General features: G+C 53.3%; 29 protein-coding genes (2 of these 29 cut by a window edge). 5 read left to right on the top strand and 24 right to left on the bottom strand.

Going from position 1 to position 57,671, the window contains the following annotated elements; translation table 11 throughout:
* Positions 1 to 301: the 3' end of a DUF421 domain-containing protein gene (locus tag ACFSX3_RS15755; protein ID WP_209993133.1), read on the top strand. The gene continues 404 nt to the left of window position 1, outside the view; 301 of the gene's 705 nt are visible here — the last part of the coding sequence; its start codon lies off the left edge, out of view; its stop codon occupies positions 299 to 301.
* 758 nt (positions 302 to 1,059) lie between these two features.
* Here the strand turns inward: ACFSX3_RS15755 and ACFSX3_RS15750 are convergent.
* The 4 genes from ACFSX3_RS15750 to ACFSX3_RS15735 form a co-directional block, all read right to left on the bottom strand.
* Complete coding sequence (locus tag ACFSX3_RS15750) at positions 1,060 to 2,034, bottom strand: aldo/keto reductase (RefSeq protein WP_209993132.1); 975 nt, start codon at positions 2,032 to 2,034, stop codon at positions 1,060 to 1,062.
* A gap of 253 nt (positions 2,035 to 2,287) precedes the next feature.
* Positions 2,288 to 5,575, bottom strand: coding sequence for an ATP-binding protein (locus ACFSX3_RS15745; RefSeq protein ID WP_209993131.1), 3,288 nt, complete (start codon positions 5,573 to 5,575; stop codon positions 2,288 to 2,290).
* Complete coding sequence (locus tag ACFSX3_RS15740; RefSeq protein WP_209993147.1) at positions 5,562 to 5,933, bottom strand: response regulator transcription factor; 372 nt, start codon at positions 5,931 to 5,933, stop codon at positions 5,562 to 5,564. Before ACFSX3_RS15740 ends, ACFSX3_RS15745 begins: the two co-directional genes overlap by 14 nt.
* A 49-nt stretch (positions 5,934 to 5,982) precedes the next feature.
* Positions 5,983 to 7,617 (bottom strand): GGDEF domain-containing response regulator, encoded by a 1,635-nt coding sequence (locus tag ACFSX3_RS15735; protein ID WP_209993130.1) that lies wholly within the window; start codon positions 7,615 to 7,617, stop codon positions 5,983 to 5,985.
* A 233-nt stretch (positions 7,618 to 7,850) separates the two neighbouring features.
* On the opposite strand from ACFSX3_RS15735, the gene ACFSX3_RS15730 reads away from it, so the two are divergent.
* Complete coding sequence (locus tag ACFSX3_RS15730) at positions 7,851 to 8,120, top strand: ACT domain-containing protein (protein WP_036700808.1); 270 nt, start codon at positions 7,851 to 7,853, stop codon at positions 8,118 to 8,120.
* A gap of 25 nt (positions 8,121 to 8,145) precedes the next feature.
* Positions 8,146 to 9,504 carry a PFL family protein gene (locus tag ACFSX3_RS15725; protein WP_036700806.1) on the top strand — a complete coding sequence of 453 codons (1,359 nt, stop codon included), beginning with the start codon at positions 8,146 to 8,148 and terminating at the stop codon, positions 9,502 to 9,504.
* A gap of 113 nt (positions 9,505 to 9,617) precedes the next feature.
* On the opposite strand, the gene ACFSX3_RS15720 is transcribed toward ACFSX3_RS15725, so the two are convergent.
* The 3 genes from ACFSX3_RS15720 to ACFSX3_RS15710 form a co-directional block, all read right to left on the bottom strand.
* Positions 9,618 to 10,514: a sigma-70 family RNA polymerase sigma factor gene (locus ACFSX3_RS15720; RefSeq protein WP_209993146.1), complete on the bottom strand. Its 897-nt coding sequence runs from the start codon at positions 10,512 to 10,514 to the stop codon at positions 9,618 to 9,620.
* A 96-nt stretch (positions 10,515 to 10,610) separates the two neighbouring features.
* The gene (locus tag ACFSX3_RS15715; protein WP_209993129.1) at positions 10,611 to 11,057 is read right to left on the bottom strand and encodes a carboxymuconolactone decarboxylase family protein; all 447 of its coding nucleotides are present in this window, start codon (positions 11,055 to 11,057) and stop codon (positions 10,611 to 10,613) included.
* A 120-nt stretch (positions 11,058 to 11,177) separates the two neighbouring features.
* Positions 11,178 to 12,632, bottom strand: coding sequence for an MFS transporter (locus ACFSX3_RS15710; protein WP_209993128.1), 1,455 nt, complete (start codon positions 12,630 to 12,632; stop codon positions 11,178 to 11,180).
* Positions 12,633 to 12,800: 168 nt separating this feature from the next.
* Between ACFSX3_RS15710 and ACFSX3_RS15705 the strand changes: the two genes are divergently transcribed.
* On the top strand, positions 12,801 to 13,268 hold the full coding sequence (locus ACFSX3_RS15705; RefSeq protein ID WP_379256223.1) for a MarR family winged helix-turn-helix transcriptional regulator: 468 nt from the start codon (positions 12,801 to 12,803) through the stop codon (positions 13,266 to 13,268).
* 91 nt (positions 13,269 to 13,359) lie between these two features.
* Here the strand turns inward: ACFSX3_RS15705 and ACFSX3_RS15700 are convergent, their stop codons facing one another.
* Positions 13,360 to 14,778 carry a response regulator transcription factor gene (locus tag ACFSX3_RS15700; protein ID WP_209993127.1) on the bottom strand — a complete coding sequence of 473 codons (1,419 nt, stop codon included), beginning with the start codon at positions 14,776 to 14,778 and terminating at the stop codon, positions 13,360 to 13,362.
* Between the two features lie 268 nt (positions 14,779 to 15,046).
* Positions 15,047 to 15,925, bottom strand: coding sequence for an SMP-30/gluconolactonase/LRE family protein (locus tag ACFSX3_RS15695; protein WP_209993126.1), 879 nt, complete (start codon positions 15,923 to 15,925; stop codon positions 15,047 to 15,049).
* Between the two features lie 133 nt (positions 15,926 to 16,058).
* Here ACFSX3_RS15695 and ACFSX3_RS15690 point away from each other — a divergent pair, with 133 nt between their 5' ends.
* On the top strand, positions 16,059 to 16,685 hold the full coding sequence (locus tag ACFSX3_RS15690; protein ID WP_209993125.1) for a GyrI-like domain-containing protein: 627 nt from the start codon (positions 16,059 to 16,061) through the stop codon (positions 16,683 to 16,685).
* A gap of 2 nt (positions 16,686 to 16,687) precedes the next feature.
* Here the strand turns inward: ACFSX3_RS15690 and ACFSX3_RS15685 are convergent, their stop codons facing one another.
* The 15 genes from ACFSX3_RS15685 to ACFSX3_RS15615 all read right to left on the bottom strand — a co-directional run.
* Positions 16,688 to 17,353, bottom strand: coding sequence for a hypothetical protein (locus ACFSX3_RS15685; RefSeq protein WP_209993124.1), 666 nt, complete (start codon positions 17,351 to 17,353; stop codon positions 16,688 to 16,690).
* Complete coding sequence (locus tag ACFSX3_RS15680) at positions 17,346 to 18,032, bottom strand: hypothetical protein (RefSeq protein ID WP_209993123.1); 687 nt, start codon at positions 18,030 to 18,032, stop codon at positions 17,346 to 17,348. Before ACFSX3_RS15680 ends, ACFSX3_RS15685 begins: the two co-directional genes overlap by 8 nt.
* 33 nt (positions 18,033 to 18,065) lie before the next feature.
* The gene (locus ACFSX3_RS15675) at positions 18,066 to 18,707 is read right to left on the bottom strand and encodes a DUF4004 family protein (RefSeq protein ID WP_209993122.1); all 642 of its coding nucleotides are present in this window, start codon (positions 18,705 to 18,707) and stop codon (positions 18,066 to 18,068) included.
* A gap of 170 nt (positions 18,708 to 18,877) precedes the next feature.
* On the bottom strand, positions 18,878 to 20,209 hold the full coding sequence (locus ACFSX3_RS15670) for a vWA domain-containing protein (RefSeq protein WP_209993121.1): 1,332 nt from the start codon (positions 20,207 to 20,209) through the stop codon (positions 18,878 to 18,880).
* A 202-nt stretch (positions 20,210 to 20,411) separates the two neighbouring features.
* The gene (locus ACFSX3_RS15665; protein ID WP_209993120.1) at positions 20,412 to 21,017 is read right to left on the bottom strand and encodes a 50S ribosomal protein L25; all 606 of its coding nucleotides are present in this window, start codon (positions 21,015 to 21,017) and stop codon (positions 20,412 to 20,414) included.
* A 329-nt stretch (positions 21,018 to 21,346) separates the two neighbouring features.
* Positions 21,347 to 25,267 carry a non-ribosomal peptide synthetase gene (locus ACFSX3_RS15660; RefSeq protein ID WP_379256216.1) on the bottom strand — a complete coding sequence of 1,307 codons (3,921 nt, stop codon included), beginning with the start codon at positions 25,265 to 25,267 and terminating at the stop codon, positions 21,347 to 21,349.
* 1 nt (position 25,268) lies between these two features.
* On the bottom strand, positions 25,269 to 36,494 hold the full coding sequence (locus ACFSX3_RS15655) for a non-ribosomal peptide synthetase (protein ID WP_209993118.1): 11,226 nt from the start codon (positions 36,492 to 36,494) through the stop codon (positions 25,269 to 25,271).
* A 29-nt stretch (positions 36,495 to 36,523) separates the two neighbouring features.
* On the bottom strand, positions 36,524 to 37,780 hold the full coding sequence (fabD, locus tag ACFSX3_RS15650; RefSeq protein WP_379256208.1) for an ACP S-malonyltransferase: 1,257 nt from the start codon (positions 37,778 to 37,780) through the stop codon (positions 36,524 to 36,526).
* A 9-nt stretch (positions 37,781 to 37,789) separates the two neighbouring features.
* Entirely contained in the window at positions 37,790 to 44,857 is a 7,068-nt protein-coding gene (locus ACFSX3_RS15645; protein WP_209993114.1) for a non-ribosomal peptide synthetase, read from the bottom strand.
* Positions 44,858 to 44,879: 22 nt separating this feature from the next.
* Positions 44,880 to 46,511 carry a carbamoyltransferase N-terminal domain-containing protein gene (locus ACFSX3_RS15640; protein ID WP_209993113.1) on the bottom strand — a complete coding sequence of 544 codons (1,632 nt, stop codon included), beginning with the start codon at positions 46,509 to 46,511 and terminating at the stop codon, positions 44,880 to 44,882.
* A gap of 27 nt (positions 46,512 to 46,538) precedes the next feature.
* Complete coding sequence (locus ACFSX3_RS15635) at positions 46,539 to 50,564, bottom strand: type I polyketide synthase (RefSeq protein WP_379313014.1); 4,026 nt, start codon at positions 50,562 to 50,564, stop codon at positions 46,539 to 46,541.
* Entirely contained in the window at positions 50,561 to 52,600 is a 2,040-nt protein-coding gene (locus ACFSX3_RS15630) for a non-ribosomal peptide synthetase (RefSeq protein ID WP_379313012.1), read from the bottom strand. Before ACFSX3_RS15630 ends, ACFSX3_RS15635 begins: the two co-directional genes overlap by 4 nt.
* Before the next feature lie 9 nt (positions 52,601 to 52,609).
* Positions 52,610 to 54,193, bottom strand: coding sequence for a B12-binding domain-containing radical SAM protein (locus ACFSX3_RS15625; protein ID WP_209993109.1), 1,584 nt, complete (start codon positions 54,191 to 54,193; stop codon positions 52,610 to 52,612).
* Complete coding sequence (locus tag ACFSX3_RS15620; RefSeq protein ID WP_339218636.1) at positions 54,190 to 55,368, bottom strand: pyridoxal phosphate-dependent aminotransferase; 1,179 nt, start codon at positions 55,366 to 55,368, stop codon at positions 54,190 to 54,192. Before ACFSX3_RS15620 ends, ACFSX3_RS15625 begins: the two co-directional genes overlap by 4 nt.
* Before the next feature lie 3 nt (positions 55,369 to 55,371).
* On the bottom strand, positions 55,372 to 57,671 hold the 3' portion of the coding sequence (locus ACFSX3_RS15615; RefSeq protein ID WP_209993107.1) for a condensation domain-containing protein. It continues 2,620 nt past the right edge of the window; 2,300 of the gene's 4,920 nt are visible here — the last part of the coding sequence; its start codon lies beyond the right edge, outside the window; its stop codon occupies positions 55,372 to 55,374.

Below are 57,671 nucleotides of genomic sequence, written 5' to 3'. Positions count from 1 at the left end.
CATCTATGAAACGAACGGCTCCTTAAGCCTATTGAAGAAACCTTCGTATGAACCGGCCACCCGGGAGGAGCTTCAGATCCCCGCGCGGGAGGTACAGCTTCCGCAGAGCCTGATAGAATCGGGCGAAATCCGGTATACGGCACTGGAGAGCCTGGGCAAAAATAAAAGCTGGCTGATGCAGGAGCTGCGGAAGAGCGGCTATCCTGATCCGGCCTCTGTTGCTTATGCTGAGCTGAATGAGGAGGGCGAATTATGTGTGGTTGAATCGGTCCGGCAGCAGGCAAAGCCGGGTGAGGTCTGAGCTGAGAGGAGCGAAGCAGAACAAGTAGGACTACTACGGGCTGTCCCAAAAGCCATGAACAGCTGACTGGGACAGCTCTTTATTTTGGAGTAGAATCAACGTGCGCACTTGGGTGGACGCTCCGCGAATGGACCGTTGTTCCAATAACTGTGGTCTCCAGATTTTATTTAAATTTATTAAGTGGTAAAAATCTGGAGACCAAGGCGACCGCTGACGCTTTTACACGGGTCGTTCCGTCCTCTGCGCTGTTTAAGCGGGAAAAGTTGCTCATTTAACCACCGTCCCCTGAATTCAGGTGCACTAATGCTCCTCATTGGCTCACTTATCCCCCGTCCGCTCAATTCAGGTGCAATAGTGCTCTTCATTCGCTCACTTTCCCCCCGTCTGCTTAATTCAGGTGCACTAATGCTCCTCATCGGCTCATTTAACCACCGTCCGCTCAATTCAGGTGCACTAATACTCCTCATTGGCTCATTTAGTACAGCGTCAGATTTAAACTAGTAGATGGAGCTCTATAATGCCTGAAGGAGTACAGGAGTGGAGGTCCCCCCATCAAGTGGCATTCCCAGATGAAGAAGGGAGGTGTTCATTCGGGCGTTTGGCAAGGTGTAACGGACTGAGACGCGCTTATTTCGAAGGAGAGTCACAACTTGGGCAAGTTGCGGACACCATATCATCCTCTCCCAAATAACAAAACGGCCGGATGCTCCCCGCAGGGAACATCCGGCCGTTATTCATGTATGGGTGCAAAAACTAGCTTACCAGGCGTAAGCTTCCGGTGCCGGTTTGCCCGGTCCGGGGAAGATCTCGTCCAGCTTCTTCAGCGTTTCTTCATCCAGCGTGATCTCAGTTACCCGCAGCGAGTCCTCGAACTGCTCGATCGTACGCGGCCCGATAATCGGTGCAGTCACCGCCGGATTCGCCAGTACCCAGGCCAGAGCGACCTGATCCTCATGCTCGCCCAGCTCCTTGCAGAGCGCGGAGAACTGCTCCAGCTGGCTGCGGTGCTGCTCCAGCTTGGCCGAACGGGCGCTGCGAACTCCGGTCTTGGCGAGTGCATTGCGGCCCAGCAGGCCTCCGGCCAGCGGACTCCACGGAATGACACCCAGGCCCAGCTCCTGTGAGGCGGGCAGCACTTCGAGCTCCGGCGTCCGTTCCAGCAGATTGTAGAGATGCTGCTCGGAGACAAGGCCGAGGAAATGGCGCTCCTTAGCCTTCGCCTGGGCAGCAGCGATATGCCAGCCCGCGAAATTGCTGGAGCCGATATAATCGGCTTTGCCCTGGGACACCAGGATCTCGAACGCGCCCCACAGCTCGTCCCACGATACGTTCCGGTCGATATGATGCATCTGATATAGTTCAATATGATCCGTCTGCAGGCGCCGCAGCGAGCCTTCAAAATGCCGTCTGATCTTGTAAGCAGACAAGCCTGAGCCGGAGTTGGGACCGTCCTGCTCGTCCAACATGTCATTGTAGACCTTGGTGGCCAGCACTACCTTCTCGCGTCGTCCGCCGCCCTGCTGAAACCAGCGGCCGATAATTTCCTCCGTCCAGCCCCGCCGGTCCTGGCCGCCGTACACATTCGCCGTATCGAAGAAATTAATTCCCGCATCGAGGGCCGTATCCATAATTCTGAAGGCATCCTTCTCCTCCGTCTCCGGTCCGAAATTCATCGTCCCCAGACACAACTGGCTGACCTTCAACCCCGATTTACCCAAATAACTGTACTTCATCGCAATTCCTCCCTTTCACTCCTGCTAGATTGGCTGCTTCATATTCACTATAACCCTTAGAGCCCACTCTAAAGCAAGTTTTGCTGGGATTTCGCTCCCCCTCTTCCCCTTCCCCCACCCGAGAGAACCCCCAAATACACAAAAAAACAAGCCCCCCAAAAGAGACTTGTTCCACAATATCTATAATCCATCATATTATTGCATTACCAATGTACCCACTAAGCAGATACTCAGCACTCACTCGATACTCAATCTAACTCTCCTCAACCACCGCTCCATGCCCGGCCTCACCGTTATCCGGGAACAGTACCTCGCCTGTCTTCAGCTGAATGTCCACTATCTCCTGAAGCGTACCCGACAGCTCGCCGGGCGGATAGGGTTTGGTCAGATATTTCTGCACGTTATCCATCATGCTCTTATCGTCCTTATCCAGCGCCGAGGAGATTACAATCGGCACCTTCTCGGTCCGGGGATCGTTCTTGAGCATGCGGATCAAATCCCAGCCGTCCAGATCATCGCCCAGCATCAGATCCACAACGATCGCTACGAAGGGCGTTTTGACGGCCTGGTCAAAAGCTTTTTGCGGATGGTAGTGATGGGTGACCCGGAAGCCCTTGCCCTTCAGCTCCTCCGAGAGCAGCAGCGACAGGCTGTAATCATCCTCCACAATCATCACATCCGGCTTCTGCTCCTTGCCAGCGCTCCATCTAAGGGACGGTTCCTCCTCGGGGTGGCCGGTCTCTGCCTGCATCACCGGAAGACGGAACCATACCGTCGAGCCTTCGCCTTCAACGGATTCAATCCCGATTGTGCCGTTCTGCTTCTCAATAATCTCCTTGCAGATCGCCAGGCCGAGCCCCGTACCGCCAATCCGCTTGGAGGCACTATTGTCCACCCTGCGGAATTTCTGGAACAGCTGCCCGATCTGATTCTTCGGAATCCCGAGTCCGTTGTCCTGAATCCGTACAGTAATGATGCCCGGTTCGTTATGAAGCATAACCTTAATTTCACCTGCGCCCGGCGAGAACTTGATCGCATTGCTCAGCAGGTTGGTCAGCACCTGGATAATTTTATCCTTGTCTACCTCAACCTCGGGATTCAGCGCCTCATCCTCCAGCAGAATATGGTGGGTACCGCTCAGCTTATACTGATCGATGACACTCAGGACTGTCTCGCTAAGGTTGACTTTCTCCACATTGTACAGCTGTGTACCGGACTCCATCCGTTGCAGGTCCAGGAAGTCGTTGATCAGCTCCGTCAGACGCTTGGCTTCCTTATGAATGGTCTCCAGATATTTCAGCTGCTTCTCCGGCTTCATCGTTTTGGACAGCAGCAGCTCTGTGAAGCCCAGTACACTCGACAGCGGCGTCCGCAGCTCATGGCTGACGGTACTGACCAGCTCCGACTTCATCAGATCCAGCTCATACTCGCGGGTAATGTCACGGTGGACGAACAGTGTCCCCACCCGGACCTCCCGGCGGAAGACCGGTATGGCATAGGCATCCACATGCTTCATATCTTCCTTGCCGATAGAATACTTCATCGCACTGGAGTCAACAGTATGCCCGGACATCGCCTTTTGGTAAAAGCGTTCCAGCTCTTCTGATTCATTCACCCGGGAGGTGAAATGCTCCATCCAGCGCTCCTGGGGAATCAGCATGCCTTCCGTCCAGTCCTCATAGCTGAACAATTGGCTCAGCGCCTTGTTAATGTGCTGAATGACGCCGTCTGTACCGACGAACTGGATGCCCTCATTGACGTTGTTCACAATATCCTGATTCAGCTTGCGGCCATTCTCAATCTCCTCGTACATGAACAGGCGTTCAATGGCCAGGGCGACCCGGTTCATCATCCCCTGAATTTCGCTGGTCTCTTCCTCCGTGAACGGATGCCCGATGCGCGTTCCGCAGAAGACCGCCAGAATCTCATCCTCAGCATTCACCACGGTCGTATAGTAATCGTAACAATACACCTCATTAGCGGATATCCCCTGCTCTCTGACCGAGCCCACCCGCTTCACCATATACGACTTCTCCACGCTCAGGCGGTACAGAATCTCTTCGCTGCCCTCACCGATGTACCGCTCCACATTCTCCGGCGGAACCCCCTTGACCACCGCAATCTTATCCTTGACCAGCAGGAAAAGACTGGAGTCAAACGAGTACAGACGGTTCATGAATGTGTTGAACTTGTCAGCGAACTCCTGCTTGTCCAGCGTATAGGTGATTTCATGATTCAGCTGATTGTTAAGCTCCAGCATCATGGACGTCTGCTCCGTGCTTGTCAGCGTCTCCGCCAGCTCCTGCTGCACATTCTTCATCGAGGTAATGTTATTGGCAATCAGAATATACTGGTAAATCTGGCCTTCATCGTTCAGATACGGCATGATTGTCAGCTGCAGCCAGAGCGGCGAGCCTTCCTTCGTCGCAAGCTCCGTCTCCCCGCTCCACACTCCGCCGGTCGACAGCTTGCGGATCAACTGCTCTTCTTGTGATTCCGAAATATTATGCAGCTCAAACAGCCGGTAGGTGTACCCGATAACCTCGGAGCTCTTATACCCTGTGTAGACGCTCAGATTATCGTTCGCGTAAGTGAACACGCCTTTGTTCGACAGAATGCCGACGGCAGAGGTCTGATTCAGCGCCTTCATCATGCTCTCGATTTCACTGAGTGACCGCTCCAGCCTGTACTGCTGATCCTGCAGCTCGTCCTGCTGGGCGTGCAGCTCTTCATTCTGCATCATCAGCTCTTCCTCTTTGTCCTGAATGCTATGGGCCATATTCAGGAAGGCGTCATAGAGCCGCCCGATCTCATCCTGCTTATGCAGCTTACCGAGCAGAACCGCATCACCGGCCGCCAGCGAATTCGTTGCTTCCTCCAGCTTCACAATCGGATCGATGATAATTTTGAGCATCCGCCAGATCAGCAGCGTGAAGAACAGCAGCAGCAGGGTGCTAAGCAGAAAAGCAACAAAAGTGAACGTATCCGCCTGCCTGATGGAGCGGGAGTTCAGCTCATTCAGCAGCGCATCCGAATTGGCTTTGAATTGCTTCGTGTAGCTCAGGTATTCGTTCACAGCCCGGGTACTGCCGCTTTGGGACAAGTTCCGGATTCCCTCGTAATCATTATTCTTCACTAAGAGCATCACTTCAGGCAGGGTCTGGCTCTTGTACTGTTCATAGAACACCTTGAGGTCATCTCTGTACCGGACTTCTTCAGCCGACAGCTTCAGGGAGGAATACTGATCCAGAATGCCGTCAAGCCCCTTAAGCGCAGTGTTCAGCAGCGCAAGCTCATTCTCACTCTGGGTAGCCACATAACCTCTCGCCCGGAAAAAGACCTCGCTGAGCGTCACCGCCAGCTCGTTAATCGTCGCCGTCTTATATTGCAGCACATCACGTTTCTGATCCAGCTGTTCCTGCTGGGCATTGATATAGAAGACAAGCCCGATTCCTCCGGCCATAATGGCCACGAACAGCAGCAGAAGAATCCGGTAATATTTCGTTTTGATGCTCCGGTCTTTAAGCTTAAGGTTTCTCACTCAGAATGTCCTCCACGAGCTGCAGCAGCTCCATCGGGCTAAACGGCTTGGGCATGAAATAACGGGCTCCCGCCTCTCTGGCCCGGTTACGGTCCATCTCCTGTGCCTTCGCTGTCAGCATCATAATCGGCGTCCGGCTCTTCAGCTCCCCGTCCAGCTCGCTCAGCACTTCAATGCCGGTCATTACGGGCATCATGTAATCCAGAATCACCAGGTCGTAAGGGGCCTCCGCCAGCTTGGCAAGCGCCTCGCCCCCATTCTCGGCGGTATGAACCTCCACATTCTCCAAATCCTCCAGCGTATCCTCAATCAGCATGCGCAGAACCTCTTCATCATCTACAATCAGTACTTTTTGCACCATAGCTCACTCTCACCTTTCAGTCATCCCTGCTTGGGATGTATTGCATTTAGAACAGAAACCGGTGGGCCAGACGCTCAATGCGGGTCAGCAGCTCCGGCAGATGGAACGGCTTAATGACATAATCATCCGCCCCCATCTGCAGGGCATGGATAATATCCCGCTGATTATTGCGCCCGGTCAGCATAATCACGAGAATGTTCAGCTCAGGATAGCTGCTGCGGATCTTCTCCAGTACCTCCAGCCCGTCAAGCCCCGGCATGACGCCGTCCAGCAGAATAATATATTTCTCTTCAGGAGCATACCAGTCCGATTCCAGAAAAATTGCGCCGTCCGCATAACTGGCAACCTTCACCCTGGCGGTGGTCCCCGGCTGCCATGCAGCGAAGTGGGTCGTCACAATTCTGCGGATGAGCGGATCATCATCCACAATAATAACGTTAAGCAGCGTCTCGCGCTGGCCCAGCAGCAGCTCCTGGCTGTACAGGGTGCTCTGGTTCCGGCCGTTATGCTTGCTGGCATAGAGCGCCAGATCCGCTTCCTCTACAAGTGTATCGGCATCCGGCGCCTCTTGGGTGACCTCGGTCACCCCGCAGGAGAAGGTAACATGGAAGCTCTCGCGTTTGCCCTCGAATTCCCGGGCCGCGAAGACCTCCTGAATCCGCTCCATCACAAGCAGCGCTTGCGCCGCAGGGGTATTAGGCATGAACAAGGCAAACTCCTCACCGCCATAGCGGCAGAAGGTATCCTCCGTGCGGATGGACTGCTTCACCAGCTCCGAGAAGCTCTGCAGCACCTCGTCCCCCATCAGATGCCCGTAAGTATCGTTAATCTGCTTGAACAGATCGAGATCCAGCAGAGCGAGGGAGAAGGTCCGGCCTGTCCGTCTGAAATCGGCGATCAGCTGCTTCATCGTCTGGTTGAAATACTTGCGGTTGAACGCCCCGGTCAGCTCATCGACAATGATCGATTTCTGCCACTCCTTTTTCAGCTCAAAGCGGTTCTTGATCAGGACCAGGAACAAATCAATGTCCACCGGCTTCTGTATATAATCCATAACACCCAGCGAATAGGCATACTTCTGAACCTCTATGGAATGCTCGCCGCTGATAATAATGATTGGAATCCGCTCTTTTTTGGCTTTGCCGATAATCTGCTTCAGCACATCAATCCCGCTGCGGTCCGGCAGCAGAATATCAAGGAGAATCAAATCCGGCTTCGTCTCATAAAAAAGCTTCAGTCCGCGTCCTGCCGACAGCGCAATGCTGACATAATAAGACTCCCGCTCCAGCGATTCCCGCAAAAAAGCAACCAGCTCCACATCATCGTCCACGATCAGAATTTCGTACTGCTGGTGGACATTGCCGTGGGACAATGAAATCCCCGGAGTCAGAGGGGGCAGCGCACCCACAGGTTTCGGCTCCTCAAACAGCTCCAGCAGCGGATAGATATAATCGCCCCACTCTGCTTCCGTCCAGCTTCTATGATTGTCATCCGAGAAATAGAGCAGCGCATTGCCGGAGAACGCCTCTACAGCATCAAGACCCACAGTACCCGAGGTACCCTTCAAATTATGCAGGAAACGATAAATATCCTTCTCCTCGACTACTGACTGTTCCGACCATTTCTGCAGCGTTTCTCTCGTGCGCTCTTCAACTAGCTCTTTATATTTTCTCGTTGTCATAATAGCTCCTTATGTCCAGCTTATCATTCAAAAATCCAATAAATCATATTTTACATCAAGTGTCAACATTATTATACCCTCAGGAAAATGCAAGCTCAAATCTCTGATCAGCCCGACACAAAAGCTTTGGTTGATAACCTAACCTTGATTTGACATAATAATTAAAATCGTTCATTCCGTTAATGCGGCAATGAGCGAAGATTACAGACGATGGATAACGGGAGGCTTTTTAATTGAAGGGGATTATTACGGTACTCGGGAAAGACAAGGTAGGCATTATCGCCAAAGTGTGTACATACCTCGCAGAGCACAATCTGAACATTCTGGACATCTCCCAGACGATTGTGCAGGATTATTTCAACATGATGATGATTGTGGACATCTCTGCCCCCAGCAAGTCCTTCGAGGAGATTGTGGAGGAGCTTCAGCAGGTAGGGGAAGACATCGGTGTGGAAATCAAGCTGCAGCATGAGGATATCTTCAATATTATGCACCGGATTTAACCGGCGAAGAGAGGAGTGAGCACTAGTGATCTCGATTGTAGAAGTTCAGGAGACGAATAAAATGATCCGGGAAATGAACCTGGATGTCCGCACCATTACGATGGGCATCAGCCTGATGGACTGCGCCCATACCGACATGAAGGTGTTCAACCAGAAGGTGTATGACAAAATTACCCGCTCCGCCGAAAAGCTCGTGAAGACCGGTGAGGATCTGGAGCGCCAATTCGGGGTGCCGATTGTCAACAAACGGATCTCCGTAACGCCGATTTCGATTGCTGCGGGGGCTGTACATACCGATACCTACGTGCCTGTCGCCCAGATTCTGGACAAGGCGGCCAAGGAGGTAGGCGTCAACTTCATCGGCGGATATTCCGCGCTGGTGCAGAAGGGCTGTACCAAGGGCGACCGGATTCTGATTGACAGTATCCCGGAAGCGCTGGCGGTGACCGAGAGAGTCTGCTCTTCCGTTAACGTCGGCTCCTCGCGCAGCGGCATCAACATGGACGCCGTGAAGCTGATGGGTGACATCATTCTCCAGACGGCTGAGCGTACCAAAGACCGTGACTCCATCGGTTGTGCCAAGCTGGTCGTATTCTGCAATGCGGTGGAGGATAACCCGTTCATGGCCGGTGCCTTCCACGGGGTGGGCGAGCGGGAGTGTGTGATTAACGTTGGCGTAAGCGGCCCGGGTGTGATCAAGCGGGCACTGGAAGAGGTGAAAGGGCAGGACTTCGAGACCCTGTGCGAGACAATCAAGCGTACAGCCTTCAAGGTTACCCGTGTCGGCCAGCTGGTCGCCCAGGAAGCCTCCAAGCGCCTGAATGTGCCGTTCGGCATTATTGACCTGTCGCTGGCCCCCACTCCCGAGATCGGCGATTCCATCGCTGAGATCTTCCAGGTCATGGGCCTTGAAGAAGCAGGAGCCCCAGGTACCACCGCTGCACTCGCTATCCTGAACGACAATGTCAAAAAAGGCGGAGTCATGGCCTCCTCCTATGTCGGCGGCTTAAGCGGCGCCTTCATCCCGGTCAGCGAAGACCACGGCATGATCCAGGCTGTCCAGCGCGGGGCGCTGACTCTGGAGAAGCTCGAAGCTATGACTTGTGTCTGCTCGGTAGGCCTTGACATGATTGCCATTCCCGGCAGCACCAGCAAAGAGACCCTCGCAGGCATCATTGCCGATGAAGCCGCCATCGGGATGGTCAACAACAAGACCACGGCGGTCCGCGTCATTCCGGTCATCGGCAAGGACGTCGGTGAGATGGTCGAATTCGGCGGCTTGCTCGGATACGCTCCAGTCATGGCCGTCAACCCGTTCAGTTGTGCGGGCTTCGTCAACCGCGGCGGGCGGATTCCCGCGCCTATCCACAGCTTCAAGAATTAAGTGAGCGTGCAGGCTATCCGGCTGAATATGTTCCCACACCCCTAACAACCAATAAAGACACGTTGCCTTCCCGCTCAGGGAGAGTAACGTGTCTTATTGGTTGTTGCCGGACATCAGCTCTGCGGCGGCTCCGGCGGTACGGTAATATGGGACAGCTTGACAGGGTCCATTAAAAGATACAGGTTCTGAATCCGTTCCCCGCTGGAATCCGTACTCAGGCAGAGCACGCACTTCACGACTCCCTGATCGGTGAAGATCAGACCCGGCTCACCGTTCAGCAGCCCGCAGGAAGGCTTCCACTCCCGCAAATAGTGCATAACCCGCTTCGAGGTCAGCAGTGCAGTAACTCCCCGGCGGCCGGTCATCGGCCGGAGAATCGTATGCACCTCGCGGCCCCCGCCGTCGGCAACCAGGACCGGATGCTCGCCCAGCAGCTCCAGCATGCCGCCCACATCATAGGAGGTGAACGCGGCAGTGAAGCGCACCAGCAGATTCTCGGTGACTGCTCCATATCGGAGCGAGGGTAACCGGGAAGCCGGCTCTGTCTGCAGGATACGCTTGGCCCGGCTGAAGATCTGCCGGCAGTTGCTGCCCGACTTGCCTACCATTCCGGCAATGGCTTCATAGTCGTATTCAAAGGCTTCCCGCAGTATGAATACCGCACGCTCCGTGGGAGACAGACGCTCCAGCAGCACCAGAAAAGCATACGACAGATTATCCTTGCGTTCTGCCGCCGCTTCCGGGCCATCGTATCCCTCGCTTACCGGCTCCGGCAGCCACTCCCCGATATAAGTCTCTCTGCGGCTGCGTGCCGAGTTCAGCATATTAAGGCAGCGGTTGGTCACGCCTTTAGCCACATAGGCTTTGATATTCTGAATGCCGCTCCGGTCCCGGTGCTGCAGCTCAGCGAACATATCCTGCACCGCATCCTCCGCATCGGCAACCACGCCAAGCATCCGGTACGCAATGGAGAAGGCATAGCTTTTATAATTCTGGTACAGCTCCTCCATACCTGGATTTCCCTCTGCAGGCGTCTCGGCCTGAGCCTTTATTTTACCCCTGTCCACTTCACGCAGCTCTCCTTCCTTACACTCCTGTCCTAATCCTTAGCCGAAGCAGCCCGGGAACATCCCGGTCGTAATGGCAATCCGGTTCCAGCTGTTGATCGTATTGATCGCCATAATCCAGTCTACCAGTTCCTCTTCGCTAAAGTGCGTAAGCATCTTATCGTACAGCTCCAGCGGAACTCCAGCTTCGCTGATCAGCGTGACCTGCTCGGCGAATTCCAGCAGCACACGTTCCTTCGCACTGAACAACGGCGCTTCGCGCCACACACTCAGCAGCAGAATATGATCGGCATAGTTGCCCAGCTTCATCAGATCCTTGCCATGCATATCCAGACAGAACGCACAGCCGTTGATCTGGGAGACCCGTATTTTAACCAGTTCATACAGCACTTTATCCTTGCTGCGGCTTCCTGCATGCTGCTCCAGCGCCATCATTGCCCGGAACGCCGGGCCGTTAACCTCACGATAATTCATTCGTAGACTCAAATTAGGTCGCCTCCATTATGATTGTATTGCTCTTCATAACTGTAGACAAGATGGGGACGGATGTTGTGACAAAACAAAAGCAGGACAGCGAAGTTCCGCAGCCCTGCTCTTTTATACACTTTATGCGCTCAGGCTCTTAGCCCTCCGCGAGGAGAACAGCCGCCAACCGGTAAGCAGCGCCGATAACAGGCAGATCCCGGACGAAGTCAGGAAGACTACATGCATCCCTGAGAGGAACAGCTCAGGACGTCCTTCCACCAGCCCGGTTACCCGGTAGCCGGCTTTGCTGCTCATTACATTGAAGAGGATCGAGGTGGCTACGGTAATTCCGACGACCATCCCCACATTACGGACCAGCGAATTCACACTGCCTGCCGAGCCCAGCTGTGTTCGCGGCACTGTGGACATAATCAGCGAATTGTTCGGTGAGCCGAACATCCCGCTGCCGATGCCGAGCATGGCAATCCAGACGCCGACCAGCATAACCGGACTGCCCTCATGCAACCGGGCCAGCCCGAACTGGGCTATCACCATCACAATCAGCCCTGCGAAGGTGAGCAGCTCCGAACCGATTTTGTCGGACAACGCCCCGCTTAACGGAGCGACTATCACCATACAGATCGGGTAGAGCATAAGCAGGAAGCCTGCATCAAAGGGAGACATATTCAGCATATTCTGCGCATAGAACGGTGCGATAATATTGAAGCAGAAGTTCGAGACGAACACCAGAAAGGCACAGAATATGCTCAGTGAGAACAAGGGATTCTTGAACAGGGTCAGCTGAAGCAGCGGCCCAGCGCTGCGCTGCTCCACGATCAGGAAGACGATGAAGATAATAACCGCAGCAGTGAGAGCGGCAAGAATCCGGGTATCCCCGTAACCAAGCTGCTGGCCGAGCAGCAATCCGGCGAACAGAGAAACTATGAAGACGGCAAACAGCAGGCTGCCAGGAACATCAATCCCTGACTTCACACGGACCAGATCCTTCGGCAGCACCTTCCAGCCCAGCGCAATCGCCAGAATTCCAATCGGCACATTCACCCAGAAAATATACTCCCAGCCCATCGACGATACGATAATTCCGCCAAGGCTTGGCCCCGCTATACTGCCGAGGGACACGAAGGTTCCGATCAAGCCCAGAGCCTTGCCGCGTTCCGTTGACGGGAAAATATCCGTAACAATGCCCTGGCTGTTCGCCATGGTCATCGAAGCGCCGACCGCCTGCACTACTCGCGAAGCAATGAGCAGCGGCAAGCTGTGGCTTAATCCGCAGAGCAGAGAGCCGATGGTGAAGACGACCATGCCCAGCTTGAACATCTTGATTTTTCCGGCGATGTCACCCAGCTTCCCGAAGAACAGAATCACCGAACAGATCGCCATCAGATATCCGGTTGTTACCCACTCCACCTGGGCTACTGGCAGCCCCAGCTCCTTCACCAGCACTGGCAGCGCAATATTCACAATACTTCCGTCCAGTGTAGACATAAAAGTAAACAAATTAAGAACGATCAGAATCAGCCAGCGCTTCTTCTGTATCCCGGCATCCTCCTGATAGGTCGCCTCTAAGCTGCTCATCCGCTAACACCCTCTTGTATCCAATGTAATATAGTTGCACACGCAACAAACTAATCCTTCACAGTGTACTGCAAATTAGTTGCGTGCGCAACAAAATTACGGTAAGATCTGAGGCAGACGGTATTCCCTTGGTAGGCTGCCGTTATCATCCTCAGCGAGGTGTCCATTGTGACTATAAATAAAGAACCGGTTAGTGAACCAGTCAGAGAACCGATCGGGAAGCTGATCTCTCATCTTCACCGTCAGAACCAAAAAATACTGGCCAAGGAGCTGCTTCCCTACGGCATCGGCAGCGGAGGCCAGCATAGCTTCTTAAAGCTGGTGCTGAGTCATCCGGGAATCACCCAGGATCAGATGACCAGCCGGATTAAATGCGATAAAGCGACAACCACCCGCTCCGTCAAGCATTTGGAAGCCTCGGGATATATTGAGCGCCGGACTGATCCGACCGACCGCCGCTCCTTCCTCCTGTATCCAACCCCCCAGGCGCTCGACTTCGCCCCGGTCTTCCAGACGCTGCTGGACGATTTCAACCGCGAGCTGTCCATGGATCTCACCGAGCGCGAGCTGGATACGCTGATCGACCTGCTCCACAAGGTCACCCGCAACTCAGACCGGCTGAACGGACAGGGCTAACTGTATTGAATGGGGATGCCCGATGGCCGCGTATGACGGGTTACGGGACAGAGAGATCAGCAGCATGACAGGTAGCGCAGTTGCATGGCTCTCAGTCTGCGGCTAAACGCTCCGCCAGCCCTTCTGCGCGGTATTCACTCGGCAGCTTGCCGACATGCTCGCGGAACAGCTTGCTGAAATAACGGTCATCCCCGAAGCCGGACCGGCAGGCAATTTCACACACCGGGACGGGGGTATCCAGCAGAAGTGATTTCGCCAGCTCCAGCCGCATGCCCCGCAGGCACTCCCCGAAAGTCTCACCGGCGAACCGGGCGAAACACCGGCTGAAATAGCCCCGGCTCATGTGGATGGCGGCGGCAACGTCGCCCTGATTAATTTTTTCTCCGGCATGGCTCTTCATATAACGCACGGCGGTGATCAGGCAGAACATCACCTCTTGGCTCAGGTTCAGCTCAATCATCCGGCGCTGCACATGCCCCGTGAACTGGTGCAGCCAGACTTGCCAGTGCCGCCAGGTCCGGTTGCCCTCTGCTGCCAGCGCAAGCTGCTGCGCATCCTCCGCTGTAAGCAGCAGCCGGCTCCAGCTCCGCAGCAGCTCCAGGCCAAAGTCCGCCACCGCAGCCGGGCCCGGCTGCTGGGACACAACCCCGCTGGTGAACAGGTCCCATTCTCTCCGCTCCAGCGTCCAGCGGAGATTCTGTCCCTGCACCAGCGCCGAAGGAGCGCCCGCCTCCGGCTGTTGCTGCGCGGCCAGCGTCTGCAGTTCACCATAGTGCAGCCTCGGGACCGCCTGGCCGCCTGCCGCATAGAACAGCGCCTGCCGCGCCGACTGTTCCACAACCGCAGCGATTCTCTTCAGCGGCTGACCGCGCACCCCCTCCAGCAGCGCCGCTGTCCAGCTTGTCCCAAGCACCGCGCCCAGCTCTCCTCCGATCCGCGCTGCATCCACAGGATACGGCAGCGGAGACAACCACATCCCCTGCACAGCATGTAGTGTGGAATTTCTCACCATAGAGAGCGCATACAACTGCTCTTCCTTCAGTTCCGGCGTAAGCGGCACATAGAGCAGCGCTTTGTCCTCAGCGATCACCCTTTGCTCTGCCTTTGCAGGGGTGCTTTTATTCCCGTCCTCCCACCTGATCCGCTCCACCAGTCTGCGGATGATTTCATCGGCATTCTCCGGCTCCAGCAGCGTTTTGACAATGTAATCTACCGCTCCCAGCCGCAGCGCCTCCTGCACATCATCGAATTCATGATGGCAGGCCAGCACCACGCAGCGTAATGCGGGATAACGCAGCCTCACCTCTCGGATCAGCTCGAACCCGGTCATCCCCGGCATCGAAAGATCCACGAACAGCAAATCCGTCTCCTGCTCGCGCAGCAGCTCCAGTGCCCCATGCCCGTCTCTGGCCTCTCCGGTAATCACCACCCCGAAGGACGGCCAATCCAGCAGTGAGATGAAACCCTGGCGCACCAGACGCTCATCGTCTACGACAACAGCCTTAATCATCGAAGTCCTCCTTGCTTTTGATAGGAATAATGATTGATATTGGGTTCCGCCTTTGTCACCGCTCTTCGTGGAAGCGTTTCAATATATAGATACAATACCATATTTTGTTTATTCTGAAAATAAAAAGGCGGGTCAGTCACGCACACTCACACCAGCACATCATCTCCTGCACAACAAAAAAAAAGCTGCTCACAGGCAGAATATCCGCCGTATAAACAACTCCACTTCTGCTATTTGGTACTAGGGCAGGCACCCCGCCTTCCCTCTTCTAAAAAGCCGCCCGATTAGCCTCCCGGCCCCTCACCCCAGGCTTGAACCGAAACAATCCGCCCGCCTGCGGCCAGCGTTCCAGCTCTTCTGCACTCATGTATCCGCATGCCGTAGTGATGTACAGCTCGTCCAGATTCTCGCCGCCGAATGTACAGGAGGTTACATAATGCGCCGGAACCTCGATTTTCTCCATTTGCTCGCCTGTATGGGGATTCCACCGTGAGATACAGCCCCCGCGCCAATGGGCGACCCAAAGCATGCCTTCGCTGTCGATCGTCATTCCATCCGGCCAGCCCTCGTCTTCCGCCAACCGGATGACCGTCCGCCGCCCGCTTACCGAGCCGTCTGCCAGCGAATAATTCATTACATCGATCCCCTTGGTCAACGTGTCAATGTAATACATGAGTCCCAGGCTATCGTTCCAGGCCAAGCCGTTGGAGATGCCGATCCCGCTCAATACCTGCCGGACCTCACCAGCGGATTCCATTACATACAGGCTGCCGTCTCTTCCCGCAAACCTTCTGTTCATCGAGCCAAACCACAACCGTCCACGGCTGTCGCATTTGGCATCATTCAGCCGGTTACCGGGAATTCCGGTCTCCACCGCTGCCAGCAGCTCCACAGGCTGATGCTCCATATATCTGTAGATCCCGTCCTCCATCGTCAGAATCCAGCCGCCGCGCTCCGCCAGTACGACTGCACTTACTTTTCGCTCAAAGGAATGAATAACATCCGTCCCCTTACCGGGGTCATAGAGATGTAGTTCATTACTGTCAACATCCATCCAATACAATCTGCCGTTCCTGTGATCCCAATAAGGACCTTCTCCGAGTGCCGCCTTCGCAGCAACCACGCATTCCATTGTTCCGCTCAACATAAACCCTCCTCGAATAAATACTCTTTCTATGTACTATTGCCCCTCCAGCCTCCAGCCTCCAACCTGACATACACCTGTCCGGTTCGCATGTTATGCTGAATGCAGCACAATCCTATGAACTGAGGTGACCCGCATGAAGGTCGAATGGAGAAAACAAGACAAAGCCCTATACCTGCCCCCTAGCGAACCGGGTCTGATTCAGGTTCCCGCCTTCCCTTATTTCACCCTGCGGGGGGAAGGCAATCCCAACGGCAGCGCTTTCGCAGAAGCAGTCGCTGTATTGTATTCCTTGTCCTATGCAGTTAAGATGCTGCCGAGAAAGGGACCCGCGCCCGAAGGCTACTACGACTACACCGTCTTCCCGCTGGAAGGGATATGGGATCTCAGCGAAGCCGGACGCCGCTCTGCCGTTCTTGATAAGAACGAGCTAATATACACCTTAATGATCCGGCAGCCGGATTTCGTCACCCCGGCGCTGGCCGCTGAAGTACTGGAGCAGGTCAAGCGCAGCAAGCCGCACCCGCTGCTGGACAAGGCTGTCTTCGCCTGCTGCGAAGACGGCCTGAGTGTACAAATGCTGCATCTCGGCCCCTATGATGATGAACCGCACAGCTTCGCCAGAATGGAGCAATTCTGCTCTACTCAGGGCCTGCTGCGGGAGTCTCACCTGCACCGCGAAATCTATATCTCGGATGCCCGGCGTGCCCGCCCGGAGAAGCTGCGAACCGTGCTGCGGTTCAAGGCCGTCCGGCAGGATTAACGTTACATTTTCACCGTGTTCCGTACTATCGAGCTCTTATGAACCTCCAGCAGCTCCCGGTACTCCACAGTCTCAATCTCGCAGCTGGGCCCGATTACAACGCTGCCGCCCCGGACGGTCTGCGCCTGCGTATGCTGAAGCTCAATCTGATCCCCTTCGATCAGCCGGGCTGCGAAGCTCATCTTCTTCCCGGGTCTCAGCAACGCGCCGGAACGGCTGCGCTTGATGGAGATGTTGCCGCCGCCGACCGTATCCGCTCTACAAGGGCCGAATAACGTCAGGTCGAGCTTCTCCGCATTTAACAGTCCACTGACCTCCATAATTCCGGTAAGCTGCACCTGCTCTGCTTCACAGTCGCCGGTAACTATGATCCCGCCGGTGAGCTTGATATCCTCAATCCGCAGCCCGCCGCCTGCTGTAAGCTCTCCTTGTCCGCGCAGGCTGGCTGCGTCTACCCGGCCCTTCACCTTGCACTCCCCGGTGATTTTGATATCCTGTGCCCGAAGATTTCCTTCCACCGCCACCTCTCCGGTTTGTGCAAGCTTCACACAATCCACGTCCCCGCCAAAAGTACATTCTCCCGTCACCTTCACATCCTTAAAAACCCCGCCGACAGAGCTCGACGTCCCGAGTATCTTCAGGTCATGGCGTTCTAACGCTTCATTCACCGATCTTCTCCTCCTTTCCCACCTGAGCATCGGGATGTACAGTCAGTCCCGTTCTATATTCAACCCGGCCAATCGAGCAGCCCTGCCCGATAATGACCGTACCGCCCCTTACTACATCTGCACTCGTATATTCCAGATCTAGCATATCGCCCTCGATGAGCTTGGCACGCAGCCCGATTTTGAGCTTGGGAATCATACCGCCTAACAGTCTGCCCCAGGCCGCGTTGCCTTTTTTGCGGATCACCAGGCTCTCTACGCCAATCTCTACCGCTTCCGAGTGACCCTGTAGCCCGAACTCGATCCGCCCCGCACTGAGCAGGCCCCCCACCGTGAATACCCCTGCACCGGTCAGTTCCTCAAGCTCACAATTGCCCTTCAGCTTCAGCATACCGTCCATTTCACAGCGCTCTCCCCGCAGACTGCCTTCCCCGTTCACTACCCCATTCAGCTTCATTCCGCCCACCTGCAGATTGCCCTTCAGATTGAGTGTTCCGTTCATCTCCAGCTCTTCCGCCGAGAGGTCACCGTTCTGCTTCATCACGCCGTCACAGCTGTAGGTATGTGCGCTGAGCGCTCCGTTAATCTTACTTACGCCGTTGATACTCACGCTGTGATACCTGCCTCCGGCAGCCGTGTTGACTCCATCCATCACCAGATCCGGCAGTTCATTCTTCTCCATGGTCCAGCCTCCTGTGATTTACTGTTCCTTACTCTATAAGCCGCCTTCACTCAATCGCCCCTTCAGCAGTTCCGCCAGATCGGCAGAGCGAAGCCTGCTCACCAGCCTTACCCCGTCATCCAAGGCCAGCCCGGCTCCCGGCAGAGCCATAATGAAGAAGCTGACCCCCATCTTCCGCACAAAAAACAGCTCCCACCCCTTCTCCCCGTACCCCGGTGCATGGCTCTCCAGCGTCTGATAGAGCTGGTCCGCTTCCTCCCAGTTGAGTTCCCCTTTGCTGAGCAGCCAATCTGCTGCGAATACATGAAGGATCTGTTCGAAGGCAAGCGATATGCCTTCAATCTCCGGTTTCCCGAACCGCTCCAGACTGCTAACCGAAACAATGTTACGTTCTTTTAACTGGGATAATGTCAACCTTATCTTGTAGGAAGATGGCGGCTCTGACAGCTTTCCCGCCAATTCATCCAGGGAGAGATCATCCTTCTTCTGTAAAATATGCTGAACCCGCCCCAATATCCGCGCACGCGGAAAAAAGGTCTCTTGTCCCGTAAAGGTAGATTTGCGGATGAACCATTCCTCAGGAATCAGCTGCTTCCGCTTCCAGCGGTACAATTGCCCGTAAGAGATACCCGTCTCATCGAGTAGCTCCTTCTTGGAGATTAAATCCTCTTCCATATCACCACTCCTCGCGCTCATCGTAACATAACACTGTTACGTTGTAAACTGGTAAGCTACCTGAAGTGATCCCCTCCCGTTCACCATTGCCACCTCCTATCCACCCATGCATCAAAAAACGAGCAGACCCAGCCCTTCCCCGGCTTCAGATCTGCCCTCTATACTCCATTCTACGAACGCACAACGCCCTTCTGCCGGGCTTCACGCAGCCATTTCGGGTACTCGTTGAAGAGCCGGTCATACAGGTCCTCATCGCTGACCTCGTCCAGATCATCCAGCGCGAAGAAATCAGCATTATCCACATAACGGCCCCGCAGATCGTCAAGCTCACGGAGCACGCCATAATCTGCATTGCCCAGCCCCACAAACTGCCAGAAGATATTATGCTTCGAGCTCTGGATCAGCAGCTTCGATATTTTGGGCGTCTCATAGATGCCCCCGTCGCTGAAGAACACCACATAGACCGGCAGGTCGCCCGGCTCCTCCTTCGTATACTTCTTGATCAGATCCGCCATAACCACCGGCTCGTTGTTCCCGATGCCCAGTCCCCCGAACATCTTCGGTCCCGGATAGGTCCGCTTCACATAATCCTCATAGCCGTGTTCATTCACACTCGGCATTCTTTTGCTCTTGGTAGCGAAGAACCAGACATCCAGCATTCCGTCATCATCCATCTTGGCCGCCACAGCCAGCACCCGTTCAAAAGCCCGCTGCACGACTCCCTTCGCATATAATTGCGCCATGGAGCCAGATGCATCGAACACCACGGCCACCCTCGCCTTCTCCTGGTCGAGATTCTTCTTGCGCAGTGAAATTCCGACCTGCTGCTTCAGAAGGTCAATCTTCGTCAAGTTCAGTGCAGGCCGGGGAGCCTCCTGCTGGACTGTGTCCTTAGGCGGTCCGCTGTATGTAGCCGCTGCTTCCGTATGACCTGACAAAGGTTGAGCCTCTGCTCCGCTGCCGTTCTCCGGCGCTTCGTCTTCCACCTCGACCCCATGCGCTTCCGCCAGCGGCTTCAGTCCGCCATGGAAGCCCCGGCCGACCGCGCGCAGCTTGAAGCCCGCGCCGTGGCGGTACAGCTCTGCCAGCACGAGCGAGGTCTCGGCATTGCCTTCCACAATCTCATACACCAGCTCCGTATCCTTCCCTGCCGCGCTGATTCTGCAGCCTCTGACATCAGCGAAGGTTCCGGGACCGTCCAGCGTAGCCGCGAAGACGCATTTATCAATGCCCGAGGCGCTGAGTGCGCGCAGATCAATGGCGAACTCCCCGCTGTATTTATCGATAGGATTGAATACGACCGTATGCTTGGGGTCAGCCGGCTGATTATAAAAGATAAAGAAATCATCAGACGGCACCTTCCCGTTCTCGCCCACCATGAAGCAGCTAATATCCAGAATGGCCGGAGAACTGCTGCAGGATATTTTCACAGTTGCCTGGGTGGAGGCCTCGTCCAGCTTCGCATTGGAGCCGCTTACCAGCTTGATTATATTAGGATTCATGAATGCACTCTCCTACTCTCTCACATGTAATTCCAGGATGTACCAGATTCCCGTTTTGCAAAAAAGAGCAGACAATTCCCTGATAAGGATATGTCTGCTCCCGGTTAATCTAAACACTATGACTCTCAGAATAGCCGTTATACACAGGCAGCCTGCGGGGTTCTAAGCTTACATAGGATTATTGAATGCAGCTTGGAATATCTTACTCTTCAGACTTCTCAGCTTCGGCTGCTTCCGGTGCGGCAGTAGCTTCATCAGCCGATTCTTCCATTACGAGCGGAGGCGAGATCCGCACAATCAGTGTGTCTTCAGGGGTAAGGATCTCCCAGCCTTCATGCTTCGGCAGATCGGATACCAGCAATTGATCACCGATCTCCATACCGCTGATATCTACTTCAAAGTTCGCTTCCACCTTATCCGGCAGGGTACGGATGTCCAGTTCATACAGCTCTACCTGCTGCACGCCACCGCTCTTGACGCCGACAGGATCACCGATCAAGTGGAAGGCTACCTTAGTATCCAGCTCCGCCTTCATATCAATCTGCTGCAAATCTACATGAAGCAGCGTACGGGATAACGGCTGGCGCTGTACTTCCTGAATAACCGCATTCTTCGAGCCGGAGCCCGGGAATTCCACCTTCAGGATGGCACGCGGGTTTTTGCCGAGAATTTCATTAAGTGTTTTGGCCTCTGCTGAGAAGGACTGGGTATCTGAACCTGCACCGTAAACTACAACCGGTACAAAACCTTTGCTGCGCTGGGAAGAATTCGATCCGGATCTTTCAGTCAAGCGTACTGTGGTATTCATGATATTTCCTCCTAATAGTTTTTTGAGCACTACGCCCTTCGTTCAGAAGCCGGCAAACTGCCCGGGGCGGCGTACGCCAAGTAGTGTCAGCATAGCTGCATTAAAAAACAAGACCAATTAGCTCTTATGTCTAATCAGTCTCTTATTAACCATATTTGCCTGCTGTGGAATCAGTATAGCACCGGGAAATAGACAAGTCAAAATAGGGTATTATGCATTACATATCCATATTAACTGAAATTATACTTTAATCCCATCAAGACAGTCATAGGAATATTGAAGACATCGCCGGAATCCCGGTATTGGTAAGAATCAATTATTTTTTAAAATCATTCCGCAGGATGGGCATGCTTAACAGTCAATCTGGCATTCAGAGAATGTAGCAAAACAGAGGCGACAGCATCCGCATGCTCAGGGCCCATCATGGAGTAATGGTCGCCCTCTGTTCCAAACAGCTCTAATTCACCCTTGCAGTGTTGCTTCCAGCCCTTGCCTGATCCCTTCATAAACGGCTCAGGTACCAGCAGAATCACTGGAGATTTGACAGAACTATTCGGACGGTATGTCTGTTGCAGCATTATCCAATGCTGGATAACATGCAGTCTGTTCAGCCGCTGCCGCCGCGTCAACCATTCAAAATCAGTAATAAGCGGAATAGCTGCATCCGGGAATACCGTAATCCCTTCCTGGGCATCGGGCGCATGGCTCTCCAACTGGAGGATGTCCTCCTCAAAGCTATCATGGCCGTGAGTACCAGGAGGCAGTGTATCCACAAGGGCAAGCAAGGCTACCTTCCCATGCTGTTGCTCCCATTGCCGGACCATTTCGAACGCAATAGTGCCCCCCAGACTCCAGCCCGCCAAATAATATGGCCCATAGGGCTGTACCGCTTGCACCTGTGTCAGATATAGTCTGGCTGCCTCTTCAATTGTGCGGAGCTTACCAGCCAGGTCCGCTGACAGGTCCAGACTGATTCCCCGGCAAGTCCATCCGTCCAGCCGGTCTGCCAGTTCCCTGTAAGCACCGACTCCACCGCTGCCGTCATGGATAAAGAACAACTGCCGGTTCTCGTCTTCACCCTGCTTCAGCAGGATACATTTAGCTGGTGAAGCGGGCTGCTCCAGGCAGCTACCATATCCGTTGCCCAGTGCCAAAGTTGTCTCGCGGAGCAACAGGTGACTCTCCAATTCACTGATCCTCGCACCCAGTTCCCTGATCGTCGGATAATTGAAAATATCGGCTAACGAGGCTTTGACGTTTAGACGGGTATTGATCTCCCATACAAGGGAAGCCGCCAGCAAGGAGTGTCCGCCCACGGCAAAAAAATTATCATCCAGACCTACCTTGGCTGCTCCCAATAAACCCGACCAGATGACTTGTAACAGTTGTTCTAAGGGTGACAGTGTAGCTTGGACGTCCACTGAATTCCGTGACAGGGCAGTCTCCGGGGCAGGCAGCGCCTTTCGGTCCACCTTGCCGTTAGTATTCAGCGGCAGACTCTCCACCGGTATCAGATATGAGGGCATCATATATTCCGGCAGAGTCTTTGCTAGCTGCTTGCGGAGCAGTTCCACCGGGAGACTGCCCACGACATAGGCACACAGGCTTTTCGCCCCGGATGCATCCTTCTGGACGGTAACCACAGCTTCCCGGACGCCCTCTTGCTTCGTCATCTGTACGACGATTTCACCGAGCTCGACACGGTAGCCCCTGATTTTCACCTGGTGGTCGAAGCGTCCCAGATATTCCAGCATCCCTCCGGGCAGCCATCTGACCCTGTCTCCACTCCGGTACATTCTGCCGCCGGGGGTAAAAGGGTCACGGCCGAACTTCTCTGCCGTCAGCTCAGGCTGACCTAGATATCCGCGGGCCAAGCCGTCTCCGCCAATGCATAATTCGCCGGGAAGGCCGACAGGCTGAAGCATATCTTCCTTATCCAAAATATAAACACGGGTATTCGGTACAGGCTTACCGATAGAGATATTGTCGCCGTCAACCTCCGTAACCTTCTGGAACGAAGTATAAATAGTGCTCTCCGAGGGCCCGTACCCGTTAAGCAGCGTCAGTCCCGGCTGACTGTCAAGCAGCAGACGGATATGACGCGGCGACAGGCTCTCACCTCCCGTAATAATACAGCGCAGACCCGTAAATACCGTTACATCCATATCCACCAGCTGGTGGAGCAGAGGAGCAGTGAACCAGGAGACAGTGATGCCGTACTGGTTCATTCTGCGGCGCAACGCTTCAGTGTCCAGCAGCTCCTCTTTACGGAGCAGACAGAGGGTGGCGCCTTTAACAAGCGTACCCCAGATCTCATACACAGACACATCAAACGCCAGGGAGCAGGTCTGCAGCACCCGATCTTCGGGATTGACAACCAATTCTCCCGCATCCATAACGATCCGCGCCAGATTGCGGTGCTCCAACAAAACGCCCTTTGGCGTTCCGGTAGAACCGGAGGTATAGATTACATACATCAGATCATCCGGTCTTGCCCGTGGCAGCAAATTATCGGCGCTAAGTGAACCGCTAGCCATTACCGGCAGGAAGAGGATGCCTGATACAGGAATATCATCGTCCCTTTCCTGGGATAACAGACAGATCCTGGCCTTACTGTCCTCCAGCAAATACGCAATCCGATCAGAGGGATACTCCGGATCAATGGCTAAATAAGCAGCTCCAGCCTTCAGGATCGCTAAGATGGCGACAATCGTGTCGGGAGAGGTATGCGCCAGCACACACACAATCTGATTTCTCCCTACGCCCTTGTCAATAAGCACCCGGGCCAATTGATTAGCCTGCTTGTTTAATTCCCTGTAAGTCAGCCTGACTTCTCCATATTGAACTGCAATACGGTCCGGGCTCCGCTCGGCCTGTAGCTCGAACAGCCGGTGTATAGTGTGTTCCTGCGGATATTCTTGGCGGGAAGTATTGAATTCCACGAGAATTTGCTGCCCTTCCTCTTCCGTCAGCATCTCCAGCCGGCTGATCGGAAGATCAGGATCGGCGCATACAGATTCGAGAATCCGGCTGAAATGACGAAGCATGCGATGTACCTCATCCTCTCTAAAGCAACTTCTCCGGTACTCAAACTCCATAATGATCTCGTCATCCGTCATATAAGCGAACAGACTGAGATCAAACTTTGCAATCCGATTCTCAAAGGCATGCGGTTCGAACCCTAGGCCTTGTAAGGGTCTTTCCGAAGCGGATTGACGGTTTTCCAGAGAAAAGCAGACATCAAACAGCGGATTTCTTCCGTTAATTCGTTCCGGGTTTATTTTTTCCACAAGCATTTCAAACGGATAATCCTGATTCTCCAAAGCCATAAAGGTATGGTCGGCTACTTCGTCCAGGTAGTCGGAAAACTTTTTGTTTCCGGCCGGTTTGTAACGCAGGGCAAGAGTATTCACGAACATTCCGACGATCCCTTCAAACTCAGCATGAGTTCGTCCGGCCACCGGCGTTCCGATCACCAAATCATCCTGGCCCGTATATTTGGCGAGCAATACCCCGTACACGGCCACCATCAAGATATATGGCGTTACATTGTAGCGCAGACAGAGCAAGCGGAATAAAACTGCGAGTTCAGGCGGTATAGCCAGGGATACGCAACGGCCCTCATAATTCGCCCGCTGACCGTTTCTGCTGAAGGGCAGGTCCAGTACAGGGACCCCATCCGCAAACTGGGAGAGCCAGAACTCCTCCTGCCTCTGGATGTTCACTTCCTTGAGCTGGTCGTTATGCCAAATTGCGTAATCTACGTATTGGAACTCCAAGGGTGCAAGCTCCTGCCCCTGATAGGAGGCCATCAGCTCAGCAAAGATGATTTCAATGGTCACGGCATCGGCAATAATATGATGTATATCGAACAAAAGCAGATGGCTGTCCTGTCCCAGACGGATAAGCTCCGCTCTCCAGAGCGGCGCTTGTTCCAGGGTGAAGGGGCGGAGAAATGCTTCCATATACCCGTCAACTAACTGCGTCCCGTAATCCCGGATGCTTAAAGCGGCGGTAAGTGTATGGTCAACCCGTTGAAGCACTTCCCCGTCATTCAGCACAAATGATGTGCGCAAACCCTCGTGGCGGTGCACAAGAGTCTGCAGAGCTTCTTTAAGCCTTTCAATATTGAGTGCTCCTTCAATTCTCCGGCAGCACGGCATATTGTATATGATATTGCTCCCCAGCATACCGTTGATCAGAAACAGTCTTTTTTGCGCCGAGGACGTTTCATACATTTGGTACTCCAAGTTAATCTCCCCTTCTTCTGCGCTCGCTTTTTTGAATTTTGACCGAAGACAGCGCATGGCTCTTGCCCGTCTTATCCGTTTTGTGGAGCCGCGCATTCCCAGCCAGGATGTTTCTGATATCCGTCTCGCCGGTCTCCAGGTATTCAATGGATAACGCAGGAGAATCGTGAATGTTCTGCACAATGACACCTTCAATCACCTGAAAGCTTGTTCTCAAGCTCTCATGCCGCCTTATAAGTCTGTTCAACGTGCGCTCAACCTTATTCCAATCCGGGCTTCCCCCCAGCAGTAGAGCGCCGGGCAGATTATAGCTTAAGTCCTCTCTGTTCAATTCATGAAGAATGAAGAGCCGGATTTGTGCTGAAGATGCCGGATAATAGACGTTTACGGGTGCTTTAGGGATCGGAGCCGAGAATGCATTCGACTGTAAAGCGGCCAGCCCTTGTACCGGAAGCTCAGCGGAGTTCATTCGATCAGCCAGATACTCCGCCATACCTCGCAGTATCGGAAAACGGAAGAAATCCTGCAGCCTTATTTCTATTTCAAAACGTTGTTGAATCTGGAACGACAATCTGTAGGCCATCAGGGAATCACCGCCAAGCTCAAAGAAATGGTCTTCCGCTCCTATGGAGACTCCCCGGAACAGTTCTGTCCACAGTGAGGCTAGTTCCAGTTGGATGGCTCCCGACGGAGCCACAAATATTTGTCCTGAGGGCAGTTCTGTCCCCATACTGCGGATGGCTTTACGGTCTAGCTTGCCGCCGGAAGTGAACGGTACGTGCTCCAGCGAGAAGAACTTGGCCGGCACCATGTATTCCGGCAGATAACGCTTCAGAAATGTACGCAGCGCCTTAACGGTACAGTTCCCTTGGGTCAATAGATAAGCGGCAAGGTATTTATATCCCTGATCGTCTGTACAGTCGATGACCGCTGCCTGCCCGACGGCCGGATGCTGCAACAGATAATCCTCAATTTCCCCAGGCTCGATCCGGTATCCCTTAATTTTGACCATATTATCCGTCCGCCCCAGACACAGAATCGCCCCGCCGGGCAAGCGCTGTGCCAGGTCACCCGTCCGGTACAACCGCTCGCCCTCGGCAAACGGACTGGCGATAAACTTCTCCGCATTTAGCTCTTCACGGTTCCAATACCCTCTGGCCAGCTCCGGGCCGGACAGGCATAGCTCGCCTGTCTGGCCGTCCGGCACGATGCGGAGTGCATCGTCCAGAATATATGCCTGTGTGCTTCCTACCGGATATCCGATCGGAATCCGCTTATCCAGCTCATACGGAGAACATCTAAAGGCAGTGGCGAAAATACACGATTCGGTTGGACCATAGAGGTTGATCAGCGAAGCGCCCGGCACCTTGGCGAAGAATTCGCGGGCTTGCTCCTGCATCAATGGCTCTCCGCCAACCATCACAGAGTGGAGGGAAGCCACTCTGCCGGACGTACCCGGCGACAATCCTGCTAAGAACATGGACATGGCTGTCGGCAGAAAGAACGTTGCCGTTACCTTGTGTTCTTCAATGGCTTCTATAATATGACGGGCGTCCTTCTCATAGCCCGCTTCCAATAGCACCAGCTTGCCACCGCATACAAATCCGCCGAATAGCTCCAGCAGCGATGCATCGAATGTGTACGACCCTTTACTCAATAGAGTATCGGTTCTGCTTAAAGCTAAATGCTTCCACACCCACACCACCCGGCTTGTGAACGCTCCATGCTCAATGAGTACCCCCTTCGGCTTACCCGTAGAGCCCGAAGTTGTAATCATATATGCCAGATCAACTGGCGCAATCTGCAGTCCAGGATTTGCGCAGTCCTGATCTTGTTCACAAAGGATGTCGATTTCCAGCACCCGAATCCTTTCATTCATCCAATCCCCCCGGCAGCTCCTGTGTGTCAATACCAGTTCGGCTCCGGTATCGGCCAGGAGCAACTGAATGCGTTCGGCCGGGTCCTCATGATGAATCGGCAGAAACGCCGCCCCCGCCTTCAGAATGCCCAGCATGCCGATCATGACCTCGAACGAACGTTTCATAACAATAGCAACGATTTGTTCTCTGCCGATGCCAAGTTCAAGCAAGGTATGGGCCACGAGATTAGATTTCCGGTTCAGTTCTTCGTAGGTCATTGATTGTCCGGCATATATCAGGGCCACATTCTCCGGCGTTGCCTCTGCCTGCTCTTCAAATAAGAGGTGTACAGGTTTATCCAAGGGAAGCTCCGGCTTATTCCAGTCCCATTCCATTACTGCAGCAGGTTCATGTTCATCCGCAGAAGGAGAGATCCTTGTAGAATCCGCTGTACAGGGGGGCTCTACCCTTGCCTTAACCGAAGTTCCGGCTTCTGCAGCTACAGCGATTTCATTCACCTGGCCTTTATCCATAAGGATCTCACCAATTGTCAGCGTTGGCTTGTAGAGTACAGCTTCCAGGACAGCCAGGAAATCCTGGCTAAGACTTTGCACCGTCTCCGCTTTAAACAGTTCGGTATCATATTGGAAAAGAAGCTCCAAATCCTCCTTCATCATGGTGGCAGCCACCGTTAAATCGAACTGCGCCCCCGTATACTCCGTCTCGCACGGGGCTATGCTTACGCCGGGTAGCTCAATGGCCGCGGCCATGGATTCGTTGGCGAACGAGAACATTGTATCAAAGAGCGGATTGCGGTCTGCCTCCCCCGAAACATTCAGCTTGCTGACAAGCTCTTCAAAGGGATAGTCCTGGTGGGTATATGCGAGCAGGAAGTGTTCCTTAACCTCGCGGACGAAATCAGTCGCAATCATTCCGCTCTTCGGCCTATTGCGGATGGCAAGCGTATTGACGAACATTCCAACAATCGGATTAAGACTGGCATGGCTTCTTCCTGAAACGGGTACGCCAACGACAATGTCTTCCTGACGGCTTATGTTGCCAAGCAGGATATTGTAAACGGCGAACAACACCATAAAGACGGTTGTGTCCTGTCCGATGGCAAAGTGTTTCAATCGGCTTGCGGTGTCAAAGCCAATACGAAGACTGACGGCTCTACCTTCGCCTTTGCGTCTTAAGGGACGGGGGGAGTCGAGCGGCAGCCGCAGCTCTGGAATCGGCTCTTCAAATTGGCTGAGCCAGAATTGTTCCTGCTCCCGGTACAGCTCTCCACCCGTCAGGCTGCGCTGCCAATTCGCATAATCTTTATACTGGAGCGGCAGCTCGGGCAGTTCTTTACCCGCGTACAGCTCGGCAAACTCGCTCATGATAATATTTTGAGACAGCCCGTCCGTAATGATGTGATGCAAATCCATATACAGCACATGCTGTCCTGCGCCTGTCTTGATGATCTTTACACGAAGCGGTGGCCCTTCGCGCAGATTGAACGGCGTGACCACCCCATTGAGGTGGTCCGAAGCTTCAGTTCCGGCTAAACCGCCGGTGTTCTCAATCCAAGCAGCCTGACCCTTTACCGTACTGGCCCTGAAAAAATCCCGCAAGCCCATCTCAACCTGCCATTCCTTATTAATCAAATGCAGCAGCTTCATGGCTAACAGGGATTGCCCGCCCAGCAGGAAGAAATCATCCGAAGTTCCGATTCCCTCCTTCTGCAGCGTCTCGGACCACAGCTGGACAAGCCGGTGCTCGGTTGGCGTTGAAGGTTCTACTGGATGTAGGCTTGCCGGACTCCTGCTGTCAGGCAAAGGGAGCTCCCTCCGGTTCACTTTGCCGTTTTCCGTCAACGGAAGGGCAGGCATACGTATATACACGCCGGGAAGCATATATTCCGGAAGCACGGTCTTAAGGAAGGCTTTCCATTCGGGAGCCGGGATCTCTCTGTCCGATACGTAATAAGCTGCAAGCTCAAGGGTTCCGGAAGGCCCGCTGTAGCCTGTTACAATACTGTCCGTGATTGCGGGATGCTGCTGCAGTGCCGCTTCGATCTCGCCGGGCTCAATCCGGTAGCCGCGCACTTTAAGCTGCTGATCCATCCGCCCCAGAAACTGGAGATTGCCACCTGGAAGATATCTGCCGAGATCTCCCGACTTATACAGGCGTTCCCCCGGTATCCAAGGGTGGGGAAGAAACTGCCGATTCGTTAAAGCGGGCTGATTCAAGTAACCTCTGGCCACTCCTCGTCCGGCAATGCAGATTTCACCAGGGACGCCCGGAGGTTGCAGCTCCAGGGAGGCATTCATAATATATACTGCTGTATTGGCGATAGGCCTGCCGATAGGCAGAGACCGGGACTGTACGGCCTCTACCCTGTAATACGCCGCGCAGACCGTGGCCTCTGTCGGTCCATAGGTGTTGTACACCTGAGCATACCGGACCAGGCTTGAGACGTAGTCCCCCTTCAGCACATCGCCTCCACTGATGAAGACGCGGACGGATTCAAGCGTCGGCAACTGGTTAAGCTCGTTCAACACAAAGGGCGACGTGCTTAGCAGCGTAACCCGATGCTCCCTGATGAGCGTCTGAAGCCGCAGAATATCGAGCAGCTCCTCTTGCTGGACGATAACAATCCGGCCTCCGGCTGCCAGAACCGGAAAAATCTCCTCTACGGAGACATCGAAGGCATAGGAGGCCTGCTGCAGGATGACATCGCTGCCGGAAAGCGAGAATTCATGACGGAAAGACGATATATAATGAACGACATTCCGATGCTCCACCATCACCCCTTTCGGCTTACCTGTAGAACCTGATGTATACAGAATATAGGCCAGATTATGCGGTGCAGTATGACACCCCGGTTGCGATGCTTCCCCCGTATACAAGGTTTCGTCGGTAATATCAATTACCGGCCCCTTGTACGCGACGATTCCTGACAGATTGGATGAAGCCATCAGCAAGGACATGCCGCTGTCTTGGATGATGAATGCCAGACGCTCTTGTGGATATCCGGGCTCCATAGGCACGTATGCCGCGCCTGCCTTCATCACAGCCAGCATGGAAGCAATCCGGTCCACGGTACGCTCAACGAGGAGGCCGACCCTGTCGTCTGGCGACAGGCCGAACTTCCCCAATGCGCAGGCCAGATGATTGGCCCGTTCATTCAATTCCTTGTAAGTGAAGCTGCGTCCACCGCATATGACAGCTATATTTCCCGGAACAGCCGCGGCCTGCTGCTCGAACAACTGATGGATCAGCAAGTGCTGCGGCACGGGGATCGGGGCGCCGCTGTATTCGGTTATGAGTTGTTCCTGCTGCTTCCCGGATACCAGGGAGATTTGGCCGATCGGTCTGGAAGGATCGGAAATAATCTCACCCAGAAGATGCTCGAAATAACTGCCTAAGCGGGCAATCGTGCTCTCCGTGAACAACTGTGTGGCATACTCGAAGCGAAAACAGAGCCGGCCGGCCCGTTCGAACCAAATCAATGTCAAATCGACATGGACCGCTTCAACCTTCGCTTCCAAAGGCTCAAATTGCAACTGGTCTGCGCTCAGTGCCTCTCCGGTGAAATTCTGGGAGATGAATTGAACATCGAACAGCAGGTTCCGGCTGGAATCCCGCTCCAGATGAAGCTGTTGCAGCAGCATTCCATGAGGATAATCCGCATGCTCATAAGCCTCAAGGGCAAGCGTCTTGACCTCCTGAAGATAATCTTCAAACCTCTTGTCGCAAGAGGGCGTGCTACGGAGCGCAAGCGTATTAATGAAGAGGCCGATCAGCCGTTCGGTCTCTTTCTGTTCCCGGCCGGCGCTGGGCGTGCCGATCACGAGTTCTTCCTTGTTGGCATATTTGGACAAGAGCACCGCATAAGCGGCAAACAGAAGCATAAACAGCGTTACTCCGCTCCTGGAGGCTGCATTCTTAATTTTGGCCGTCACTTCTTCTCCCAGCTCCAGATTGTAGACATCACCCGCAAAATTCATTTCAGTCGGTCTTGGCGAATCCGTCGGAAGCTCCAGTACAGGCCATTCAGTACGAAACTGATTAAGCCAGTATTGCTCTTGACGGTTCAGTTCCGCTCCTTGAAGACGTTCATTTAACCAAAACGCATAATCGGTATACTGGACCGGGAGCCCCGGAAGATCTTGACCGGAGTACAGTTGAATGATGTCACTCAGCAATATCCCAATCGATGCGCCATCCGCAATAATATGATCCACATCAAGCATAAAGAGATGCCGTTCGGCGGATATCTTGACCAGCCTGGCCCTGAACAGAGGGGCAACGCCTAAGTCAAACGGCCGGACAAATTCGCTTATATAATCCTTGTATTCACGGTTATCGGCATCCGCGAACCCGAGCTCAAATTCTACTTCATTCGTCACCTTCTGGACCAGTTCCTCCCCCTGTAGTTCAAAGGAGGTTCGCAGCGAACTTTGACGCTGGATGACCCGCTGCAGGGCATTCTCCAGCCGCTCTACTTGAAGGGGACCGCTCAGAATCATCACGCTGCACAGATTGTTCAGTGTGCTCTCTCCGGCCATTTGCCGGATCAGGAAAAATTGCCGCTGTGCAGACGTAGCAGGATAATATTCACGGACGCCTGCAGGCCCCAGCACAGCCTCTTGTGCTGGCCTCCACGTCTGCGGCAGGCCTGCCCCGGTAATCGGTCTGCTCCAGTCAGCCGCGCCTTCATCCACGTATTCCGCCAGCTCTTCAACCGTCAAGTACCGGAACAAATCACTGATCTCTGTCTTCTTGTCTAAGGTATTATTCATCATGGCGATTATTTTGCCAGCCAACAGTGAATCCCCGCCCAAATCATAAAAATTATCATAAAGATTCACCTGCTCATGTCCCAGCACCTCGGCCCAAATGCCGGCAATCGTCCGCTCCGAATCGCTGTATGTCCCCGATTCCCTGCCCCGGATGCTGAAGCTACGGCGCTGCATGATGCCCGTCTTCTGTCCGGACCGGCGATAGCGGTACCGTCCCAAGGCGCTGCGAATCTCAGCTGACAGACCTGTTGGCATGGCAGCTTCAAGCCTGGCCGCCAGGGCATAATTCAGCCTGCCGACCATCATCCGCGGCGCCGGATGCTTCAGGATTTCCTCAAGGGCATCCAGCGCTTCACCTGTCCGCAGGCCCTTAAACCATGTAGAGCTCAGATCCAGATTATAGTCAACAGCCATTCCTGTCTCACTCCAGGAAGCCCACTCTATAGCAATGGTTTTCTTGCCTGAACGGTTACGAAGCTCTGCATAAGCGTCCATAAAGGCATTTGCTGCCGTATAGTCCGATTGCCCAGGCCCTCCAAATACGGAAGAGACCGAAGAAAATAACATCAGAAAATCCAGATTATCCTGCTCGGTTAGCTTGTCCAGAATACGTGTTCCTTGTATTTTAGGCAGTAGAAGCTTGCAGAATCCCTCATCCTCCTTCAGGGCAAAGACACCTGCACCGGCCTTGCCGGCCGCATGGATAACACCATGTATGCCTCCCCCCTGATACCGCAAATTCGTGAAGATACGGTTCATGCTTTCCTCATCTGAAATATCAGCCTGTATATAATCAACAACAGCCCCGTTGGCTTCCATGGCCAGAAAGGCCTTAATGCTTCTGAATGCACGTGGTGCTGTATCTGCGGCAGCGGCAGTTGCCCATGCTTCCTTGGGCGGTAATGCGGTCTGGGCGATAAAAGCCAGATGTACCCCGGTCCGGGAGGCCAGCCACTTTCCAACCTCGAGCGCCAGTCCTCCGGTGCCCCCGGTGATGACGTATACTCCCCCGTCCCTGACGATGAGCTCTGTATCTACAGATTCGCCGGGATCTGCCCATTGCAGTTCTTCGGCATACCCTTTTCCGTCCCGAAGCGCCAGCAGATACGGTCTGTCGACCATGGCCATAGCTGCGAGCACTTCCTCCGGCTCCGTCATCTCGTCCACATCAATGCAGCGGCAGTTCAGTCCGGCATCTTCCTGCCCTATAACCTTAGCCAACCCGTACAATGCCGCATGCTCCGGCATAATCAACATTTCCGTTCCAGTTACCTCATAGGCGGATCTGGCAACAACAACCAGGCTTGAATTCAGTTTGCCGGTCACCGCCTGAGCCAGATGCAAAAAGGTTAACAGCAGCGATTCATCGGACACACAGGGGTCCGCTCCCCATAGATAGAGGAGGAGTCCGGAATGCATACACTCCTCTTCTTCAAAAAGCCGGGCAAACTCCCCTTTGCTTCCGCCGCAAATATAGGTGTCGCTATCCAGGCGGGCGAATCGCCTGCCACGCTTGACTTCAATCACTCGCCGGTTCTCCCCGCGGAGACTACGGGCCATTGATTGGGCCAACGGGCTATTGTCTGTGAACATGATAATAGCTTGCTCCTGTGGCCATAGCTGAGCGGGTGACGAAGGTTTCGCTGCCCCTGAAGACCCCTCCACGCTGATCCAGGCAATTCGATGGTAGAGCCGTTCTTCTGCTGAAAGACCCGCTTGAACCTCTCCGGCACGAACCCTTTTAACGGTGTAATCCTCAATTTCGAGCAGCACTCTTCCTTGATCATCCAGAATCAGCACATCGACGGTTAACAATTCTCCGTTTTCCTTGGCCTCCTGTTTCTTGACGGCATAGCTGTAAAAGTGTTCCGGAAGGGAATCGTAGATCCGTAATCTACGATATGTAAGGGGCAGGAACAACCCGGTTCCCAGGCTTTGACTAGTCACTCCCACCGCAGCATCCAGCAGTGCAGGATGCAGTCTGTATTGCTCCAGATCTGCATGGAACGGATGGCTCAGCGATAATTCCGCCAACACCCGGTCTTCTCCCGCTTCAATCTTCCGCAAAGAGTTCCAGCGCGGTCCAAAGTCGAAGGCGCCGGCTGTGTCTTCAGTGTTTTCTGCAACGGCTATCTCCTGCACCTGGCATTGAGACCGGAGCTTAGCCAAATCAACCGTGCGGCCGCCATCCGGTCCAAAAGAAGCTTTACCTTGGGCATGCCTGACCCAGCCCCGTTCCTCCTCCAGACCGGCAGGCTCTCCGCGGCTGAGCACCGCGAATTCAACCTCCTCCTCTTCCCAGCGGAGAACCGTCTGGACTTCTCGTATTTCGTCCGGTTCCACAATTAGCGGAGACACGAAGAGAATGTCCCGGAGTTCAAGAGCTTCCCCTGAATGGCCGCACGCCTGCAAAGCTGCCTGCACCATCTCCAGATATGCCGTCCCCGGAACAATGGAACGGCCGGCGACTACATGCTCGCTGAGTACCCAGTGCCGCTCAACCGAGAAGCTGGTGACAAAAATCGCCTGGTTCTCCGTTTCAGCCAGGCATTGATCAAGCAACGGATGCAAAGAAGCAGCTTGAGCAGACTTTACGTTCTTGCCTGCAGCCGCTGCCTCAGCGGGAACGACCCAACAGTGGTGCCGTTCGAACGGATATACCGGTGCAGGTACCCTGAAGCAGGCTTCGTTCTCATGCAGTCTTTCCCAGGCGATATCCGCCCCGGCAACATACAAGCGGCTGGCCTGCATTAATTTCTGTTCATATTCCATCTGCTGCAGCAACACCGCTTCGCTCTTTCGGCTAAGCTCCCGCTGCTCATCCACGGTCAAATCGCCGGCTTCTTTTTCCTTGCGGGAAGAAATCATCCGGTGACAGCCATAAAATACGCCCGGAGCTATCTCGCCAGTGGGCATTCCGCCGCTGTGCAGGCTTTCCTGAAGCTGCGCCAGCTTTTGTCCAAGCTCTTCCCGGCTGCTGCACAGCACGGCTGCTCGGCAGGCATAATGTCCCCGGCCTGTATTAGCGGTATAACAGAGATCCCGCAGGGTGTAGCGGTTCTCCTCATGCAGATAGCTCTGGTAGGCCCCCAGATAAGCCGAGAGTGCTGCTTCGCTTCTGGCTGACAGGCTAAACAGCGCGAGCTCCCCCGTATCATCCGGCTCCGCGGCATTTAACACTGTATCCGCAGCATGTGGTGCCTCTTCAAGGACAACATGACAGTTGGTACCGCTCAAGCCGAATGAACTGACTCCGCACAAGCGGGGTCCCCCCCCGGACTCCCATACACGCAGTCTCTCATTGACGTATACCGGCGAATCCGGAAATGAAATCCGGGCATTGGGCGCAGTAAAATGCAGGCTGGCCGGAAGCTCACTATGCTTCAGACTCAGCACCGCTTTAAGGAAGCCGGCAATTCCCGCGCAGTGATCCAAGTGGCCGACATTGGTTTTGAGCGAGCCAATCCCGCAGAACTGCTTCCGGCTCGTATACCTCCCGAAGGCGTTGCGTAGGCCTTCGATTTCAACGGGATCACCCAGCTTCGTACCGGTCCCGTGCGCCTCGATATATTCAAGACGCTCCGGATGAATTCCCGCATCCGCCCAGGCTCTGGCCAGAACATCCTCCTGGGCCAGAGAATTGGGCGATGTAATCCCTGCAGAGGTGCCGTCATTGTTAACGGCGCTGCCTTTAACCAACGCATAGATATGGTCACGGTCCCGTACCGCCTGCTTCAGCGGCTTCAGCAGGATGGCAACAACGCCTTCGCCGCCTCCGGTGCCGTCGGAATGTTCATCAAAGGTTCGTGTGCGGTCATCCGAAGAGCCTACCCCCAAGCCGCCGCCACTTCCCTGCTTTACCGGCAGAAGCGAGAGCTTGATTCCGCCCGCGAGGGCGAAGTCACATTCTCCTTGCCGCAGGGCGCGGCAGGCGAGATGAACGGCCACAAGAGAAGAAGAACATGCCGTATCCACCAGCATGCTTGGTCCCTTCAAATCCAGCAGATAAGCAATCCGGCTGGCAATCATCGAATGAATATTTCCGGGAATTGAGGCGTTAAGCGAAGCAGGTGACAATTCAGCGATCAGCCGTTTGTACTCTTCACCCATATCGCTTCCGAAGCCGACGTATACACCGGTGCTACTGCCCGCCAGACGCCCTCCTCCATAACCCGCATCTTCAATCGCCGTCCAGGCCGTCTGAAGAAACATCCGCTGGTTTGGGTCCATCAGATTCGCCTCTTTCGGAGATAAATGGAAAAAGGAATAATCGAAGACATCGACTTCGTCGAGATAGCCGCCGTCGAACATCGTAGTGGTGTCGTCTAAATAACCCGCACGATATAGCTCCTGCAGATTCTTTTTTCTGGAAGCCGGGAACGGACGGATGGCATCTTTCCCTTCCCTCAGACTCTCCCAGAACTGTCCGGCATCGCCGCTTCCGGCGATTTTACAGGCGATGCCGATAACGGCAATGTCCTCGTCGCGGAGTTGCTGCGGCCGGTTCGGGCCGCTGCCTGCGAAATCGGATTCACTTAGTTTCAAATCTGCTAGATTCAACTGCAAATTGGACACAGTATCCTCCTCCTTTCCCAATAATGAAGTTAACTGACCTGAAACGCCGGAAATAAATCTTGGGTATTGGTGGCATAGAGCATCCGCTCAAACCGTTCTTCCTGTTCCTCAAGCGGAGTGAATTTAGTGTTAAGAATGGACTTTAGCATGGTCAATGCAAATTGCATTTCCTCCAATGAAGGCTCGGAGCCGGTCTTTTCCAGCCGTTCCCGCAATTCCTGAATCCGCCGATAAGGCACAATTACGCCTTGCTCATACTGTCCATTGTCCCAATTGCGGTTCTGCGTAGTTACTGCTGCGGCAATACAGGCAACGATCAGCCCCAGGCCGTCAGGTCCCGCCTCCATTCCCGCCTTGCGAAGCTCCTGCAGATGGGAGACATGCTCCATTGAGAATGCACGGCTGCTGCCGGATATCGTCTTGATCAGCTTCATCAGCACAGTCCGGGGACCCACTTCGATAAAGCTGCTAACATCCTGATTTAACAGATACTGCATACTCTTATACCATTGAACCGGGCGTGCCATTTGCTGCGTCAGATTAGGCACGATAAAGCGTCTATCCGCATAAGGTGTACCTGAAAGATTAGCTATAACCGGCCATTTGAACCTACCGTAGGCATAGCCTCTTAATTCCTGCCCGAACGCCTCCGAAGCCTTGGCCATTACCGCGGTGTGAAAAGGGGCACTGACCTTCAAGGGGATGGTTCCGGCACCCAGCTTCTCAATTTCATCCTTAGCTTTATCCAGGGCGGCCGTATGTCCGGAGATGACGATCTGTTCGGCGGAATTATAGTTTGCAATAGATACATAAGACTGAATGGACGACGTCCTTACACAAATATCAGCCAGAATCTCTTCGGACAACCCTGTGACGGCCAGCATTCCCCCGCTCTCAGAGCCGGCCGCCTCTTCCATAAGCTTCCCTCTGCAGCGAACCAAGGAAACGGCATCGGCAAAAGACAGCGCCCCACTGCAGGCCAGCGCGGTGAACTCGCCCAGACTATGTCCCGCAGCGTAGGCCGGCGCAGGCTTTATCTCCTGCATTAATACCCGGAATGCAGCTACACTAGCCGTCAGAATGGCGGGCTGGGCGTTAGAGGTACGGGACAACTGTTCTATATCCCCTTCGAAGCAAAGCGCCTTCAGGTCGAAGCTGAGAACGTCACAAGCCTCATCAAAGGTATCCCGCGCCGTTTGAAAGTTATCATATAAATCTTTTCCCATCCCCGTATATTGAGAGCCTTGTCCCGGGAACAACAAACCTAATTTACTCAAAGCAACCATCCTCCTTAGTCATTGACCCGCAATCTTATGCAGTAAATTGATATAGCCGTTCATGGTCCGCTCCATCCATATTTTATTCAGCCTGCGCTTCCTGCTCTCGCAGAAAAAGGATACTGTGCCCGACCGGATTTCCAGATGGAGGAGCAGATCGTAATCAGAATAGGCTCTGGAAGTTGTATCATTCACCCGGATGCCCAGATGTAAGGGCTCTGTACCTATTTGATTGGCAAGCACAGGCAAGCGGGGAATAGGATATCTATCCGTATCCGCCGCCTGCTGCCGTTGATGTGCAATGGCCAGTGTCAGAGCGCCCAGATCATTGCTCTCCGGCAGGCTTGTGCGCACCGGAAAGCTTTGAGCCTTTCTTACGCCGGTTCGGGCTGGCCATATTCCTGCCCCGCCTGCCTCCGCAATCAGCTCTGTGCTGCCCGTCTGCAGATGCAGTACATAGAAAAAGGAGGCTAGCAGCAGATCAGTTAAATCAAAGGGCTGTTCTTCCAAAGCACGCAGCAGCGTGAGGTACACATGCTCAGGAAGGGTACCAGCAATTGAGCGCTGCGGTTCGTTCCGGCTGCCTGCATCCATATCCCGTGTAAACGGAATAAATGGCAGCGGAGCAGCCAGCAGCTCTAGCCAATAGGCCTCCTGTTTGCGGTATTGTTCCTTGTCCTCCTCTGTACGGACCAGGCTTTCGGGCATTTCTTGTTCAAGGAATGCCGACAATCCGGCTACTGTAGGATGGGCCATGCAATCCATGATGGTAAGATGCGGGGAAAAAGCCTCCTGCAGGCGCATATGGAGCTGGATCAGGAGAATCGAGCTCCCTCCTAGTTCAAAAAAATTGTCGTTGCGCCCAATTCCTTCCCGCTTCAGCAGCCCCTCCCATAAAAGTACAATTTCCTGCTCGGTGCCGGAGACCGGGGCGGCATAGCCGTCCCCGGGTTCCAGTCGGCGGGATTCAAGCTGCGGCAGGCGCTTGCGGTCGATTTTCCCGTTCGGCGTCAATGGTAAGGCTTCAACTACAATGAATTCTGACGGAAGCATATAAGCAGGGAGAAGCCCTTCCAGGTGGGCACGAAGTGCTCTTACCGTCAGTTCTGATTCACCAACATAATAAGCGCACAGCTCGGCAGTCTCCTGCTCCCCGCGTGCCACTACTACCGCTTCACGTATTGCACTATGGGTCTGAAGCTGATGTTCGATCTCTTCAAGCTCAACCCGATAGCCGCGGATTTTGATCTGATGGTCTTCTCTGCCGAGCACTTCAAGCTCACCGTCCGGCCGCCATCTGGCCAAATCTCCAGTACAGAAGATCCGCTCCTGCGGCCGGAATGGATTCCTGGCGAATTTCCGGGAAGTCAGCTCTGGACTACGGTGGTAGCCGGTCGCCACTCCTTTTCCGCCGATCCATAGCTGTCCGGTCACCCTATCGGGTTGCGGCTGCATATGATCATCCAGGACATACACCCGGGTATTGGCGATCGGGGTACCGATTGTCACCGGCTTATGCTCTGTTAACTCCTGGACCGTTGACCACACCGTAGTTTCCGTCGGACCGTACAAATTGTAGATCCTGCTGTTCGTCAAAACCCGGGCTTGGCTCAGCAACGATTCTGGAAACTGTTCGCCTCCTACCAGCAGAACCTGCAGGCGCTGCAACCTTTCTTCTGCCTTGGGGTGCATCAGCAGCAGCCGCAGTCTGGACGGCGTCGTCTGAAGAAATTCAGCTCCGGCATCCCACACTCTGTTGAGAAGCGCATCGGCTGAATGCTGTTCTTCCTCCGTGGCGAGCACTACACGCATCCCCTGCGTTAAAGGAAGCAGCGTCTCCATTAGAAAGATGTCGAAGGCTGCAGTCGTTACAGAGAACATCGTTTTCCCTTCGCTAAAGGGTATTCGGCCTGTTAATCCGTATATGAAATTCACGACCGCTTCTTGGGGAACGACAACACCCTTGGGATTACCGGTAGAACCGGAGGTGAAGATCATATAGGCCATGTCCTGAAGTGTCTGCAGCGGAAGCAGCGGGCTGGAATCGTTATCCCACTCCTCGTCATGTTCCATCCAGATCTGAACTCCAGAATAAGCACCAGCATCCAGCAGCCCCTCGTTTGTCAAAAGAATATCCGCCTGTCCGGCTTTCAGCATATATTCAACCCGTGCAGCAGGATAACCGGGGTCTAGAGGAACATAACCAGCTCCAGCCTTCAACACAGCCAGAATTGCCATTATCAGCTCTACCGAACGGCTCACTAAAATACCGACTACCATATTCGGCTTTACGCCTGTCTTCCTAAGTGTCCGGGCCAGCCGATTGGAGAGAAGATCGAGCTGGCCGTAGCTGAGTACGGTACCTCCGCAAGCCACTGCCGCCGCCTCAGGCCTTCTCGCCGCTTGTTCCTCGAACATCTGGTGAACTAAAAATCCTTCGGCAAGCTTCACCTCCGGACCGCTTCTTACTTCTAGAATGTTGTATTCTTCCGCAGGGGTTAACATTTTGGCCAGGCAGAGTGGTCTATCCGGCTGCATCGCAAGATTCCCCGCGAGTTGGATCAAGTGACGAGCCATTTGCTCCGCCGACTGCTCAGTAAACAATTCAGTGCAATATTCCCATATACAGTGCAGCCCATCCGGCATCTCTGTTGCTGTCAGAACCAAATCTAACGGAACATAAGGGTTATCGAGAGGTAGTGGCTCCACCTGTATTCCTGGTATCACTCTTTCACCCTCCGTGAAATTCTGCAGCCTGAGCATGACATCGAACAGCGGATTCCGGCTGATGTCACGTTCCAGATTCAAGCGGTTGACCAAATGGTCAAATGGATAATCCTGATGCTCAAGGGCCTCCAGGCTAACCTGTTTCAATTCATCAAGGTATTGTCTGAAGGTCAACTCCGGCAGCGGATGACTGCGGAGCGCCAATGTATTAACGAACGTTCCGATCATCTTTCCGGTTTGAGCATTGGGCCTGCCTGCAACCGGTGTACCGACGATGATGTCATGTTGGCCGCTGTAGCGGCTGAGCCACACGCTGAACACCGCCAGAAGCCCCATAAATAAGGTAGCCTCTTGACCATTGCTTATGGTGCGAAGTCCGTTTAAGACTGGCAACGGCATAATGAAGCGGAGCGTTCCTCCTTTATAGCTCTTATGCTTCGGCCGGCTGTAATCCGCCGGAAGACTTAACAGCGGAATTTCTTTGCCGGTCAGCTTCTCGTCGAATTGTCCCAGCCAATAACGCTCATGTTCCTGGTATGCCGGTTCGTTCAGACGGATATTCTGCCAGGCGGCGAACTCTTTATACTGCACCCGCTGTCCTTCGAGAGAACGGCCTGCCAGCAGTTCCGTGAACTCATCCAGCAGAATTACAGCTGAAGTGCCATCATACACAATATGGTGAAAATCCAGCAGAAGTACGAACCCTTCCTCTTCCAGGGTAATCCATTTCGCTCTGAACAATGGCGGATGCTTCAAGTTAAACGGCCGCAGAAACTGGCGGACAATTACTGTCATATCCTCCCCGCCCGCTTCACCGGCTTCCAACTGCCAATCAATCTCCCCGTAAATGTGCTGGTACACATCATCTTCCAGCAGGGCAAACCCTGTCCGGAGTACCTCATGCCGCTGTATCAACAGCCTGAAGACTGCTTCAATCTGTTCGCGCTCAACATTACCTGAGAAGCGCCATGCCGAGAACACATGGTTGCTGAGGCTGTCCTGCTCGAGCTGCTCCAGAACATAGAGCCGTCTTTGTGCGGAGGATACTGCATAATAATCCTGATCCTCCAAAAGCTCAATGGGAGTATCCTGTTGACGGGATTTGCTTTTAATCAGAAGTGCCTGCGCCCGAATGGTCTGATGCTCGAACAATTCCCTGAAGGTCACTTCTGTATGGAACTGCTCCTGTATCAGATACATAGTCTTGGCCAGTTTGAGCGAATGGCCGCCAAGCTCGAAGAACGGGTCCAATACGCCTACTTGTCTAGTAAGCAGCACTTCCTGCCAAATGGTTGCCAGTGCTTCCTCAACCTCCCCGACGGGCGGAACATATTCATTAGCCTGATGAATCCGGCCTTCGGGCAGCGGCAGATTTCTTCGGTCGATTTTGCCGTGGGAAGTCAGCGGCATGGCCTGCAGCTCCAATAGCAGGGACGGCACCATATATTCAGGAAGCTGTTTCTTCAGGTACTCACGCAGTTCAGGGGATTCCAGACCTGGCGTAGTGGCGGTATAGTAGCAGACAAGCGCCTTCGTGCCGGATTGCTCTTCGCGGGCTACAACTGCCGCTTCCGCCACACCGGGACAATGGGTAACGGCCCGTTCCACTTCCTTCAACTCCACCCGGAAGCCGCGAACCTGAACCTGATCATCCCTTCTGCCCAGGTACTCTAACATCCCGTCTGTTCTTAACCATCCAAGGTCTCCTGTCCGGTACAGCCGTTCTCCTGTCAGAGGATAGGTTGTGAAGGCTTGCGCAGTCAGTTCCGGCTTATTCCAGTACCCGCTGGCCAACCCGATACTGCCGATACAGATTTCTCCAGGAACCTGGAAGCCGGCTGGCTGACCTGCTGCATCCAGCACATAAACATGAGTATTAGCAATCGGCTGGCCTAGGGGAATTCTCAATTGATGCTGGCCTGGCTTATCCGTAATCAAGTAATTCGTGGCATAGATTGCGGATTCCGTCATTCCATATATGTTAGCAATCTTAGCCGTATGGAACCGTCCATACCATTCCCGCACCAGATTAGCGGGCAGTGCTTCGCCTCCGTTGAACACCCATTTCAGAGCATTTAAGGGGTTCGTATCCCCGATCTGACAGGCGGCAGAGAGAAACAGCGCCATTTGACCGGGAACAAATTGCGTAACACTGATCCTCCCCTCCTTCAAGCAGTGGTACAACTTAACCGGGTCCTTCACCGTTTCTCCGGGTATAACAGTCAATTTCGCTCCAGCCAGCAGGGGCCAAAAAAACTCCCAGACCGAATCGGTAAAGCTGGCCGACGTCTTCTGTGCAACTACATCTTCCGGGCTAAGTGTATATGTATCCTGCAGCCAGAGGAGTGTGTTAAGCACAGCCTTGTGGGAGATCATGACGCCCTTCGGATGTCCGGTAGACCCGGAGGTATAGATGATGTACGCCAAATCCCTAGCTCCGGCAATTGCAGGCAAATCTGTTGCCGGATAGCCGGCGTTGCTGCGGATGATCTGAAGCTTGTCCGGCAGCCCCGCAATGACCGGCTCTGCAGGACTATCCGTCCATACTGCTGAGCCGGCGGATAGTCCGGAAGGCTGCTCTCCTTCCAGACAGACAACAATATCGACGCTGTCCGGCAAATAGGCGGACAATTGTCCAAGGTAGCGCGGCTCGGTAATCAGCACGCGGCAGGCGCTGTCATGCAATAAATACCGGATGCGCAGCTCCGGGTACTCAGGATCAACAGGCACATATGCTCCGCCTGCCTTAAGCACACCCAGCACAGCACCAAGCAGATCGCTTCCACGATCCGCTAACACAGCAACTGGTTCATTCGGCACGACTCCGCATTGTCTTAATAAATGACCGATCCGATTAGACTCTTTATGCAGATCCGAATACGTTATGGTCTTACCTTGATGCTCAATTGCAATAGAGTCAGGCGTACACGCGGCTTGACGAGCGAATAGAGACGGAATCGTCTCCTCTTGCGGATACATCCGCCGGGTATCATTTACCGCTTGGAGTACACTTTGCTCCTCATCGGATAAGTAACCAATTTCCCATATCCGCTGCTCAGCATTGTCTGCAACCCCGGCAATGATCCGCCGGAGATTGTCTCCGATCCGCCGGACAGAAGCCGGGCAGAACAAATCGGTTCCATAGCATAAGGAAAGAATCATCCGGTCATCGACCGTCTCCACGATAACCGTCAAATCGAATTCATTATGCTCCGCACCCTCTCCGATCATCACTTTATTAAACCGGAGTTCACTTAAATTCTCCTCCGAACTGTAATCAGAAGCAAAATTAAGGAGAACATCAAAGAGCGGTGCCCTATTCAGACTGCGCGGCGCTTCAAGCAACTGCAGCAGCTCGTCAAAGGGGTAATCCTGATGCTCAAATGCCTCAATGCAGGTCTGCTTCATCTGTTGCAGCAATTCAGGGAATAGGCCCTCGACAGGAAGGCGGTTACGCAGCACCAATGTATTAACAAAGAATCCGATCAGATTCTTCACATGTCTATTATTTCTTCCGGCTATGGGAGTCCCTATGAGAATATCTTCCTGGTTGCACAGTCTTGCTAGAAGAACCTGAAGGCAGGCGGCAATGGACATGAACATCGTCGTCCCGTATCTCCGGTTCATCAGCTTCAGAGCCTCGCATACCGAAGATTCGATGACAACCTTCTCTATGCCCGCCGCTGCATTCCTGACCTGCGGCCGGGCATAATCCATGGGCAGGTGAAGACTGGGCAGCCCCCCACCCAGCTTCTTCTGCCAATACTCCTTCTGCTTGCGAAGTTTGCCTGAAGACAATAATTGATTCTGCCAATTGGCGTAATCAATATACTGAATCGGCAGGTCGGGCAACCGGATGTCAGCACCTCGCTCTATGGACTGATATATCGTAAACAGCTCACGGAATAATACTTCCATCGACCATCCGTCTTCAATGATATGGTGCAAACAAATATAGAAAATGGTATCCTCAACGTCCAAATAATATAACCGTACACGGAACAACGGCCCCTCCGTTAAATTAAACAGCATTCCCGAATCGGCAAGCAGATCAGCATGGACAGCCTCCTGCACGGCTTCCGCTCCAAGGCCAGAATAATCGGTAACGGGCAGGTTCACTTCCAAATGCTCCAGCACCATTTGCCGCGGCTCTCCGTCTACAGACAAAAATACGGTACGGAGCACAAAATGACGCTCAACAATTTGCTTCAGGGCTTGCCGCAACAATTCAGGGCTTATCCTACGGCCGATTCTGACAGCCATAGGCTGATTCAACTCGCCACTGCCCGGATTCAACTGGGATTGAATCCAAAACCGCTTTTGTCCGTGGGATAGCTCGTAGGTCGCCTTCTCTCCCATAGGCGCAGGCCTCCATCTGAAGTTATTTGTAGTACAAATTACCATCGCACCAGACATAGCCAGTGCCATTCCATTCCGTAGCCGAACGTACATCTGGAAAAAAACCGCTGCCGAGCAGATTGGCACTGGTATTGCAAAGGACTGGAATTCTGCTCAGTTTCTCATATTCGCACAGCAGGTCATAGATCACCGGATTATCGTCCTTGCTCACGGTCTGCAGCCTCGCACTTCCGTCCAGATGACGAATCGCCGGAATCAGCTCCGACCACGGCTCCCGGAGGATATGGTCAAACAGCATATAAGGATCGCGCGTTCCAGGTTCAAAGATCAGCGGTGCCCGTTCCTCTATACATATGGGAGATACCGGCCGGTAGAGCTCCCGCTGCTTGATGACATTTAGGCGGTCTTTCATATCCGGCTGAATGGCAGTCGCCAATATACTACGGTTACCGAGTGCCCGCGGACCAAGCTCCGCTCTTCCATTCAGAACGACAACCGGTTCATTGGTTTCATGCAGCAGCCGGGCCAGCTCTTGTATGGAGAATGCCTTCTGCGACCAGCCTTCCGGAGGGTCATTGTGCACAGCAGACGGCCCGCTGTATACCGACCACTTCAAATGTAAATTTCCCGTCTGCCGATACATCTCACAACAAGCCGCACCGATAGCGCTGCCCGTATCGTTAGTGAACGGAGAGATAAACACCTCATCGAAAATACCGCTGCTTCTGATCGCACTGTTCCACTTAATATTCAGAGAACAGCCGCCGATAAAGCAGAAATTGCGACTTCTGTTCCCGTGTTTGCGAACGGCCGCATTAATCGAATCTACTAGTAAGCGTTCCATATACAGATGGAAAGAGGCCAGGGCATCAGCGTGAGAAATGTGATGTTCGTCTACGAAACGTTTGATTTCCCGTGAGAAGACCCAGTTGAACTCCATCGACGGCGAGAAATGCTCACGGTATATCCGCTCAAAACATCCCATTAATTCTTCCTTTACATTCCCGGTAGCAATATAGGCCATTACTTTGCCAGCAACAGATAGATCATCCACCCGCGGCCCAAGGTCTTTCTGAAAGAATGGCTCAAAGTGCAGGGCAAAGAGTGAATAGATATTCCCGATCAGCATAAAAATAGGGCCCAGATTCTCCATCATTCCTTGTTTATAATTAAAGTAGTACAGCCGCGGATACATTCCCCCATCATAAACCAGCAAGTAAGCATCTTCTCCGCGAAGCGCAAATGGACTTGCACAATACGTACTTAACAGATGAGTGGTGGAATGCAAATAACTCGTATATGCCCTTTCCTTACCACCCAGCTTCAGTCCCTTCCCCGGATATGGGAACAGCGAGTTAGCGGATAAAGTTGCCTCCCGGTAGGGGGCAACCATAAGTGTCAAGTCTTCTCCTTGGCAGCGGGTGATGACTTCACCGGTCTTTAACCCCGCCCAGCCGTCAATGGTATAATGTTCAACATCCTCAGCGGTATATCCGTTAAGTGCAAGCGCTTCTTCCACGAAGGTCAGATCAGGAATTTCACTGTACCTTTTGTTATTGTTAAATTTCTCAACCTCATAGCTGAACAGCAGTGTATCATCCTGAATGACAGCGACACTGCCGTCATGCGTTAATTTCAATCCGCAAAATAGCATTGGTAACCCCCCACTGGATCGGACAAATTAGCCGGGGTCCTTAAGGTCCCCATAAAAACGCGGCAACACAGGAATATCATCGGAGTCGTCTGCTTCCAGTTCTTCAGAATGCAGAAGCCATTGGCTCAATCCGGATACCGTAGGCTCCTGGTAAAAGATCTGGATTGGGATGTCAATTGACAGATCGTCTTTAATCCGGCTGATCACGCTCATTAGCATGAGCGAATCTCCATTCTCGAAGAAATCCGTGTGAACGCCGATTTCCTCAAGACCCAGTACCTCGCCCCAGATTTGACCCAGACGCCGCTCCATCTCTAAATAGTTATCATCTTCACCATCCTTAAGCTTGACAGCAAAGGTCCGGCCTGTAAGCTTCTGAGCCAACTGTGCAGGCGTATCAGACTGAAGGGCCGAGTACAAATGCTCCTCAAAGGATACAAATCGCGACCCCAGCTCCACATCCCGCTGAATTATATCCTGAATGGCGTCATTTTGTTGAAGCCATCGCTTCAGCTCCTGATAGGCATGAATCGTTTGCTGATATGCCTCCGGGCTTGCAGAACCGGTAAGTTCTGTCGGCTGCGTCAGCACCGAGATCAATTCCGGAGCGAAATGCACCTTCAACAGCTTCATCGCCGTCTTAAGCTCATCCCCCCGAATCCTGGCTATGAGAGCCTGACTTGTCCGATACTGAAACAGTCTATCGAGAATAAGCGCGAAATCCCCGGCTGATACCGGCAGCGACAAGCTCCGATCTGCGGCAAGCTCACCAGCGGTCGCCCCCATCTCCAGAAACGACCAGTTAATGGACAACATCTCCGCACCCCGGCGGCTGTGATAATGAGCGAATTGGTCCATAAAGGCATTACCAGCGGCATATCCTCCAAGACCCACCCCGCCCAGAATGGAGGCTGCCGAAGAATACAGCAGAACAAAATCCGCGTTCTGCTCTTCAGCCAATTCCTGCAGCACCCACGCGCCGATGACTTTGGTATCCGCCGCACGCCTGAATCCGAATATATCCAGTTGCTCCAGACGTTCGTGCTCCAATTGCATGGCTGAATGAATAATACCGTGGACCGGACCGAGGCGGGCTTCTACATCCGCCATAACCGCCTTCATCGCGGCCAAATCTGTAATATCAGCTGCATAATAATGAACCTCGGCCCCCAGTTCCTCCAGTCGCAGCAGCTCCGCTATCCGGCTGGACACGGGAGTATCGGCACTATAGCCCGCCAGCCGTTCCCATTCCTGCCGTTTCGGCAATGGCGTGCGGTTGACGATAACTAGTCTGGCCCGGGTCTTTCCGGCCAGATATCTGCAGGTTTCCAGTCCTACAGCCCCCGCTCCGCCGGCAATCAGATAGACGCCATTTTCTCTCAGGCGGATATCCCTCTCCGGGAGGCTTTGCACCTTCATCCTGCCCAACTGCTGGGTATAACGTTTACCGTTGCGCCAAGCGGAGCCGTAGTCTTCTGCTGATTCTACATGTCTCAACTCCTGCATGATCTCCAGAGCTACATCACTACTTTTGCGGCCGATGGTCTCCACATCCATACAACTGCACCGGCACTCCATGTATTCCTGGGAGACCACTTTCATCAATCCCCACAGAGGCGCCTTCTCAGGAAAAAGGTATCCATCCTCCGGGGTAACCAGGTGAGCGTAATTGGAGACTGCTCTAATCTCGTGCGGAAAGGCGATGTTCTGCGCTTTAAAGCCTTTTAATAAATAAAGCAAGCTCTCTGCTCCCCTGATTTGGCTCTCGCGCAGCATTAACGGATTCCGCATTCCGCTGCGGATTTCCGTACAGGTCCATAGGTGTACAACTCCTCCTATCGGCTGGTGCCCGCCATCCGTTACCGCCACAATGAGCTGTTCGAAATGCCCGGGAGTCTCGGGGCACAGCTTATAGGAGTCCTCCTGCATCTTGGTAAAAGAATCACCCGCTTCCACAAGAACAGGCCGCAAGCCCGCCTGCTTCATTTGGTCGAACAAGAAAACACCCACGCCTGTATCATCAGTGAACAACAGCCAGGCTTGTCCGGCAGGTAACGCGGCCGCCTTGGCGGCATCCAGCTCCTTGGGCACCCATTGGAGTGAATAGAAGCAATCATCCATATTCCTGACCGCCGGCTGTTGCGGAACGGAAACGGTCTCTTGCTCCGGAATATAGTTGATCCAATGCCGTTTCCCCGAGAACGGATATACCGGAATCGGCACTCGTCTACCCTGATGCTTGCCGTACCAATCCTCCCACTGAATCTCGCTGCCGGTGGCATATTCATCCAGTAATCTGTTTAGATCCGTGTTAGGCTTCGCATTGTAAGACCTGTTCTTCCGTTGCTCGAGATAAGCATAATGAATCCCTGCCTTCTTCAGAGAAGCGCGGTCACTGTCTGCTGTATCCCGCAGCAGCAGCAGCTTACCAAGCAATTCGTCCAAGGAAGCTGCAGCTACTGCAAGTCGATAAGCATAATGCCCGCGTCCCGTATTGCTGGTAATACAAATGTCCCGCAGTGTATAAGGAGTATCTGGAAGGTAAAGGATGAACCGCTCCAGCAAGGCATCGAACGACCCCCTGCTCTTGGCCGACAGGGTCAATATACTTATCTCCGGCCCTTCCGGTATACCCGCGGCGGAGGGCGCATCCCCCTGGTATTCTTCCAGCACCACATGACAGTTCGTCCCGGCCAAGCCAAAGGCACTAACCCCAGCTCTTCGCGGCACTCCATTACTGGTCGTCCAGGGCATCAGCTCGGTATTGACAAACACCGGAGAATTCATAAAATCAATATGCGGATTGGGATCGTGAAAATGCAGTGTTGCCGGAATGGCTTGATGCTTCAAGGCCAGCACCGTCTTCATGAATCCGGCCAATCCCGCCGCCGTATCCAAATGACCGATATTAGTCTTGACCGCTCCCAGAGCGCAAAATTGCTGATGGTCCGTTGAGCTGCGGATCGCGCCGGTAATTCCTTGCATTTCAATCGGATCCCCGAGTCTTGTCCCTGTACCGTGGGCTTCCAGATAGGTCATTGTCTCCAGTGGAATGCCCGCATTGCGCCACGCGGCTTGAATCAGTTCGGACTGGGCCCGGGCACTGGGTGCTGTAATCCCGTTCGATTTGCCATCCGAGTTCATCGCGCTGCCTTTAATGACGGCATAAATGTGATCCCTGTCTCTCTTGGCATTCTTCAGCTTCTTCAGGACCACTGTACAGAAGCCTTCACCCCAGACGGTTCCGTTGGCATCTGCATCAAAGGTACGGGCCTTATAATCGGTTGAGGCGATGCCAATATCAGCAAGACCTTCATCAATCGGAAATAAGGTTAGATTCAGCCCGCCGGCCAACGCCATTTCGCAATCGCCGGTAATCAGACCCTTGATGGCATGATGCACCGCAGCCAGGGATGCGGAGCAAGCCGTGTCAATAAGATGGCTTCCGCTGGCCAAATTCAGAATGTAGGCAAGCCGGCTGGCAACAATAGATATGGTATTGCCGGGCAAGGCATAGGGCTCCATCTCCTGAATCAGCTTGAGGTAGTCCGCATCTGTATCCCCGACATACACTCCGGTTCTGGAGCCGTTTAGCTCCTTCTCGGCATATCCCGCATCCTCCAACGCCTCCCAGGATACCTCCAGAAAAATACGCTGCAGCGGGTCCATGCACCGCGCTTCCGCCGGTGTAATATTAAAAAATTCGGCATCAAACAGATCAATCCGGTTCAAGTAAGCCCCGCGGCGATACTTAATCTCCGGCGCATTGCGCTTGTTTTTGAAATAATCCCGGATCGGAGCGTCAACATCCCGTTTGCGGCTATCCGGGAAATCGCCAATGCTGTCTACACCATGAATCAGGTTGCTCCAGAACTCCTCCGGCCCGCCGGCTTGGGGCAGCCGGCAGGCCATGCCGATAACCGCAATATCCTCCATCCTGGCGGAGTTGCCCTCTTGGTTGGACAATTCTTGTAACAGAGGCAAAGCTTCGGATTTAGACAGGGTTCTGGCTGCAACCTGGGACAATATATAGTTCTTGACCAGCTTCATCATGATCCCCCCTGGAGTTTGTCGAATACTTCGACAGAGTGTTCGACATCAATGGTGCCTTCTTCAACTTGTTCCAAAAGGTCCATAAGGTCGCGTGTTAACTGTGCCTCCTCATCTCCATCTGTATCCTTGCTGTTGCCACGGTTAACATAATGGTCCATCCATAATGCAATTGTCGGATAAGAAAATAATTCTGCCACAGTAATCTCGATCATAAGTGTCTGCTTGATCTTGCGGTGCAGTCTGACGATGGAGATGGAATTCCCTCCGATCTCCAAGAAGCTGTCATGAATTCCAATCTCTTCTTCTCCGGCACGCAGAATTTCAGCCCAAATCTTTACTAGAGTCTGCTCCGTTGCATTTCTTGGAGCGGTATACTCCCTGGTCCGGTTTATCTTGGTTTGCACATCGGGGAGTTTTCTGCGGTCGATCTTTCCGTTGGGAGTTAACGGCATTTCATTAAGCTCCATAAAATAGGCGGGAATCATATAGTTAGGCAAAAGCTCACGCATATGCTCGGCCAGCTCATCAACGTCAATACCCTTGTCATGGGTAGTGAAGTAGCACAGCAATTCGTTAGATCCCGCGCTATCCGGTCTGGAAATCACCGCATTTTCTTTCATCAGCCGGAATCCGGAGACCACACGCTCCACTTCCTTTAATTCCACACGATACCCGCGTACTTGAACCTGGTCATCCTTTCTGCCCAAATATTCAACGATGCCATCCGGTCTGAGCAAGCCCAAATCCCCCGTGCAATACAGTCTCTCACCGGTAACGGGATGATTCATAAACGCTCTCTGCGTCAATTCCGCTTTGTTCCAATATCCTGCAGCGATTCCCGGACCTCCAATGCAGATTTCCCCTTTGACATCGAAGGGGCAATGCCGGCCTTGCACGTCCATAATATAGATATGGGCATTGTTGATGGGTCTGCCGAGCGGAATGCTTAATATGCCGGCGTCCGGCGGCCCGTCGAGCAGATATTCCGTAGCATAGATTGCCGACTCGGTCATGCCGTAAAGATTCGCAATGCGGGCCTGCCCGAATACACCGTACCATTCCCGGGCAATGTTAACGGGCAGAGCCTCTCCCCCGTTAAATACCCACTTCAGATGCGGCAGGGAAGAGTCCTGCTCGCCTTTGACCACATCGAGGAACAGGCTCATCTGGGCTGGTACGAACTGCGTAATGCTTACCCGGTCTGCCTTAAGCTGACCATAGAGCTGCAGCGGGTCCTTTACCGCTTCTGCCGAAATAATGCTAAGCTGCGCACCCGCCATCAGCGGCCAGAAAAACTCCCATACCGAATCCGTGAAGCTGGCTGATGTCTTTTGGGCAATCACATCCTGCTCCGTCAATGCAAAGGAATCCTGCAGCCAGAACAAAGTGTTCATCGCCGCCCGGTGCGTAATCATAACGCCCTTCGGCTCCCCAGTAGAACCGGAAGTATAAATGACATACGCCAGATCATCTTCCGAATTGGCATTTACCCATCCATCAATTGGCATCTGTGCGATATCCTCCGGCCCAAAGACCGTCAGCGCATCCGGAAGATCATCCGTTTCATCCAGACAGATAATGGTCTCCAGGCTTTCAGGCAGATCGTCCCGCAGGCTCTGCAAGAAGGCGGATTCTGTCACAAGAATGCGGCAGGCACTGTCATGGAGCATATAACGTATGCGTTTCTTCGGATAATCAGGATCGATAGGTACATAAGCAGCACCCGCCTTCAAAATGCCAAGGACAGAGGTGACCAAGGCCGTGCTGCGTCCGGCAGCTATGGCGATCAATGAATTGGGGACTGCGCCTGCTTGAGCCAGCAGCCGGGCCAGCCGGTTTGACTGCTCTTCTAATTCCCTGTAAGTCAGAAGTCCGTTCTTCTCGGTAATGGCAGTCTGCTCCGGAGAAGCCGCACACCGGGCTGATATTACCCCATGAATCGTTGCTTCTGCCGGATACTCTTTTTCGGTCTGGTTAAGTTCCGCAATGATCCGTTCCTCGTCATCGGATAAAATATCAAATGATAAAAAATCCATAGGCATTCCCTACTTTACATAGTTTTCAAATCTTGAAATCAACCATTCGGACGGCAAATCCTGAAAGACCTGTTCATTCCAGTACATATCATTGACTTCACCGCCGACGATAGCAATCGCACCCAGTTCCTCAGCATGCAGGATTTGTGCATACAATTCCTCAATTAGCTGGGTATAGGATAGCCCGCTCGCTTTAACCGCCCGATACAGATAAGGCCGCAGTGTAGAGTTCAGTACCCGGAACAGCACTGCTGTCAGCGCAGAAGCCAAAATGAGCCGCTCCCTTGAGAACTCCCGAGTCTGATGGACGTAATGGGGCGCACTCATGGAGTACTCCACTTCATAGCGCCTGCATACCTCTTCCATCTCCGAGCCGGGTAATATTTGCAGACGGTGAATATTCAGGATATGATCCGTTGCTTCGAAATAAGGCAATATAGTATTAAGACCCTCCAGGTAAGACTCATAGGTTTCAAACGGCAGTCCCAAAATCAGATCCACCTTAAGCACAACGTTATACTGCCGGGCTTGACTCATGAATTGATCCAGCTTCCTCGGAATCACTCCTACCCGGTGAACGGCCCGAAGTGACTCCTTGTTAAGTGATTGAAGCCCGATGCAATTAATGACCGTGTAATCCTCCAGCAGACTTGAGTAATGCTGCGCGACATCGGCAAAGTGCGGTTTGTAGGTATTCAGAATATTCTGTCTGTATTTCAGTTGAGCTGTAAGCTGAAAAAATTCTTCATCGACCCCGTTGTACATCAACTCCCAGTAGAGCAGATAGGGCAGCTGGACCCTATCTTCCTTCATCTGGATCAGATAACGGATAATGGCCTTCGCTCTTTCCAGGTCATTCGTAAAGATCGAATCAAAAATACGCAAAGAGAGAACCTGCTTCTTTTCAATTAAGTGATGGAGCTCGCGGAATACCCGGTTCAGTGAAAAAGAATACACCTTGTCCAGATTCTTGTGGTATACGCAATATTTACAGCGGTACCGGCAGCCGCGTTGGGTCTCCAGATACGCCTCTTGCCCTTCATACAGATCGTTCTCAATCACCTCATTCAGATAGATAGAGGGAATCTCATCAAGCTCGGCAATCTGGTTCTCCAGGAGAGGTTCCGTATATTGCAAAGCTCCGCCGGACCAGAAGGCCGCACCGGCTGGCCGCTCGCTTCCAAATCCCCGCAAATAATCGACAAGCTGCAGGAGTATTCTCTCTCCAGGCCCGATAACATAATAGTCCGAAGGGAATTGCCGGGAACGTCTGCCGATCCAATCCAGAGAAATTTCAGGCCCGCCCAGCACATAACAAGAATCTGTCCTGGGCTTGAGATGCTTCAGCAGCGCGCCAATCTTCTCGACATTCCATACATAACAACTGAATCCGACCACATCGGCCCGGCTTCTGATAATGTCGCTGGCCATCAGCGATGCATCGCTATCTGTGGAATAATTGCTCACTTCAACATCCAGATCCTCCGGCTGCATACTGTAAGCTTCCAGGTAGCCTTTGAGAACATAAGAAGATAATAAATACCCGCGCTCACTGTCTGAGGGGTACAGATTAACGAATAGAAGCTTCATCATCCTGTCGCTTTATTTGTAAAGAAATCTACCAGCCGGTCAATCCCTTCGTGGTAGCTGCTGCTTGAATACGAGAGCCGCAGCGTATACGGCAAGCCGAAATCAGAACCCGGGACGGTGGCTACATGTTTATATTTCATAATTTCCTCTGCCAGCTCCAGGCTGGTAGACAGCCCGTGCTCATCCATATAATCCTTGCAGTTCAAGGTGAAATAGAAGCTGCCCTTCGCTGGAATGGCTCTGACGAGCGGTACCTGTTCGAATTGCTCCACCGTATAATCCCGGCGGTCCCGGTACAGCCCGACCAGCTGCTCAATTTCCTCTGGATGCTGCAAGGCTTCCAGTGCGCCAAATTGCACAACCGGATCGGTCGTAAGCAGTGTATGATGCTGAATAACCGTCAGGGGTGTCACCAGCTCCTCCGGAACGATGCAGTAACCTACACGACGGCTGTACATTCTGTATCCTTTGGAGAACGCATTGGTTGTGATGAATATTGACTTAGTATCCTTCAGTTCCAATACTGAAGTACTCCGCTGATCAAAGCACACACTAGAGTAAATCTCATCATTGATGACAACCGCTCTGCCGCCGATGATCTCATCCATGGCATACAGCTCTTCTGGGGTCAGAATGTTACCGAGTGGATTTCCAGGTGAGTTAATGACCACGATTTTGGTTTTATCCGTGAAATTGGCCCGGAATGAGTCTATATCCAGCGATAAGGTATCGAGATCTATGTTGTAATAGCGTACCTTGGCCCCAACCAGTTGGGCGCAGAAATGATAGAGAGAATAGTAAGGGAGCGGCAGGAGCACCTCATCACCCTCCTTGGCCAAAAGATAGAACAGATTACGGAACAAAGCACTAGTTCCCACATTAATCACGATATTGCTAGGCTTGATATCAAGATCGTAATTATTCTTGTAATCCTCAGCCAGCGCTTCTCTTAATTCAGGTAGGCCTCCAGGAAATACCAGCGTGCTCTTCTCAAAAGTATCCAACGCTTCCTTCATAGCTCCAATGATCTCAGGATGCAGCGGCAGCTCCGATTTCCCCAAGGTCATCCGAATCACATCATTGATCCCTTCCTGCTCAAAGTCATTAGCCATCTGGTCAAGCACAAACATTAAGAACCGGTTGTCATGAAATTCAATCGGCGATCTCATTTCCATCATTGCTTATTCCTCCTTGGGATTAGTAACGCTCTGAGCAAGCGTTTCTATTATTTTGTGATATCTTTGGGCCATGGAACGGATATAGTCCGCTTCCAGCAGAGAATCATCCCAATAGAATGTACACTGCAACCCTTCATCGCTCTTGGCCACCGCCAGCTTAAGAAGCGCTTCCTCCGGCATATACTGATGGAATTCGGCAAGACGCAATCCCTCAGGCGCCAGGGGCCATTCTTCCTCCGCAAACAGCACTTGATACAAGGTCTCCTTGGATTCAGCTATCTTCCCGGCGTTCACCCATTGGAGATCATAGGGATAAAGCATGGATGATCTTCCCGCTTCAACCTCCTGCTTGACCTGCCCAAGCAGCGCACCGAATGAGGTGCTGTGTTGCAGAGACAGCCGCAACGGACTCAGTGTCTGGTAGATAAAGGGTAATCCGCTCTCACGAGTCTGGGCGCTGCCGTTCATCAGGGTACCTACCAGTATGTCCTCTGCCTGAGTAAGCTGCCGAAGCAGCATGATATAACACGATAGCAGCAGCACTGTCACATCTGCACCATAAGGAGCAGCATAGCTGTGAAGAAGACCTAGCGTCTTGGGAGGCAGGATAATGCCGGTATGGGACCATGATAATCTGGTACCGGTCTGCTCTTTCCCTCCGCGCTTCAGCCTGAATTCAAACCGCGGCAGGGGATGCCTCAGTGCTCTTGTCCAATAGGGCCGCTGCGGCTCCAGATAACCTTCGTGCAGCAGACTCTGCTGCCAGCTTGCAAAGCTCAAGGCATACGCCGTTTCCTGAATCTCTGTATCGCACGTCGTATCCCCTTCCTGCAGCTTCACCGGCAGATTAGCATTCAGCACATCCGTCGGTTCACGGTAGATGTGAAGGATGTCACTAAGCATTCTGCTTACAGCCAGGCATTCTGCAATGAATGGGTGAACCGTTAAGATGACATGGTTCAGCTCCTTACTGTCCTGGAGCATAGTGACCCGGTACAGCGGCCCGCTGGACAAATCAAAGCGGTGGCGGATTTCCTCCAGGAGCAGGACCGAAATGAGCTGGTCTACGTTACTGTCACCGGGTATAGGCGATATTGCAAGTCCTGGGGAACTTGACTCCAGAACAGCCTGTCTATGTCCCCTTTCGTCTTCTTGCAGTACGATTCTGGCACCTGGAGTCTTCCGGTGAAATATCTCCAGTGCCCTGGCAAGCGCATCCTGCTGAACCTCTCCATGGAGCAGTACATGAACAACAACATTGTTTATCGCCTCTCTGTTACGAACGATCATCCTTTGCCGGAGGGATAATGGACCTTTCCCGGAGGTCTTCACTCTCTCCAGCGGCGGGAGCTCAAATAGCCCATGCTTCACTTTTCTTTTGCGTTCAATAACTACAGCTTCCGCAAGAGTAAGAATCCGGTATTCTGACAGTCTCCGCTCCGGATCGTTCACAATCTGCTCAACCAGCGTCAAGAAGTGTCCGGCTAACTGGACAATCGACTCTTTGTGGAAAAGGCGCTTATAGAATTCAAAAGAACAATTGAGCTCACCCTGCGGGCCTTGAAACAGATCCAGCTTTATATCCAGGGTACAGGCTGTACGCTCCCAATCCATCATTCCAATCTTAATAGAGTCCAGTTCAAAACTTTGATTCCGGGTTCCCTGATTATGCAGTATCAGCATAGTATCAAAGATCGGATTGCGGGAAAGATCCCTCTTTTGCTTCAGCAAGTCGACCATTTGTTCAAACGGGTAATCCTGGTGATCATAAGCTTCAACCGTCTGCCTGACCACCGCTTTGAGCAGATCCTTGAACCTTAGGCTGCCGGCCGGAGAGCAGCGGAGCGGCAAATAATTCGTAAATAGACCGATCATCTGCTCGGAACCCTGGTAACGGCGCCCGGCCATTAACGAGCCGATTACCACCTCCTCTTGTCCTGTGTAGATGTGAAGCAGTGAACTGTAGACGGCAAGCATCATCATGTACAACGTTGCCCCGTGCTCCAGCGCCAGAGCCTTCAGCTTGTCCACCTGACTGGACGGAATCGTAACGCAGTGCACATCCCCCTCAAATGTCATAATCGGAGGACGGGGGAAGTCATGAGGCATATCGAGGACCGGAAGCTTGTCATGGTTATCCTCTGCCAACATGCGCCTCCAATAGGCTTCCTGAAGCCGCATATCATCACTGTGCATTTGCGCGGATTGCCAGAGAACATAATCTTTATACTGACTCTGCAAAGCGGGCAGAGAGTGACCCAAGTATAGCGCTGAGAATTCCTTCATCAGAATCTCCATGGATA

Source organism: Paenibacillus rhizoplanae (genome assembly GCF_042684125.1).
In the GTDB taxonomy this organism is placed as follows: Bacteria; Bacillota; Bacilli; order Paenibacillales; family Paenibacillaceae; genus Paenibacillus_AQ; species Paenibacillus_AQ rhizoplanae.
The sequence above is the reverse complement of the archived record's forward strand: the minus strand, read 5'-3'. Positions and strand labels throughout refer to the sequence as shown.

Coding starts and splice junctions, on each gene's coding strand:
- ACFSX3_RS15750 (WP_209993132.1), bottom strand. CDS start 2,034: ATGAAGTACAGTTATTTGGGTAAATCGGGGTTGAAGGTCAGCCAGTTG.
- ACFSX3_RS15720 (WP_209993146.1), bottom strand. CDS start 10,514: ATGGAGGAGCTGTACCAGAATTATAAAAGCTATGCCTTCTCCATTGCG.
- ACFSX3_RS15700 (WP_209993127.1), bottom strand. CDS start 14,778: ATGATTAAGGCTGTTGTCGTAGACGATGAGCGTCTGGTGCGCCAGGGT.
- ACFSX3_RS15710 (WP_209993128.1), bottom strand. CDS start 12,632: ATGAGCAGCTTAGAGGCGACCTATCAGGAGGATGCCGGGATACAGAAG.
- ACFSX3_RS15625 (WP_209993109.1), bottom strand. CDS start 54,193: ATGATGAAGCTTCTATTCGTTAATCTGTACCCCTCAGACAGTGAGCGC.
- ACFSX3_RS15735 (WP_209993130.1), bottom strand. CDS start 7,617: ATGACAACGAGAAAATATAAAGAGCTAGTTGAAGAGCGCACGAGAGAA.
- ACFSX3_RS15645 (WP_209993114.1), bottom strand. CDS start 44,857: ATGGGAGAGAAGGCGACCTACGAGCTATCCCACGGACAAAAGCGGTTT.
- ACFSX3_RS15675 (WP_209993122.1), bottom strand. CDS start 18,707: ATGGAAGAGGATTTAATCTCCAAGAAGGAGCTACTCGATGAGACGGGT.
- ACFSX3_RS15630 (WP_379313012.1), bottom strand. CDS start 52,600: ATGGATTTTTTATCATTTGATATTTTATCCGATGACGAGGAACGGATC.
- ACFSX3_RS15640 (WP_209993113.1), bottom strand. CDS start 46,511: ATGCTATTTTGCGGATTGAAATTAACGCATGACGGCAGTGTCGCTGTC.
- ACFSX3_RS15680 (WP_209993123.1), bottom strand. CDS start 18,032: ATGGAGAAGAATGAACTGCCGGATCTGGTGATGGATGGAGTCAACACG.
- ACFSX3_RS15635 (WP_379313014.1), bottom strand. CDS start 50,564: ATGATGAAGCTGGTCAAGAACTATATATTGTCCCAGGTTGCAGCCAGA.
- ACFSX3_RS15620 (WP_339218636.1), bottom strand. CDS start 55,368: ATGATGGAAATGAGATCGCCGATTGAATTTCATGACAACCGGTTCTTA.
- ACFSX3_RS15670 (WP_209993121.1), bottom strand. CDS start 20,209: ATGAATCCTAATATAATCAAGCTGGTAAGCGGCTCCAATGCGAAGCTG.
- fabD (WP_379256208.1), bottom strand. CDS start 37,780: ATGGTTGCTTTGAGTAAATTAGGTTTGTTGTTCCCGGGACAAGGCTCT.
- ACFSX3_RS15695 (WP_209993126.1), bottom strand. CDS start 15,925: ATGTTGAGCGGAACAATGGAATGCGTGGTTGCTGCGAAGGCGGCACTC.
- ACFSX3_RS15690 (WP_209993125.1), top strand. CDS start 16,059: ATGAAGGTCGAATGGAGAAAACAAGACAAAGCCCTATACCTGCCCCCT.
- ACFSX3_RS15665 (WP_209993120.1), bottom strand. CDS start 21,017: ATGAATACCACAGTACGCTTGACTGAAAGATCCGGATCGAATTCTTCC.